General features: G+C 66.2%; 51 protein-coding genes and 1 pseudogene (2 of these 52 cut by a window edge). 28 read left to right on the forward strand and 24 right to left on the reverse strand.

The features are described from left to right. The 7 genes from AC5RVY_RS05990 to AC5RVY_RS06020 all read right to left on the reverse strand — a co-directional run. Positions 1-162, reverse strand: the 5' end (the start) of a protein-coding gene (locus AC5RVY_RS05990) for a sugar phosphate isomerase/epimerase family protein (protein WP_493953805.1). 675 nt of this gene lie to the left of the window's left edge; only the first 162 of its 837 coding nucleotides appear in the window; its start codon is at positions 160-162; its stop codon lies off the left edge, out of view. A gap of 83 nt (positions 163-245) precedes the next feature. Next, on the reverse strand, positions 246-1,121 hold the full coding sequence (locus tag AC5RVY_RS05995) for an ATP-binding cassette domain-containing protein (RefSeq protein WP_493953806.1): 876 nt from the start codon (positions 1,119-1,121) through the stop codon (positions 246-248). Beyond that, the gene (locus tag AC5RVY_RS06000) at positions 1,118-3,037 is read right to left on the reverse strand and encodes a dipeptide/oligopeptide/nickel ABC transporter permease/ATP-binding protein (RefSeq protein ID WP_493953807.1); all 1,920 of its coding nucleotides are present in this window, start codon (positions 3,035-3,037) and stop codon (positions 1,118-1,120) included. Before AC5RVY_RS06000 ends, AC5RVY_RS05995 begins: the two co-directional genes overlap by 4 nt. Beyond that, positions 3,034-3,975 carry an ABC transporter permease gene (locus tag AC5RVY_RS06005; RefSeq protein ID WP_493953808.1) on the reverse strand — a complete coding sequence of 314 codons (942 nt, stop codon included), beginning with the start codon at positions 3,973-3,975 and terminating at the stop codon, positions 3,034-3,036. The genes AC5RVY_RS06000 and AC5RVY_RS06005 overlap by 4 nt, the downstream gene beginning before the upstream one ends. A gap of 6 nt (positions 3,976-3,981) precedes the next feature. Further along, complete coding sequence (locus AC5RVY_RS06010) at positions 3,982-5,523, reverse strand: ABC transporter substrate-binding protein (protein ID WP_493953809.1); 1,542 nt, start codon at positions 5,521-5,523, stop codon at positions 3,982-3,984. A gap of 206 nt (positions 5,524-5,729) precedes the next feature. After that, positions 5,730-6,740 (reverse strand): Gfo/Idh/MocA family protein, encoded by a 1,011-nt coding sequence (locus tag AC5RVY_RS06015; RefSeq protein ID WP_493953810.1) that lies wholly within the window; start codon positions 6,738-6,740, stop codon positions 5,730-5,732. Next, on the reverse strand, positions 6,737-7,585 hold the full coding sequence (locus AC5RVY_RS06020; protein ID WP_493953811.1) for a sugar phosphate isomerase/epimerase family protein: 849 nt from the start codon (positions 7,583-7,585) through the stop codon (positions 6,737-6,739). Before AC5RVY_RS06020 ends, AC5RVY_RS06015 begins: the two co-directional genes overlap by 4 nt. Positions 7,586-7,805: 220 nt before the next feature. Between AC5RVY_RS06020 and AC5RVY_RS06025 the strand changes: the two genes are divergently transcribed. Then, complete coding sequence (locus AC5RVY_RS06025; RefSeq protein ID WP_493953812.1) at positions 7,806-8,837, forward strand: LacI family DNA-binding transcriptional regulator; 1,032 nt, start codon at positions 7,806-7,808, stop codon at positions 8,835-8,837. Between the two features lie 93 nt (positions 8,838-8,930). Here AC5RVY_RS06025 and AC5RVY_RS06030 read toward each other — a convergent pair whose 3' ends face one another. Beyond that, positions 8,931-9,275, reverse strand: coding sequence for a hypothetical protein (locus AC5RVY_RS06030; protein WP_493953813.1), 345 nt, complete (start codon positions 9,273-9,275; stop codon positions 8,931-8,933). A gap of 234 nt (positions 9,276-9,509) precedes the next feature. Here AC5RVY_RS06030 and AC5RVY_RS06035 point away from each other — a divergent pair, with 234 nt between their 5' ends. The 5 genes from AC5RVY_RS06035 (at position 9,510) to AC5RVY_RS06055 (ending at position 13,179) form a co-directional block, all read left to right on the forward strand. Further along, positions 9,510-9,719 carry a hypothetical protein gene (locus AC5RVY_RS06035; RefSeq protein ID WP_493954257.1) on the forward strand — a complete coding sequence of 70 codons (210 nt, stop codon included), beginning with the start codon at positions 9,510-9,512 and terminating at the stop codon, positions 9,717-9,719. Between the two features lie 71 nt (positions 9,720-9,790). Next, complete coding sequence (locus tag AC5RVY_RS06040; protein ID WP_493953814.1) at positions 9,791-10,882, forward strand: NAD(P)H-dependent flavin oxidoreductase; 1,092 nt, start codon at positions 9,791-9,793, stop codon at positions 10,880-10,882. Positions 10,883-10,948: 66 nt separating this feature from the next. After that, positions 10,949-11,572: a hypothetical protein gene (locus AC5RVY_RS06045; protein WP_493953815.1), complete on the forward strand. Its 624-nt coding sequence runs from the start codon at positions 10,949-10,951 to the stop codon at positions 11,570-11,572. An 86-nt stretch (positions 11,573-11,658) separates the two neighbouring features. Continuing rightward, positions 11,659-12,432: a YcnI family copper-binding membrane protein gene (locus AC5RVY_RS06050; RefSeq protein WP_493953816.1), complete on the forward strand. Its 774-nt coding sequence runs from the start codon at positions 11,659-11,661 to the stop codon at positions 12,430-12,432. A 102-nt stretch (positions 12,433-12,534) separates the two neighbouring features. After that, positions 12,535-13,179 (forward strand): DUF4232 domain-containing protein, encoded by a 645-nt coding sequence (locus AC5RVY_RS06055; protein ID WP_493953817.1) that lies wholly within the window; start codon positions 12,535-12,537, stop codon positions 13,177-13,179. Positions 13,180-13,332: 153 nt separating this feature from the next. Here AC5RVY_RS06055 and AC5RVY_RS06060 read toward each other — a convergent pair whose 3' ends face one another. Continuing rightward, complete coding sequence (locus AC5RVY_RS06060) at positions 13,333-13,803, reverse strand: DUF4383 domain-containing protein (protein WP_493953818.1); 471 nt, start codon at positions 13,801-13,803, stop codon at positions 13,333-13,335. A 176-nt stretch (positions 13,804-13,979) separates the two neighbouring features. On the opposite strand from AC5RVY_RS06060, the gene AC5RVY_RS06065 reads away from it, so the two are divergent. The 3 genes from AC5RVY_RS06065 to AC5RVY_RS06075 all read left to right on the forward strand — a co-directional run bounded on the left by AC5RVY_RS06065 (position 13,980) and on the right by AC5RVY_RS06075 (position 21,476). Then, on the forward strand, positions 13,980-15,530 hold the full coding sequence (locus tag AC5RVY_RS06065; RefSeq protein ID WP_493953819.1) for an FAD-dependent oxidoreductase: 1,551 nt from the start codon (positions 13,980-13,982) through the stop codon (positions 15,528-15,530). Positions 15,531-15,610: 80 nt separating this feature from the next. Further along, complete coding sequence (locus tag AC5RVY_RS06070) at positions 15,611-20,653, forward strand: DNA glycosylase AlkZ-like family protein (RefSeq protein ID WP_493953820.1); 5,043 nt, start codon at positions 15,611-15,613, stop codon at positions 20,651-20,653. After that, positions 20,646-21,476 carry an Fpg/Nei family DNA glycosylase gene (locus AC5RVY_RS06075; protein WP_493953821.1) on the forward strand — a complete coding sequence of 277 codons (831 nt, stop codon included), beginning with the start codon at positions 20,646-20,648 and terminating at the stop codon, positions 21,474-21,476. Before AC5RVY_RS06070 ends, AC5RVY_RS06075 begins: the two co-directional genes overlap by 8 nt. 68 nt (positions 21,477-21,544) lie before the next feature. On the opposite strand, the gene yczE is transcribed toward AC5RVY_RS06075, so the two are convergent. Further along, positions 21,545-22,189: a membrane protein YczE gene (gene yczE, locus AC5RVY_RS06080; protein WP_493953822.1), complete on the reverse strand. Its 645-nt coding sequence runs from the start codon at positions 22,187-22,189 to the stop codon at positions 21,545-21,547. 60 nt (positions 22,190-22,249) lie between these two features. Between yczE and yczR the strand changes: the two genes are divergently transcribed. Beyond that, positions 22,250-23,845 (forward strand): MocR-like transcription factor YczR, encoded by a 1,596-nt coding sequence (yczR, locus tag AC5RVY_RS06085; RefSeq protein ID WP_493953823.1) that lies wholly within the window; start codon positions 22,250-22,252, stop codon positions 23,843-23,845. Here the strand turns inward: yczR and AC5RVY_RS06090 are convergent. Next, positions 23,835-24,341, reverse strand: coding sequence for a DUF4188 domain-containing protein (locus AC5RVY_RS06090; RefSeq protein WP_493953824.1), 507 nt, complete (start codon positions 24,339-24,341; stop codon positions 23,835-23,837). The two genes, yczR and AC5RVY_RS06090, sit on opposite strands and share 11 nt — an antisense overlap. A gap of 77 nt (positions 24,342-24,418) precedes the next feature. On the opposite strand from AC5RVY_RS06090, the gene AC5RVY_RS06095 reads away from it, so the two are divergent. Further along, positions 24,419-24,994 carry a TetR/AcrR family transcriptional regulator gene (locus tag AC5RVY_RS06095; RefSeq protein WP_493953825.1) on the forward strand — a complete coding sequence of 192 codons (576 nt, stop codon included), beginning with the start codon at positions 24,419-24,421 and terminating at the stop codon, positions 24,992-24,994. A 150-nt stretch (positions 24,995-25,144) separates the two neighbouring features. On the opposite strand, the gene AC5RVY_RS06100 is transcribed toward AC5RVY_RS06095, so the two are convergent. Next, a complete protein-coding gene (locus AC5RVY_RS06100; protein ID WP_493953826.1) occupies positions 25,145-25,837 on the reverse strand; it encodes an SRPBCC family protein in 693 nt (230 codons plus the stop codon). After that, positions 25,830-26,495: a helix-turn-helix domain-containing protein gene (locus tag AC5RVY_RS06105; RefSeq protein WP_493953827.1), complete on the reverse strand. Its 666-nt coding sequence runs from the start codon at positions 26,493-26,495 to the stop codon at positions 25,830-25,832. The genes AC5RVY_RS06100 and AC5RVY_RS06105 overlap by 8 nt, the downstream gene beginning before the upstream one ends. Before the next feature lie 108 nt (positions 26,496-26,603). On the opposite strand from AC5RVY_RS06105, the gene AC5RVY_RS06110 reads away from it, so the two are divergent. Next, complete coding sequence (locus AC5RVY_RS06110) at positions 26,604-27,581, forward strand: RluA family pseudouridine synthase (RefSeq protein WP_493954258.1); 978 nt, start codon at positions 26,604-26,606, stop codon at positions 27,579-27,581. 61 nt (positions 27,582-27,642) lie between these two features. After that, positions 27,643-28,263 carry a DedA family protein gene (locus AC5RVY_RS06115; protein WP_493953828.1) on the forward strand — a complete coding sequence of 207 codons (621 nt, stop codon included), beginning with the start codon at positions 27,643-27,645 and terminating at the stop codon, positions 28,261-28,263. 22 nt (positions 28,264-28,285) lie between these two features. Here AC5RVY_RS06115 and AC5RVY_RS06120 read toward each other — a convergent pair whose 3' ends face one another. Further along, positions 28,286-28,591 carry a hypothetical protein gene (locus AC5RVY_RS06120; protein ID WP_493953829.1) on the reverse strand — a complete coding sequence of 102 codons (306 nt, stop codon included), beginning with the start codon at positions 28,589-28,591 and terminating at the stop codon, positions 28,286-28,288. Positions 28,592-28,692: 101 nt separating this feature from the next. On the opposite strand from AC5RVY_RS06120, the gene AC5RVY_RS06125 reads away from it, so the two are divergent. Further along, positions 28,693-29,727, forward strand: a complete 1,035-nt coding sequence (locus AC5RVY_RS06125; RefSeq protein ID WP_493953830.1) for an AAA family ATPase — start codon at positions 28,693-28,695, stop codon at positions 29,725-29,727. Between the two features lie 5 nt (positions 29,728-29,732). On the opposite strand, the gene ppc is transcribed toward AC5RVY_RS06125, so the two are convergent. From ppc to AC5RVY_RS06140, 3 genes are all read right to left on the reverse strand, one after another. Beyond that, the gene (gene ppc, locus AC5RVY_RS06130; protein WP_493953831.1) at positions 29,733-32,543 is read right to left on the reverse strand and encodes a phosphoenolpyruvate carboxylase; all 2,811 of its coding nucleotides are present in this window, start codon (positions 32,541-32,543) and stop codon (positions 29,733-29,735) included. A 113-nt stretch (positions 32,544-32,656) separates the two neighbouring features. Beyond that, entirely contained in the window at positions 32,657-33,199 is a 543-nt protein-coding gene (locus AC5RVY_RS06135; protein WP_493953832.1) for a hypothetical protein, read from the reverse strand. 5 nt (positions 33,200-33,204) lie between these two features. Further along, a complete protein-coding gene (locus AC5RVY_RS06140; RefSeq protein ID WP_493953833.1) occupies positions 33,205-33,894 on the reverse strand; it encodes an NADPH-dependent F420 reductase in 690 nt (229 codons plus the stop codon). Positions 33,895-34,021: 127 nt separating this feature from the next. Here AC5RVY_RS06140 and AC5RVY_RS06145 point away from each other — a divergent pair, with 127 nt between their 5' ends. Beyond that, positions 34,022-34,849 (forward strand): DUF1684 domain-containing protein, encoded by an 828-nt coding sequence (locus AC5RVY_RS06145; RefSeq protein ID WP_493953834.1) that lies wholly within the window; start codon positions 34,022-34,024, stop codon positions 34,847-34,849. On the opposite strand, the gene AC5RVY_RS06150 is transcribed toward AC5RVY_RS06145, so the two are convergent. Then, a complete protein-coding gene (locus tag AC5RVY_RS06150; RefSeq protein WP_493953835.1) occupies positions 34,846-36,051 on the reverse strand; it encodes an acyl-CoA dehydrogenase family protein in 1,206 nt (401 codons plus the stop codon). The two genes, AC5RVY_RS06145 and AC5RVY_RS06150, sit on opposite strands and share 4 nt — an antisense overlap. Continuing rightward, on the reverse strand, positions 36,048-36,869 hold the full coding sequence (locus tag AC5RVY_RS06155) for an SDR family NAD(P)-dependent oxidoreductase (RefSeq protein ID WP_493953836.1): 822 nt from the start codon (positions 36,867-36,869) through the stop codon (positions 36,048-36,050). Before AC5RVY_RS06155 ends, AC5RVY_RS06150 begins: the two co-directional genes overlap by 4 nt. Positions 36,870-37,005: 136 nt before the next feature. Between AC5RVY_RS06155 and AC5RVY_RS06160 the strand changes: the two genes are divergently transcribed. The 4 genes from AC5RVY_RS06160 to AC5RVY_RS06175 all read left to right on the forward strand — a co-directional run bounded on the left by AC5RVY_RS06160 (position 37,006) and on the right by AC5RVY_RS06175 (position 42,281). Further along, positions 37,006-38,253, forward strand: a complete 1,248-nt coding sequence (locus AC5RVY_RS06160; protein ID WP_493953837.1) for a glycoside hydrolase family 76 protein — start codon at positions 37,006-37,008, stop codon at positions 38,251-38,253. Between the two features lie 140 nt (positions 38,254-38,393). Beyond that, positions 38,394-39,458: an iron ABC transporter substrate-binding protein gene (locus AC5RVY_RS06165; protein ID WP_493953838.1), complete on the forward strand. Its 1,065-nt coding sequence runs from the start codon at positions 38,394-38,396 to the stop codon at positions 39,456-39,458. A 4-nt stretch (positions 39,459-39,462) separates the two neighbouring features. Continuing rightward, positions 39,463-41,052: an ABC transporter permease gene (locus AC5RVY_RS06170; RefSeq protein ID WP_493953839.1), complete on the forward strand. Its 1,590-nt coding sequence runs from the start codon at positions 39,463-39,465 to the stop codon at positions 41,050-41,052. A gap of 14 nt (positions 41,053-41,066) precedes the next feature. Further along, positions 41,067-42,281 carry an ABC transporter ATP-binding protein gene (locus tag AC5RVY_RS06175; protein WP_493953840.1) on the forward strand — a complete coding sequence of 405 codons (1,215 nt, stop codon included), beginning with the start codon at positions 41,067-41,069 and terminating at the stop codon, positions 42,279-42,281. Positions 42,282-42,582: 301 nt separating this feature from the next. On the opposite strand, the pseudogene AC5RVY_RS06180 reads toward AC5RVY_RS06175, so the two are convergent. The 3 genes and pseudogenes from AC5RVY_RS06180 to AC5RVY_RS06190 all read right to left on the reverse strand — a co-directional run. Then, a pseudogene (locus tag AC5RVY_RS06180) lies at positions 42,583-43,370 on the reverse strand (DUF222 domain-containing protein); the annotation flags it as partial. Positions 43,371-43,513: 143 nt separating this feature from the next. Continuing rightward, positions 43,514-45,496, reverse strand: a complete 1,983-nt coding sequence (locus AC5RVY_RS06185; RefSeq protein WP_493953841.1) for a glycoside hydrolase family 32 protein — start codon at positions 45,494-45,496, stop codon at positions 43,514-43,516. Between the two features lie 109 nt (positions 45,497-45,605). After that, positions 45,606-46,205 (reverse strand): YdeI/OmpD-associated family protein, encoded by a 600-nt coding sequence (locus tag AC5RVY_RS06190; RefSeq protein WP_493953842.1) that lies wholly within the window; start codon positions 46,203-46,205, stop codon positions 45,606-45,608. Between the two features lie 104 nt (positions 46,206-46,309). On the opposite strand from AC5RVY_RS06190, the gene AC5RVY_RS06195 reads away from it, so the two are divergent. The 7 genes from AC5RVY_RS06195 (at position 46,310) to AC5RVY_RS06225 (ending at position 52,707) form a co-directional block, all read left to right on the forward strand. Then, complete coding sequence (locus AC5RVY_RS06195; RefSeq protein ID WP_493953843.1) at positions 46,310-47,044, forward strand: VOC family protein; 735 nt, start codon at positions 46,310-46,312, stop codon at positions 47,042-47,044. A 9-nt stretch (positions 47,045-47,053) separates the two neighbouring features. Further along, a complete protein-coding gene (locus AC5RVY_RS06200) occupies positions 47,054-47,593 on the forward strand; it encodes an NUDIX hydrolase family protein (RefSeq protein WP_493953844.1) in 540 nt (179 codons plus the stop codon). Between the two features lie 87 nt (positions 47,594-47,680). Then, entirely contained in the window at positions 47,681-48,751 is a 1,071-nt protein-coding gene (locus tag AC5RVY_RS06205) for a DUF6707 family protein (RefSeq protein WP_493953845.1), read from the forward strand. Positions 48,752-48,811: 60 nt separating this feature from the next. Beyond that, positions 48,812-49,537 (forward strand): SRPBCC family protein, encoded by a 726-nt coding sequence (locus tag AC5RVY_RS06210; protein WP_493953846.1) that lies wholly within the window; start codon positions 48,812-48,814, stop codon positions 49,535-49,537. Positions 49,538-49,589: 52 nt separating this feature from the next. Further along, entirely contained in the window at positions 49,590-50,930 is a 1,341-nt protein-coding gene (tgt, locus tag AC5RVY_RS06215) for a tRNA guanosine(34) transglycosylase Tgt (RefSeq protein WP_493953847.1), read from the forward strand. A gap of 35 nt (positions 50,931-50,965) precedes the next feature. Continuing rightward, positions 50,966-51,715, forward strand: a complete 750-nt coding sequence (locus tag AC5RVY_RS06220) for a dienelactone hydrolase family protein (protein ID WP_493953848.1) — start codon at positions 50,966-50,968, stop codon at positions 51,713-51,715. 134 nt (positions 51,716-51,849) lie between these two features. Beyond that, positions 51,850-52,707, forward strand: a complete 858-nt coding sequence (locus AC5RVY_RS06225; RefSeq protein ID WP_493953849.1) for a hydroxymethylpyrimidine/phosphomethylpyrimidine kinase — start codon at positions 51,850-51,852, stop codon at positions 52,705-52,707. 18 nt (positions 52,708-52,725) lie between these two features. On the opposite strand, the gene AC5RVY_RS06230 is transcribed toward AC5RVY_RS06225, so the two are convergent. Then, positions 52,726-53,334, reverse strand: a complete 609-nt coding sequence (locus AC5RVY_RS06230; protein ID WP_493953850.1) for a TetR/AcrR family transcriptional regulator — start codon at positions 53,332-53,334, stop codon at positions 52,726-52,728. A 101-nt stretch (positions 53,335-53,435) separates the two neighbouring features. On the opposite strand from AC5RVY_RS06230, the gene AC5RVY_RS06235 reads away from it, so the two are divergent. Continuing rightward, positions 53,436-53,723 (forward strand): putative antibiotic biosynthesis monooxygenase, encoded by a 288-nt coding sequence (locus tag AC5RVY_RS06235; RefSeq protein WP_493953851.1) that lies wholly within the window; start codon positions 53,436-53,438, stop codon positions 53,721-53,723. Between the two features lie 99 nt (positions 53,724-53,822). On the opposite strand, the gene AC5RVY_RS06240 is transcribed toward AC5RVY_RS06235, so the two are convergent. Further along, positions 53,823-55,220 (reverse strand): MFS transporter, encoded by a 1,398-nt coding sequence (locus AC5RVY_RS06240; RefSeq protein WP_493953852.1) that lies wholly within the window; start codon positions 55,218-55,220, stop codon positions 53,823-53,825. Between the two features lie 247 nt (positions 55,221-55,467). On the opposite strand from AC5RVY_RS06240, the gene AC5RVY_RS06245 reads away from it, so the two are divergent. Beyond that, positions 55,468-55,814, forward strand: partial view of a response regulator transcription factor gene (locus AC5RVY_RS06245; RefSeq protein WP_493954259.1) — the 5' portion only. Its footprint extends 322 nt past the window's final position; the window shows 347 of its 669 coding nt (coding positions 1-347); its start codon is at positions 55,468-55,470; the stop codon falls past the right edge of the window.

The following is a 55,814-nucleotide window of genomic DNA, read 5'->3' on the forward strand; positions in this document are numbered from 1 at the left end:
GGCAATGTCCATCCCGAGTTCGCTGCGGGCACGGTCCAGCTCGGCCACGTTTTCCGGGGTCATGGGTATTTGGGATATTTCGACGGCGTTGTAACCGATCGCGCTGACCTTACGGAGCGTTTCGAACGCCCCCACGTCGGCGAAGCTGTCTTTGAGCATCATGGCTTGTACGCCTATTTTGGCCACTGGGTTCCTCCGTGGTGTTCCGGCCGATGAAGGCCATTGGGTGTGTGGTGGGGGCGGCGTCAGGCCGCGGCCCCGGCCTGTTCAGTTTGTTGGCCCTGTGCTTCCAGGAGCCGGTGCCGGTCCGCACGGCGTTGTTCCTGCCGGTCCGGATCCGGCACGGGTGAGGCCAGCAGCAGGCGCTGGGTATAAGGGTGTTCAGGGTCCCTGGTGACAATGTCCGCGGGCCCTTGTTCCACGATCTCCCCGCGGTACATCACGGCCACGCGGTGGCTGATGTGCCGGACCACGTCCAGGTCGTGGGAGACGAACAGGTAGGAGACGCCGGTGTCCTTCTGGATCTGCAGGAACAAGTCCAGGACGCGGGCCTGGGTTGAGAGGTCCAGCGCGCTGACCGGTTCATCGCAGACGATCAGTTTGGGCGACAACGCCAGGGCCCGGGCAATTGCGACGCGCTGCCTCTGGCCGCCGCTGAATTCCCGCGGGAGCCGGTGGATGGCGTCGGAGGGCAGTCCAACCTGGTCCAGCAGTTCCTTGACACGTTTCCTGGCGGCAGCGGATTCCATCCCTTGGACACCCAGCGGCTCCGCGAGGATGTCGCCGATTTCCAGCGCCGGGTTCAGGGAGGTGTAGGGGTCCTGGAACACCACCTGCAGGTCCCGGCTCAGCGTCCGGCGCTCCTTGCGTCCGGCGTTGCTGATGTCGTTGCCCTCGAAGATGATCCTGCCCTGGGTGACGGGTGCCAGGCCCAGGACAGCACGGCCCAGGGTGGTCTTGCCGGAGCCGGACTCCCCCACCAGGCCGAGCGTTTCGCCCTGACCGATGGTGATGTTGATGTCTGTCAGGGCGCGGAAAGGCTTGGCCCGGAACCTCTTGCTGGGGTATTCAACCACGAGGTTTTCCACTGATAGCAGAGGGGAATTCTGTTGCGAGCTCATGCGACGGGTTCCTTTTCTGCGGCTGGATCCTGCCCGGCTGGATGGGCCGTGGTGTGGTGGGGAACGGGGCCTTCCGGCGGGGAAACAAGCATGGTCATGGGAGTTTTTCCTTCGAGCATGGATCCCAGCAGGGTCTGGGTGTACTGCTCTTTCGGGCTGCGGAGGATCTCGCGGACGGACCCTTCCTCCACGAGCCGGCCGTTCTGCATGACCACCACGCGGTCGCAGAGGTCGGCCACCACTCCGAAGTTGTGGGTCACCAGGATGACGCCGATGTTCAGGCGCTGCTGCAGCTCGCGCAGCAGGTCCAGCACATCGGCCTGCACGGTGACGTCCAGCGCCGTGGTGGGCTCATCGGCGATCACCAAATCGGGTTCGCAGCTGATGGCGCCGGCAATCAGCACACGCTGGGCCATGCCGCCGGACACTTCGTGCGGGTAGGCCGCAAAGGTCCGTTCAGGGTTGGCAATTCCGACATCGGTCAGCAGCTTCAACGCCCGTTTCCGGGCCTCGGCCTTGGAAATCCCGCGCACGCGGACCATGGGCGTGACCAGCTGATAGCCGATGGTGAACGCCGGATCAAGGTTGCTCATCGGTTCCTGCGGTATGTAGGAAATCCGTTTGCCGCGCAGCTTCGATAGCCTCTCCTGGCTCACGCGGTCCTCCCCCGGGGCAACAGTGTAGTTTCCGTCGAACTGGATGGAGCCGCCCACGATCCGCGCATTGTCCGGCAGCAGTCCCAGGATGGAGAAGGCAGTCTGGGACTTGCCCGAGCCTGATTCGCCCACGATGCCCAGGATCTCGCCGCGGTCCACGTGGAAGGACACGTCGTCCACCACCTTCTTGATGGAGCCGTCCGCCTGCGGATAGCCCACGCCAAGGTGGGTTACCTTGACCAGGTGGTGCTCGGTTCCGGTTTCGACGGCGGCCAGAGACTTACGAGGCTGGCGTGCATTGGCGGGCTCCGCCGTCGTACGTTCCCGGAACGTACCAGCAACGGCAGCCGGCTTCTTGCGGTGCTTGATCTTTTCACCGTCCTCCAGCGCATCGCGGATGGCGTTACCCAACAGGACCAGGCCGCCAATGGTCAGGGCCATTGCGAGGGCCGGCCAGAGCAGCAGCGTGGGCGTCAGGTAGACGTTCTTAAAGCCTTCCGAGAGCATGACGCCCCAGGTTGCCCGGGTGGGATCGCCCAGGCCCAGGAATTCAAGACCGGACTGGATGGCGATGGCTACCCCGGCGATTGCTGCTGTCTGGATGATGATGGGCGCGCGGACCACCGAGAAGATGTGGCGGGCGATGATGCTTAGGTCCGACAGGCCGGAAACACGTGCGGCATCAACGTACAGCTCGTTGCGGACGGACTGCACCGCTGTGCGGGTCAACCGGAAGTAGGACGGACTGATCAGGACGCCGAACGCGATCATCGAGATCCACACGGACGGGCCAAACGCGGCGCGGATGGTGAGCAGCACGATCAGGCCGGGAAGGCTCATGAGGATGCTGACCACCCAGTTGGAGACGGCCTCGAACTTTCCGCTGTAGTAACCGGCGATCAGGCCTGCGGGAAGGCCGATGGCGATGGCCACGCCGGCACACAGCAACGCGGACAGGAGGGTCAGCTGTGCACCGAAGAGCAGGCGGCTCCACGTGTCGCGGCCCGCGCTGTCCGTGCCCAGGATGTTCACGGAGTCAGGGGCGGCCAGGGTCTTGGTGATGTTCGCGAAGTTCTCCTCGAACGGCGCCAGCACCGGTGCGAGGATGGCCAGCAGCGCAATGGACAGGAGAATCGCCAGCGACGCGATGCCGAGGGGGTTCTTGAGGAGGCGTCGCATGACGGTGGAACGGACCACCGTGCCGCTCTGTCCGGCCGGGATGGGCGCGGCTACGGCCGCTGTTTCTACGGAATCGCTCATGACACACGCACTTTCGGGTTGAGCCAACCATTGAGGATGTCCACCAGGAGGTTCACCACGATGACCACCACCACGGTGTACATCACTACGCCCATCACCACGGGAAGGTCTGTCTGGCCGGTGGCGGTGACCGCGAGCGGGCCCATGCCTGGAAGGGCGAAGATCTGCTCGATGATCACCACGCCACCCAGCATGCCGATCAACTGCAGGCTCAAAACGGTGAGGCCTGCGGGGGCGGCACTGCGCAGCACATGCTTGAACAGGATTTCCCGCTCACCGATGCCGCGGCTGCGCAGTGTCCGCACATAGTCGCGCTCGAGTTGCTTGATGACGGCGCTGCGGATTTGCTGCGCACCGCCGGTGACGCCGTTGATCAGCAGGGCGATGACCGGAAGGGTCATGGAGTATACCCAGGCCTCGGGCCCCACCCCGGGAGAGATGGTGCTGGTGGCCGGGAACAAGCCCAGCTGGATGGCCAGGAGGGTCACCAGGAACACACCAATGACGTATCCCGGGATGGAGTCGCCAAGGATGGCACCCACCTGGACCACCCTGTCCACCCAGCCGCGCTTTACTGCTGCGGCAACACCGATCAGTGTTGCGCAGATGGCGATCAGGATCATTGCGGCGAAAACCATGGTCATGGTCACCGGGATACGCGTGGCCAGGGAATTGGCCACGGGTTCGGAGGTGAACCAGGAGGCTCCGAGGTTTCCGCCCAGGGCGTCTGCCAGCCACGTGAAGTAGCGGCTCACGAGGGGCTGGTCGAGTCCCAGCTCCTGTTCCTTCAGGGCCACCTGTTCAGGGGTGGCCTGGTCCCCGAGGATGTTGCGGGCAATGCTGCCGCTGGCGGTGTACAGCAGGGTGAAGGTGAGCGCCGAGACGACGAACAGCACCACCAGCCCGCTGCCCAGCCTTTTCGCAATGAACCTGATCATGGTGTCCTACTTGGCAGGCGAGTAGTTGTAGATGGACGGAACGGCCTGCTGGGCCTGCGGCGTGACCTTCACTTTGTCGTTGTGGTAGTACATCTGGTTTACGCGGAACAGCGGAGCGAACCATGCCTGTTCAACCACGTACTTGTTGACGTCCTGCGCCAGCTTTCCGGCCTCTTCACCACCGGTACGTACGGCCTGGATCTTGGCTTCGAGCTCCGGCGTGGTGTTCTTGAAGGGGTTGTACAAGGCTTTGGTGGAAACGATCTGGTCAATCGCGACCGTGGGTTCGCCCTGGAAGAGGTTGAAGAACAGCGCGTGATACTTCTGGGCCGCAACGTCTGCCGTGAAGGTATTGGTGATCGCGGCACCGGGGTTCAAGGTGATCCCGACATCTGCGAGCTGCTGCTTGAGGACGGAAATCAGGGTTTCAGCACCCGGGAGCGTGGGGACGTCAATGGTCACGTTGCCTTCAAAGCCGGATTCCTTCAGGAGCTGCTTGGCCTTGGCGGGATCGTAGCTGTAGTAGTTTTCCAGCTCTTCGGTCCAGGCGCCGCTGTCCTTGCCGAACGGCTGCGAGGTGGCCGTTCCCTGGCCGAGCATCACCTGGTCCAGGATGGTCTTGCGGTCGAACGCGTAGTTGATGGCCTGGCGGACCTTGACGTTGGCCAGGGCAGGGTTCTTGGTGCCGTCGCGGTCCAGCAGCAGCAAGCCGGACCAGTCAACCTGGTTGGTTTCCAGCTTCATCTTCGCGCCCTCGGCCTGCTTGCCGTTCTTTGGGTCCAGGAGGGTTGCGTCGATCTGGCCGGAGACCAAGGCGTTAGTGCGGGCCGTAAGATCGGTGAGGATTTTGAGGGTCAGCTTTTGGTACTTCTGGAGGTCCTTGTTCCAGTAGTCCTTGCGTGCGTTGAAGACCGTCTGGCTGTCCTTGACGCTAGCGGCTTTGTCCATCACGTACGGACCGGAACCTACGGGCTCGGTCTTGATGGCGTCAGTTCCCAGGGCCTTGGGGCTCCCCATCAGGCCTGCGGCCTGGCTTAGGAAGTATTCGAGGGCCGGTTCTGCGGCGCTGAGGTTGATATCGATGGTGTCAGCGTCCACCACGGCGATGTCGGACACGGAGGCCAACTGGGCCATCTGCGGTCCGTTGGCCTTCTTGAAGTGGTCCAGGTTGGCCTTTGCTGCCTCGGCATCGAACTTGGCGCCGTCGCTGAAGGTAACGTCCGTCCGGAGGTCGACTGTTAGCTTGGTGTTGGTGTCGTTGTACTTCCAGTCGGTGGCCAGCATGGGGCTCAGCTTGCCGTCCGGTTCCCGCAGGATCAGGCTGTCATACGCGGCCTGGTACGGCTGAAGGGCATGGCCAACATGGGCCTGGGCGGGATCCCAGGACGTGATGTCCCGGAGCGTGCCTAGGGTCAGCGCTGTGACCGTGGTTCCTCCGGCGGTGGAACCTGCACCGGCGCCACCGGCGCCGCCACCACCACAAGCGGTGAGTGCCAGCGAGGCGCTCAGTACGATGGCGGTAGCTGCCGCCTTGGGCCCTAACTTCATTGTTGGCTCCTTGAGATTTCTATCAAACGGGACTGAGGAGGGAGGGGATTGTGGCGTGGGCCACATCCACCCCTGTCGAATCAGACTACGCACCACCGCCGGTCTTGGCAACCGGTTGTCGAAATTGTTGCAAAGTTTTCTATGCGCTCAAGCCCCTCTCCGTGCTAGCAACGAATTGAGCGGTAACAATCGGTTGCCGAATGCGGTTAGGAGACGCGAGCAACGGCGTCCGGGTAGCTTTGGCGGTAGACGTCCTTGATGATCCGCAGCGACTTCTCAGCCTCCGCAGGGCTGATCCAAAACGGCTTTGGTTCATCCAGTCGCCGGTAGAAATCACCGATCAGCAGTTCGTGCGAAACACCCCAGTAGGACCTGCCGCCAGTATCACTCGTGCGCTCGGGTATCACCTCCGCGCGTCCGTCCGCATAAGTGACCGCCAGGTCGCCGCGCAGACTCAGGACCGCCTTTTCGGTGACCACTTCGAGTGTTACCGGGGCGTTGTACGCGTGGCCCAGGGTGGCGTAGAAGACACTCCTGGCACCGCTTGTATGTTCGGCAACAAATTCCGCAGTGTCCTCGACCTCGATGGCCTCCCCCAGGAAGCGGGTGGCTGCGTTGCCGCGCACGGCAACAACGTCTCCCACCAGCCATTGGAGCAGGTCCACGGTGTGGATGGCCTGGTTCATCAGGAGCCCGCCCCCGCCGCCTTCCCAGGAGCCGCGCCATGGCCTGCTGTGGTAATACTCCGCGGAGCGCTGCCACATCACACTTGCTGCCGCTCCCAGCACTGCACCGAGTTCGCCGCTGGACAGAAGCGCATGCATGGCTTGCGAGGTTGCGTTGTAACGGTTCTGGAAGCAGACCGCGATCTTCGCCTGCCCCCTCGATGCCGCTTCGACAAGGCGCCGCCCTTCCGACAAAGTGTGCGCCAGCGGCTTTTCCACTATGACGTTGACGCCCCGTTCGAGGCAGTCAGTGGCGATGGAAGCATGCTGGTTGTGCGGCGTGCAGATATGCACGACGTCGGGACGGGCGGACTCGAGCAGGGTTATATGGTCCGCATATCCGGTGACACCGTATAGTTCCGCAGCGGCGGCCAGGCGCTCAGGCTGCGGGTCGCAGACGCCCACCAGCACGGCGCCGTCGAGCTTTGCAATCGCCTCGAAGTGCACAGTGGCAACATCCCCGCAGCCAATCACGGCAGCCCGGACGCTCACGAGAGCTTCACCCCGTTTTTCGCGGTCAGCGCGGCGAAGGCCCGCGCCGCGACGCCGAAGGCTACCGGTCCGGAAAAGCCGCCGAGCTCGTGGGCGCTGGCGAGGTGGGGTTCCAGGGATGCAAAACCGCTGTAGCCGTCAGCCTTGAGGGCTGCGATGGTGGCCTCCAGTTCGCCGTCGCCCTCGCCGGAAGGAACTACTTCACCGGTGGTGGACAACGCGTCCTTGACCTGGAAGTACTCAAGGTAGGGCCGCAGCATGGCATACCCGTCGGTGTATGGCTTCACGCCTACCTGCACGAAGTTGGCGTTGTCCCAGGCGACCCGGAGGGCCGGCGAGTTGACGGATTCCATGATGTCCAGCACGCGCCGCGGGGTGTCGCCGTAGATGTCCTTTTCGTTTTCATGCAGGAGCACGACGCCGGATTCCTCGGCGAGCGCCGCCAGCGCACGCATGCGGACCAGAACGTCGTCGCGGATGTCCTCGGGACCCTGGCCGTCCGCCCGGTAGAACGAGAAGATCCGGATGTACGTGGTGTCCAGGCCCCTGGCCACCGAGATGATCTGGCGCAACCGGTCCAGCTCGTGCTCCACCGGCAGGCTGACATCCACCTTGCCGATGGGACTGGCAACGGCCGAAACCTTCAGGCCCTTGGCATCCAGGATGGACTTAAGGTCGGCTACCTGCGCGGGTGCCAGTTCGGAGACATTTGTTCCCCAGGCACTTCGTACTTCGACGTAGGTGGCACCCAGTGCCAACAGCACCGCAGCCTGGATGGCTGGGTCAGGATCGATTTCATCGCCGAATCCTGAGAGCTGCCAGGCAGTTTGTGTTGCTTGGGTCAATGGAATCTCCTTGCTAGGACCCTCGCGGCAGGGCAGCCTTCGATTCCAGCTACGGCGCGTGGGTGACTTGGTTCACAGAACAGGTGCTCCGGCAAGTCTAGGCATCGCGCCAACTTTTGACAACCGGTTGCCACAACTAGGCAAGCTGTGTCATCCTTGGGTGAATGCAGCTGTGGCAAGGGTCACAGCCTCCCCGTCATTCCGTTCAGAGAGGAGCGCCATGGCGACGCAAGCGGCAGGAACCGACCGCCCTGCCACCATCCACGATATCGCCGCCATGTGCGGTGTGGCCGCCTCCACTGTTTCGCGCGCCCTGTCAACGCCGGACCGCGTGAACATCCGCACGCGGGAGCGCATTCAGGCAGCCGCCGCACAGCTGAACTACCTGCCGAACAGCCAGGCAAAGGCATTGAGCTCCGGTCGCACCGGTGCAGTAGGGGTGCTTGTCCCTGACATCACTAACCCCTTCTATTTCGACCTGATCCGCGGAACGCAGCTCCAGCTCAAGGCCGCAGGTTACACCCAGCTGCTGGTGGACACAGAGGAGTCAGATGAGGTGGAGGCCAGCACGCTGGAACAGTTGCGCAAAACTGCCGACGGCGTCATCGTCGCCGCGTCCCGGCTCACCGATGACGCGCTGTTGGCCGCTGCGGTTAAGGCTCCCCTGGTCACCATCAACCGTGACGTGGCAGGTGTTCCGGCCGTCATCATTGATACCCCGTCCGCCACCAGCCAGGCGCTTGACCATCTGATTTCGTTGGGCCACACCCGGGTGGCCTACATCGCCGGGCCGTTGACCTCCCAATCCAGCGAGCGGCGCTGGACTGCCCTGTCCGAGGCGGCCCAAGACCGCGGCGTGGAGGTGCGCAGCCTGGGACCGTTCGCACCAAAGACCCAATCGGGGGCGGCTGCCGCCGATGCCGCCGTGCACAGCGGCGTCACTGCCTGCATCGCCTTCAACGATCTTATTGCCATCGGTATGCTCCAGCGCCTGCGGGAACGCGGGATCCGGGTACCGGAGGAGATGAGCATCGTAGGGTGCGACGACATTTTCGGCGCAGACTTCTGCAATCCCCCGCTGACCACCATGGCTTCACCGATTGAACAGGCCGGCAGGGTGGCAGTGTCCATGCTGCTGGCCAAACTCAACCCGCTGGCCGGAGGTGGCATCCGCACCCGGTCGGTGATGCCAACGCACCTCACCGTACGCGGTTCCACGGCCGCAGCGCCCACCCCATCGATTGCTCCCTAGGAGCTTCCTCTAACGGTCAAGAGGGCAGGGGCCCGGACCGCCGACCAAAGAAACCCCGGCGGCGCCTGCCGCCGGGGTCTCCCAGAGTTGGTGTTAGAGCCGGTCCGTTTTGTCGTCGCCCTTGTGGCCTGCTCCGCGCAGGTTCTCCTGGACCTTGCCGAACAGGTCCTTGATGGTGGTCTCCGCGTTGCTGATTACGTCCACCGGCACGTACACATCATGCGTGATGGGCAGGTCGTATTCGTCCTTCAGGTGCGTGCCGTTCCCCACCCCGGTGAGGGACAGGTAGACCATGGCCTCGGTCCGGGCGATCCCGGCAAGCTTGCCTAAGACGATGGTGAACTCATTGGGCTGGAAGCTGATGGTCTGGCCGATGTGGCTGCGGCCAAGTTCACCAGCGGGTACAGCCTTTTCCGACTGGCTTCCGGTGTATTCCATAACTACTCCTCAGGGTCGCCGACAACTACGCCTGCAGTCTAGCCCGGCGCCAATCGCCCGGTACACCTCCCCGGCGCGGCCAAAGAACAGTTGGTGCTGTGCACAAAGTACCGGCACCGGGCGTGGCCACTCCTCCATTGAGCGGTACTGCACCCGGACGGTTTGATGGAGGGACCGGCACACCGGCCGGACGGCTCCAGACTCCAACAAACCACAGAAAGAAGCGTGACTTCGATGATGAACCGCGTCAAAGGACCCGGCCGCTGGGAAGACGTGCAGGTGGGCGACCCCGTGGAATTGAGCAGGAATGGTTGGCCTGAGTACTCCGGCATGGTGGATGACCGAACGGCAGACGGGGAGGTGGTCTGGGTCAGGACGCCGGTAGGAGGCCGGCGACTCTTCCACATCTCCGACGGCTACGACCTCGCGGCAGCAGGGTCTTAACAGGCTTGGGTGCAGCGCTGCGGGCTGCAAGACTTGGTCCACACCAGCAGTAACACCTCCAGGAGCCTGCCATGACAGCAAACCAGTTCCCTTCCACGAGCTCCAACAGGCTGACTGGCCTCCTGGGCATTGAGGCTCCGGTGGTCCTGGGCCCCTTCGGCGGCGTCTCCTCCGTGGCTCTCGCGGCGGCGGTGAGCGACGGTGGCGGCCTGGGTTCCTTCGGCCTGTACGGGTACGACGGCGATGCCATCCGAAAGACGGCGGCCGAACTTCGCGCGGCGACGGGCAAGCCGTTCGCCCTGAATCTCTGGGTTCCCAACGGCACCGAAACCAGCGCCATCCCCCAAGAAGACTTCCACAGATATACCGCCGCCCTGAAGCCGTACTTTGAGGAACTGGGCATTCCCCTCCCGGATATGCCGGCACGGTACATGCCCGATTACGGCGAACAGGTGGAAGCGACGCTGGAGGCGCGTCCCGCCGTCGTCAGCTTTGTTTTTGGCGTCCCCGGCGAGGACGTCGTGGAGGAAGCACACCGCAGCGGCATGAAGGTGCTGGGCACTGCCACCACCGTTGCCGAAGCAGTGGCGCTGGAGGCAGGCGGCGTTGACGCCGTGGTGGCAAGCGGCATGGAGTCCGGCGGCCACCGGGTGTCCTTCCTGGAACCCGCCGAGGAGTCGCTGGTGGGTACGTTCGCCCTGGTCCCCCAAGTGGCCGACGCCGTGTCCGTTCCGGTCATTGCTGCCGGTGGCGTCGCTGACCGCCGCGGTGTTGCTGCCGCCATGGCGCTGGGCGCGGACGGGGTGCAGGTGGGAACGGCCTTCCTGGCCACCCGGGAATCCGCTGCCGTGCCCGCTTACCGGGAGATGCTACATAGCCCTTCCGCCGCCCGCACCGTACTGACCCGAGCCCTCAGCGGCAGGCTGGCCCGCGGCATTCCCAACCGAATCATCGCCGAGATCGAAAAATCCGGCACAAGAGCCCCGTTCCCGGTACAGAACTGGCTGACAGGCCGGTTCCGGCCGCAGGCTGCCGGCCGGGGAAATACGGACCTGATGTCCCTGTGGGCCGGCCAGTCGGCGCCGCTGCTCCGGTACAACACCGCAGCAGACGTGCTTGCAGAGCTGCTGGCAGGAGCCGGACGGGCGCGGAACCACCGGTAGAATCTGAACCATATCTGACCGGCGGCGCCCGCCCGCGCATGTTCCGGAACCGGGGAGGGAGCATCCGTGCAAACGCAGCGCCCCCGCGCCCCTTTCCATTTCCTGCGCGCGTCCGCCGTGGCCACTGCCATCCTGACGCTCGCCTCCGGCGCCCACCTGGCCGGCGGCGGGGAACTGCCAGCCTCCCCCATCCTGCTGGCCGTCCTGGCACTGACCACGCTCGGCAGCGCCGGCGCCACCCGCCTGAAGCTGGGATTTCCCGCCATGGCAGCCCTGCTCGGCGGCGGGCAGCTGGTGCTGCATGAGCTCTTCACGGCCGTTGGTTCTCCCGTCTCAACGGTTGCGCCGGCAGCCACACCACACAGTGGCCACCTCGCCGGAGCTGACGTACTGTCCCCGGTAGCGGCGCACATGCATGCCGCGGAAACCGCATCAGGAAACTTGATGCTGGCCGCCCACGCCCTCGCAACCCTGGCTTGTGCGCTCCTGCTCGCCAAGGGCGAGGAAGCCCTGTGGGCACTCGCCGCCTGGCTGCGGCCGCTGGCATTCCTGCCCCGTGCGGTGGCGCCCGACGCCGTCCCGCCGGCCCTGGTTTCCTTTCCCGCCGCTGCTGCACCCTTGCCTCCCTGGCGGAACCTCCGGCAGGACAGCCGCCGCGGCCCGCCACCCGCCGTCGTGCTTTCCCGCTAGAACTGTCCCCGGCGTTACCGCCGGCGGCATCCCGTACTTTGCGCGCCTGTTCCGGTTTCCCGGCGGCGCGCCTGAAAGGCAAGCTCATGAACACACCAGTACTTCGCCGCGCCCTGCAAGCAACCGCCACCGCCGGAGGAGCTGCGGCCCTGCTGCTCTCCGTTGCGGGCGGGGCGTCCGCCCACGTCGGCGTAACGCCTGACAAGACCGATGCCAACTCGTACGCCCTGCTCACCTTCGCGATTCCGCACGGCTGCGACACTTCAGGGACCACCAAGGTAGCCATCACTCTGCCGCAGGAACTCAACGATGCCCAGCCCACGGTCAACCCCAACTGGACCGTGGAGAAAGTTACCGAACAGCTCGCCGAGCCCAGGAAGCTGGCTGACGGCACCTCCATCACCAAGCGGACCAGCCAGGTCGTGTACACCGCCAAGGTGCCCCTGGCCCACGAACTGCGCGATGCCCTGGTGCTCTCGGTGAAGCTCCCCGACGCGGCGGGAAGCACGCTGCACTTCCCCACCCTCCAAAGCTGCGAAACCGGGCAGACGGACTGGTCGGAGATCGCCAATGACGGCCAGGACCCGCATACGTTGAAGGCTCCGGCGCCCTCGATCACCATCACTGCGGCGGCCGGCAGCGAACACGGAGATACTGCTGCGGCCCCGCACCCGCCTTCCGGCGCCTCCCCGTCCGCCACTTCCCCATCCACTGAACAGGCCTCCGTGACCGACGGCGGGGCGGACACCCGCAGCTGGGCCGGCCTGGCAGCGGGCATCGGCGGGCTGATGCTCGGCGGCGCTGCGTTCTTCCGCGGCGGTGCGCGCCCCACGGCGCCGGCGGATCCGGAAGGCAGCTAGGCGCATGCTTTGGTGCCCGGATCATCACGATCCGGGCATCAAATGGCCGCGCCACCTCGCCGGATCGTTGACGCGGCCCACCGCTGCGGCGAAGGTGGTGCCATGAGGTCTCAGCGAATTTCACACGGGTTTGTTATTACGACGGCGGCAGCGGCCGCCGCACTGCTGCTCAGCGGGTGCGGCCCCAGCCAGCCGCAGTCACAGTCCACCACGACGCCCGGCAGCGGTTCTGCCAGCCCGGGCACAACCTCCGCATCGCCCACCCAGTCCGTGACGCCGTCGGATTCGCCGTCGGCAGTGACCCCTTCCACCGCTCCTCCGGCAGCACCGGCCCTCTGCAAGGCTGCCGGCCTCTCCGCGGCCACGGATGCCTCCGGCGGCGGTGCCGCCGGCAGTGTCTACATGAAGCTCAACCTCACCAATTCCGGTACCGAACCCTGTGTCCTTCGGGGTTTCGCCGGCGTTTCCCTGACCGCTGATGCAACCAGCGCCCCCATCGGGGCACCGGCCGTCCGCGACGAGGCCACCGCGCCCACCGACGTCCTGCTGGCGCCCGGCCAGACCGGCTCGGCCGTCCTGCGCTACACGCAGGCAGGAAATTATCCCGACTGCACCATGGTGGACGCGGCAGGCTACCGGGTCTACCCGCCGGAGGACACGGCGTCGCTGTTCCTGCCCCAGCCCACCAAGGCCTGCAGCAACGCGGAAATCACTCTGCTGACCATCGGTGCATTCCAGCCGGCGTAGGAGCCTGGACGAGAGGGCAATTCTTCCGCGACCACAGAAAATTCTTCGTCACCAGGGAAGACTGCAGGCGGTCCGGCAAGATGCCGGGCCGCCTGCAGTGTTGTCCGCCCTTGGGCGCTGTGTCGGTGCGCTGGGTTCCTGGTGGCTGTGTTCCTAGTGGGCCGTGGTGGTGCGGCCTGCACGTGCAGTGCCGCGGGAAAGTGCCAGGCCCAGGCCGATCATTGCCACGCCCAGGACAAAGTGCAGCCAGTTGTCTGCGGTGTTCACCGGGACAAAGTTGGCCGGGGTGTCATGGCCGATCAGCAGGCCGTAGAGCCAGAGGACCAGGTAGATGGCGCCGCCCACGATCAGGTAGTTCCTCGACTGTGCTGCGTTGCGGGCCAAGGCGATGCCGGCCGCCCCAAACAGCAGGTGGACGATGTTGTGAAGTACTGATACCTGGAAGATGCCCAGGAGCAGGGCTTCGGACCCGTGCCCGGCGAATCCCAGGGATTCATAGTTGCTGGTGATGCCCGGGATGAAGCCCAGGACGCCCACCAGGAGGAACACTGCGCCCACTGCGAGCGCTGCTTTCTGGATGTTTGTACGGCCTACGGTGCGACCGTCCGAACTCATGCTTGTCATGATTACTCCTGTTGTGGTTCACGTTCACATCATGGCTGCCGGGTTGGGCCTGACGCTAGACTTAAACACCGACATCATAAGTATACTTAGCAACTAGGGCACGCATAGATCAGGGTCCATAACGGACCCATCACAAAAGGCCCACTGGGCCCGGACCAAAGGCAGGCTGAACTGGGATGACGTCGATTTGGTTGGACCGCCGGGAAGCATTCGCTTCCGATCCTTTCGAGCCCGGAAGCAGTTACGACACCGTGGTGGCCGGGGCCGGGCTCACCGGCCTGGTGACCGCGCTCCTGCTGGCCCGTTCCGGGCAGAACGTCCTGGTGCTGGAAGCACGGTTCCCCGGTGCGGTGACCACCGGGAACACCACGGCCAAAGTGACGTTGCTGCAGGGTACTTTCCTGTCCCAACTTTCCCGCCAGTATTCGCAGAAACAGGTGCAGGCGTACGTGGACGGCAACCGGGAAGGCCAGGCCTGGCTCCTGCGGTACCTTGATGAGCACAACGTCCCCTACCAGACCCGTGATGCCTACACGTACGCGGCCTCCGCGCAGGGAACGGAGAAACTCCGGGAGGAAGTCAGCGCCGCCAGCACTGCGGGCTTGGACGTGGAATACGTGCGCGATGCCGGGCTGCCGTTCCCCGTGCACGGCGCCGTACGCCTCGCCGACCAGGCGCAGATCCATCCCATAGACGTGCTGGACACTCTGGTGTCCGACCTCCGCAGCCGCGGCGGGTCTGTGGTGGGCGGGGTCCGCCTGCAGGATGTCACCGGGAGCGGCCCCACCACCATCCACACGGACCGCGGCACCGTTACTGCGAACCAAGTAGTGCTGGCCACCGGGATTCCCGTGCTGGACCGCGGCCTGTATTTCGCCAAACTTAAGCCGAGCCGGTCCTACGCCGCAGCCCTCCAACTGCAGGAGGACCAGGCCCCGCCCCCGGGAATGTACATCTCCGTGGAGCAGCCCACGCACTCGCTCCGGGATTTCGAGGCGGACGGCCGCAGGCTGCTGCTGGTGGGCGGGCACGGCCACCATGTGGGCCGGGCAAAGTCCGAGAAACACCACCTGGGGAGCCTCCTGGACTGGGCCGCCCAGCAGTACCCCGGCTCAACGGTCACCCACACGTGGTCGGCGCAGGACTACATGGCCGTCAACCTCATGCCCTTCTTCGGCAAGCTGCCCCGCGGCAAAGGCCACGTCTACTTCGGCACGGGCTACAACAAGTGGGGCATGACCAACGCGGTTGCCGCTTCTTTGGGCATTGCGGCGGACATCCTCGGCGGGAACGTGCCATGGGCGGACACCATCCATCACCGCATGACGTCCCCGTCAGGCGCCTTCTCGGCCGTGTCCCTCAACGCCGGCGTGGCCGCCAAGCTGGCTTCCGGCTGGGGGCAGCTTGCCGCTGAAGGAGTCAGGACCGAAAGTGCCAAGGTCCTGAAAAGGGACAAGGACCAGTTGCCCGCACCGGCCGCCCCTGTTGTTCCCGAGGAGGGCCAAGGGCACGTGTACCGTGAGGGCACCCGCCCCGTTGCGGTATCCACCGTGAACGGGACCACCTGCAAGTTGTCCGCCGTTTGCACCCACCTGGGCGGCATCGTGCACTGGAACGACAACGAACAGACCTGGGACTGCCCACTCCATGGCTCCCGCTTCAGCAACGAGGGACAGCTGCTTGAGGGCCCGGCCACCAAGAACCTGCCCGCTGCAGGAAAGGGTTGAACGGCCGGTCACAGGGCCAGCGCCATGAGGGTCAGCCGGAGCCCGGGTCCGCTGTCAGTGGGTTAGGGCATGATGGAGGCATGCAGCAGGAACAGGGCTCCATGCCGGCCGGGACCCCAGTGCCGGGGACACCCATGGGGCAGTTCAGCAGGCCTACCCGGGAGTGGTTCCTTGGCGCCTTCTCAGAGCCAACACCTGCCCAGGGCGGCGCCTGGCAGGCCGTCTCCTCCGGCTCGCACGCGCTGGTAGTCGCCCCCACCGGCTCGGGTAAAACCCTGGCCGCCTTCCTCTGGGCGCTTGACCGGCTGCTGCTGTCAGGTTCCACCGCCCCGGACACCCCTGGGCTGCCTGCCGGGGCACCCACAAAAGGCAGGCGTCCCCGCGCCCCCAAACGCAAGACCCGGGTCCTGTACATCTCACCCCTGAAAGCGCTGGGCGTAGACGTGGAGCGGAACCTCCGCGCGCCGTTGATTGGCATCACCCAGACCGCAAAGCGACTGGGGCTGCCGGCCCCGCTGATCACCGTTGGCGTCAGGTCCGGAGACACCACCACCGCCGATCGCCGCGCGCTGCTGAGCAACCCGCCGGACATCCTGATCACCACGCCGGAATCGCTGTTCCTGATGCTCACCTCCAGGGCCCGGGAAACCCTGACCGAGGTGGACACCATCATCATCGATGAGGTCCACGCGGTGGCCGGGACGAAGCGCGGCGCCCATCTGGCCGTCTCACTGGAGCGGCTGGATGCGCTGCTGCCCAAACCGGCACAGCGCATTGGCCTCTCCGCCACCGTTGAGCCCAGGGAACTCGTGGCCCAATTCCTTGCCGGGACCGCACCGGTGGAGATCGTTGCCCCGCCGGCCAGGAAGAACTGGGACCTGACGGTTTCCGTCCCTGTCGAGGACATGTCAGACCTGCAGGGTGCGGCCGGCGCCTTCGATTCGGGCCCCGCGTCAGGGCTGCAGCCCCAGGCGTCCATTTGGCCGCACGTCGAGGAAAAGATCGTTGACCTGGTGCTGGCCAACCAGTCCACCATCGTTTTTGCCAACTCCCGCCGCCTGTCCGAACGCCTCACAGCCCGGCTCAACGAGATCTACGCCGAACGGCAGCTGGTGGCCGCCGGCGGCGGCTGGGACGATCCCGGGCCCCAGCAGGCGCCGGCCGGCCTTCCCGCTTCCACTGCCACCCCGGCGCACATGATGGCACAGGCCGGCAGCTCGGCCGGGGCAGATCCGGTACTGGCGCGGGCCCACCACGGGTCCGTCTCCAAGGACCAGCGGGCGTTGATCGAGGATGACCTCAAGTCCGGCCGGCTCCGCTGCGTTGTGGCCACCTCCTCCCTGGAACTTGGCATCGACATGGGTGCCGTGGACCTGGTGGTGCAGGTGGAATCGCCGCCATCGGTCGCCAGCGGGTTGCAGCGGGTGGGCCGCGCCGGCCACCAGGTGGGTGAAGTTTCCCAAGGCGTCCTTTTCCCCAAGCACCGCGCAGACCTGGTGCACACCGCCATCACGGTGGAACGCATGCTGACAGGAAAAATCGAGCGCCTCAGCATTCCGGCAAATCCCCTGGACATCCTCGCCCAACAGACCGTCGCCGCCACGGCTTTGGGCAGCATTGATGTTGAGGAATGGTTCGCCACTGTCCGCCGCTCAGCCCCGTTTGCCTCCCTTCCCCGCTCTGCGTTTGAGGCCACGCTGGACCTGCTGGCCGGCCGCTATCCGTCGGATGAGTTCGCCGAGTTGCGCCCGCGGATTATCTGGGACCGCAACGCCGGCACCATCGAAGGCAGGCCCGGGGCACAGCGCCTGGCTGTCACCTCCGGCGGCACCATCCCGGACCGCGGCCTCTTCGGCGTCTACATCATCGGCACGGAGGTGGAGGGAACGGCGCCCCCTTCAACCGATGGCAAGCCTGCGCCGGCGCCCAAGGGCGGCCGGCGGGTGGGCGAGCTGGACGAGGAGATGGTGTACGAATCCCGGGTCGGCGACATCTTCGCCCTAGGTGCCACCAGCTGGAAAATCGAGGACATCACGCATGACCGGGTGCTGGTCTCCCCCGCGTTCGGCCAGCCCGGAAAGCTTCCCTTCTGGAAGGGCGACTCCCTCGGCCGCCCCGTGGACCTGGGCCGTGCCCTGGGTGCGTTCGTCCGCGAATTGTCCGCGTCCGACGTCGGGCCTGCCACCGAGCGGTGCAAGGCCAGCGGCCTGGACGACTTCGCGGCCAACAACCTCATCCAGTACCTGAGCGAACAGAAGCATGCCACCGAGGTGGTCCCCAATGACACCACCCTGGTGGTGGAACGATTCCACGACGAACTGGGCGACTGGCGGGTGATCCTGCACAGCCCCTTCGGCATGCCTGTCCACGCGCCGTGGGCTCTGGCCGTAGGCCAACGACTGCACCAGCGGTACGGCATGGATGGCTCCGCCATGGCGGCCGACGACGGGATCGTGCTGCGGGTGCCCATGATGGAGGACGAGCCGCCCGGAGCGGAGCTGTTCCTGTTCGACCCCGAGGAGCTGGAGCAAATCGTCACTGCAGAAGTGGGCGGAAGTGCGCTCTTCGCCTCGCGCTTCCGTGAATGTGCGGCACGCGCACTGCTGCTGCCGCGGCAGACCCCCGGCAAGCGGCAACCCCTGTGGCAGCAACGGCAGCGGTCCGCGCAGTTGCTGGATGTGGCCAGGAAGTATCCCACATTCCCCATCGTGCTGGAAACTGTGCGCGAATGCCTGCAGGACGTCTACGACCTTCCGGCCTTGAAGGACATCGCGGCCTCCGTGGAGCGGCGCGAGCTGAGGATCGTGCAGACCACCACCACCCAGCCGTCACCGTTCGCGAAGTCACTCCTGTTCGGCTACGTTGCCCAGTTCCTGTACGAGGGCGATTCACCACTGGCTGAGCGGCGGGCCGCGGCCCTGGCCCTGGATTCCACGCTCCTCAACGAGCTGCTGGGCCGTGTTGAGCTGCGGGAACTGTTGGACGCCAAGGTCATCGAGGCCACCGAACGGGAGTTGCAACGCGTGGCCCCGGACCGTCGTGCACGCGGACTTGAAGGCGTGGCGGACCTGCTGCGGCTCCTGGGCCCCCTGACTCCCGATGAAGCAGCCGCCCGGCTGGAACCGGCGGATGGGCTCCAAACTCTGGTGGTTGAGCATGCCGAAACCGAGCCTGCCGAAACCCCAGCAGGTAAGTCTGCCGAAACCCCGAGCCCTGTTGAAACCGACCCTGGCCATGCCAGCACGGAAACAGCCGCCGAACACCTCGTGGCCCTGCATCGCGCCAACCGCGCAATTAGGGTGAACATCGGCGGGGTGGAACGGTTCGCCGCGGTTGAAGACGCCGCCCGGCTCCGGGATGCGCTCGGCGTGCCCCTGCCCATGGGGGTTCCGCTCGCGTTCATCGAGCCAGTGGCGGATCCCCTTGGCGACCTCGTGTCCCGTTACGCCCGGACCCACGGACCCTTCACAGCCGGCGAAGCCGCGGCGCGGCTCGGCCTGGGTGTTGCCGTGGTAAGCACTGCCCTGAAACGCCTTGCCGCGGATGGCCGGGTGGTGGAAGGCGAATTCAGGCCCCACGGCGAAGCACCTTCATCCGAGGTGCCGGCCCTTGATGCACCAGCACCTGAGGCAGAGCAGCGTGCTGTCCCAACTCCCGAAGCCCAGAATCATATCCCTGTCAGCGAGTGGTGCGATGCCGAGGTACTCCGCAAGCTCCGACGGCGGTCCCTGGCAGCCCTGCGCGCCGAGGTGGAACCGGTAGACGCCTCCGCCTACGGCCGGTTCCTGCCGGCGTGGCAACACGTCCGGACTCCCGTCGGCGGTCGGGGGACCCCGGCGCTGCGTGGACTGGACGGCATCATCACTGCCATCGACCAGCTCTCAGGAGTTCCTGTTCCCGCCTCAGCCTGGGAGCCCCTGGTCCTGGCCAGCCGGGTGTCCAACTACCAGCCTGCAATGCTTGACGAGCTGATGGCCGCCGGTGAGGTCCTCTGGTCCGGTGCCGGAGCCTTGCCCGGCAATGATGGCTGGATCAGCCTGCACCTGGCCGACTCCGCGGAGCTGACCCTGAACCCGGCCATCGACTACGAACCTGGGGATGCCCAGCTTCGGCTGCTGGAACACCTGCGTAACAACGGCGGTGGCTACTTCTTCCGCCAGCTGACGGACGTGGCTGGCGGAATGGATGCCGTCCTCAGCGACCAGGAAGTTGTGACTGCCCTCTGGGACCTTGCCTGGGCAGGCCGCATCACCGGAGACACCTTCGCGCCGGTGCGGGCGCTGATCGCCGGGGGCCACACCGCCCACCGGCAGGTTGCCCGCGCACCGCGCGCACGGGCGCCGCGCCTCAGCCGGCTGGGCCGCTCCCATGGAACGGGGCTCATGGGTTCGTCCGGCCTGGGCGGTGGCCGTTACGCCGGATCCTCTGCAGCTGTGGCCACGCCACCTATGGCGGCTGGCCGCTGGTCCGCCCTTCCAGAGCCCGAACTGGATCCCACCATCCATGCCCGGGCCACCGCGGAGCTCTTGCTGGACCGCTACGGCGTGGTCACCCGTGGTTCGGTGATGGCGGAACAGATCCTTGGCGGATTCGGGCTGATGTATAAAGTACTGGCCCGGCTGGAGGAGGCAGGCCGCTGCCGCCGCGGCTACTTCATCGAGCATCTGGGCGCGGCGCAGTTCGCCGTCCCCGCCACGGTGGACCGGCTGCGTTCGTATTCCGAGGACACCCAGCTCGCCAAGCCGGAACCCGTCGCCCTGGCCTTGGCTGCCACGGATCCTGCCAACCCTTATGGTGCTGCCCTCCCCTGGCCCGCCCTGCACGACGAAGCCGGGACGGGACACCGCCCCGGGCGCAAAGCCGGTGCACTGGTGGTGCTGGTGGACGGGGCGCTGGCCCTCTACGTGGAAAGAGGCGGCAAGACCCTGCTGGCCTTCGAGGACGACGCCGCCGTCCTCGCCGCGGCAGGCACCGCACTGGTGGGCGTGGTGACCCGCGGCGCCGTGGACAAGCTGATCATGGAGAAAGTGAACGGACACGACATCCTGGACACCCCGGTTGCCGCCGCGCTCAGCGCAGCCGGCGCCTACTCCACCCCCAAAGGACTGAGGATCCGTGCCTGAGGGGGATTCCGTCTGGCGCGCCGCCAACCAGTTGCACCAGGCCCTGGCCGGACAAAGGCTGATTGCCTCGGACTTCCGCGTTCCCCGCTTTGCCACCCTGAACCTGGCCGGCTGGACCATGAGCGAAGTGGTGGCGCGCGGCAAGCACCTGCTGATGCGCGTGGCGGGACCCGAGGGCAAGTTGCTCACCATTCACTCCCACCTGAAAATGGAGGGCACCTGGCAGGTCTATCCGCCCGGCGGCAGGTGGCGGAAGCCCGGATTTACCGCCCGCTGCATACTGCGCACCCCGGCGGCGGACGCCGTCGGTTTCTCCTTGGGTCTCGTGGACGTAGTGGCCACGGCCGACGAAGAGTCCATCGTAGGCTTTCTCGGCCCGGACCTGCTGGGTCCGGACTGGGACCTGGACGAAGCAGAGCGGCGGGTCCGGGCAGCCCCGGACGTCCCGATCGGGGTGGCACTCCTGGACCAGCGCAACCTTGCCGGGATCGGCAACATTTACCGCTGCGAGACGTGTTTCCTGTCCGGCGTGCATCCGGCGTCCCCCGTTTCGGCCGTGGAGGACGTCCGCACCATGATGACTGACGCGAAGCAGCTGCTCGAAGTCAACCTCGGGCCCGGCCGCCGCGTCACCATCCTCAACCCCAAAGGGATGCCGGTGGGCAGGATGGCCGGCCGGCCGGGCTACTGGGTTTACCGCAGGGAGCACCAGCCCTGCCTCAAGTGCGGAACCCCAATACAGCGCGGCACGCTTGGAAAGCCCAACGGCGAGGAGGAACGCGACATCTACTTCTGCCCCCGCTGCCAGCCGCTGCAAGCCTGACGGTTGGGCGGCTGGATGGCTGGGCTGCGGGGTGGTTCAGGCGGTCTGCGGCTCAGGCGGTCGGTGGCTCAGATGGTCTGCGGCTCCGAAGCAGGGGCATCCGCGGCCTGCCCTTGGCAGTCTGGGGCGGGCAGTGCAGCGGGAACCATAAACACCGGGAGCAGCAACTGGACCAGCGGGCCGATGGCGAGGGCGTAGACAACCGTCCCTGCTCCCACTGAGCCGCCCAGGAACCATCCGACGCCGAGCACAACAACTTCAATCAGGGTGCGGGATAACCTGACGGACCAGCCACTGCGCCGGGCCAGTCCGGTCATCAATCCATCACGGGCGCCGGGACCGAACCGGGCACCGATGTAGCAGGCGGACGCGATGCCGTTAAGCAGGACGGCGCCCGCGAGCATGCCGATCTGGCCGCCCAGGTGGGAGAAGGCCGGGATCAGGGCGAGGCCAATGTCCGCGAAGAGGCCCACCAGCACGGCGTTGCACAGCGTCCCGAACCCCGGCCGCTGGCGCAGCGGAATCCACAGCAGCAGCACCAGGAAGCTGACGATGATGACCACCACCCCGATGCTGAGGCCGGTCCTGGTTGCCACGCCTTGGTGGAACACGTCCCACGGGTCCAGTCCGAGTCCGGCACGGATGAACATCGCAAGGGAAATCCCATACATGGCGAGGCCGAGAAGGAGCTGGAGGAGTCTGCGGGTCAACATGCCCTCAACCCTGCCAAGAACTGGCCTTGAAATATATAGCCAGTTTGAAATACTGGCCTGATGTCTTCCCTTACCGCACTTACCCTTGCCCGTCTCCTGGGCAAGTGGAACCTCGGCGCCGCGCCCGCCTACCGCGAGCTGGCCGACGTCGTACGCCTTCTGGTGCTGGACGGCAGGGTGGCGCTGGACACGGCACTGCCCAGCGAACGAGCGCTCGCCGAAGTCCTGGCCGTCAGCCGGACCACCGTGACGGCAGCCTACGGCGTGCTCCGCGACCAGGGATTCCTCAGCAGCGGACAGGGCAGCAGGAGCCGGACCCGGATTCCGCGCACGACGACGGCCGGGGCCACGGCAGTCAGGGGACCGCTGCCCTCGGGCTCGGAAGCGGCCCAAACCGGACTTGCGGGGGCAGGACTGGCATCAGGACTGGCTGCACCCGGCCTGGCAGCGCCCGCGGGATTGATAGACCTGGCATATTCGTCACTGCCGGCCAGCGGCGAACTGGTCCACCGGGCTTTCGCCGCAGCCCTGACCGAGCTGCCGGCCCTGCTCCCGGGCTTCGGGTACGATGCCATGGGCCTGCTCCCCCTGCGTGAAGCCGTGGCAGCCCGATACACCGTAGCCGGTGTTCCCACCACCGCCGACCAGGTGCTGGTGACTTCGGGAGCACAGCATGCCCTGAACATCGTCCTTCGCGCCCTCACAGGCCGGAACGCCTGGGTGCTGGTGGAACATCCGAGCTACCCCAACGCTCTGGACGCGGTCCGCGCAGCAGGTTGCCGGGCCATCCCGGTAGCCTTCACCGCCCCGAGCGCCGGACCCGGAGCAGCCACACCGGCAGATGCCGTATCAAGCGGCGCCGCCCACGGTGGCGGGCCCGGTGTGGTCTGGGACATGCACGGACTCCAAGCGGCCTTGACGCAGCAGCGGCCCAAACTCGCCTACGTGGTGCCGGACTTCCACAACCCCACCGGCCAACTCATGCCCGATCTTCAGCGCCGCCAACTTGTCAGGGCGGCTGCGGCGGCCGGAACCGTCCTGGTGGTGGACGAGACCCTGCGGGAACTGAATCTCGACGGCGCCGACTCCAGTCCGGTGGCAGCCTTCAGTACCGCGGTAGTGACGATAGGCTCGCTCAGCAAGTCCCACTGGGGCGGTCTTCGCACGGGGTGGATCCGCGCCTCCCAAGACTTGATCCAACGGTTTGCGGCCGCCCGGACTTCCCTTGACCTGGGCGGCCCGGTCATGGAGCAACTGGCCGCCGCACATCTGGTCCGCGCCATGGACGAACCGCTGCCGGCACGGCTCGCCGCGCTCCGGGACAACCGGGGAGCCTTGCTGGAACTGATCGCCGGACACCTGCCGGAATGGGAAACGTTGTACCCTTCCGGCGGGTTGTCCGCGTGGTGCAAGCTCCCGGCCCCCATCAGCACCGCCCTGACGGTCGTCGCGCCGGACTTTGGCATCAGGCTGGCGGCAGGGCCACGGTTTGGAATCGGCGGCGCCTTCGAGCGCTACCTCCGTGTGCCGTTCACGCTCCCGCCGGAACAACTGGAAACTGCAGTCCTCGCCCTGCGGTCAGCCCAGGACCGGCTCGACGCGGCCCCGCAGCTTCGCCGGACCCTGAAGAATGCACCCGCTGTAGCTATTGCCTGACCGGCGCCTGCTGCCCGCCGGACCTGCCCATCCGTTGCTTGGCGGTGTTGGTCCCGGCTCCTACCGGAACATGGGCAGTGGCTTTGGCGAGTCCAAAGAGCGGCATCCCGTTGTAGATGGCTTCGAGGCCGGCAGCCGGCACCTGGTATGTTTCGTGCCAGACGCCCACGTCTCCGCTTCCCGCAGTTTCCTTCATAAACCGCCGCCACGGCTCCAGGTGCGGCGACTCCCGGTCGGCAGCAAATTTCCGCAGATGTTCCGGGCTTTCCCAGTAGGTGAGCAGCATGGTGGTACGGCCAAACCACTGCTCGTACCCCAGCATCCCGGACGCCGGGTCGCCGGCCAGGTGCTGCAGCATCCGCGGCATGGCACGCGCCACTTTGCCCACTGTTCGCAGCTTCCACCACCGGTTGGCCCTCATTCCGATGAGGAAAACGGTCACTGATTCCCGGCCGGGATCGGCTGTATACCGGCCCGGAAAAACATTGCTCGCCACGGGACGCTCCTTTGATTGGCGTTGAACCGGCATTTCATAACGCTGTTACGAAACAAGGTTATGAAACAATGGAACCCATGGCAAGACCTGTGATCCATAATGATTCCCTGCGGCAGGAACTGCTGGCCGTCACAGCCGAGCTGGTGGACCGGGACGGGCCGGCCAAAGTGACGCTGCGTGATGTGGCGTCGGCTGCGCGGACGTCCACCACCGCCGTCTACTCGCTGTTTGGGGGGAAGTCCCAGCTCCTCACCGCCGTGGTGGAGGACGGATTCCGCTCTTTCCGCGACTCGCAGGTGGCCGCCGCCTCGGATGGGCTGCAGGGACTGGGGATCGCCTACCGGGCCTGGGCGCTGGAGCACCGCGCGCTCTACCGGCTGATGTTCGGCGGCGTCCTGGCCGCCTACGTGGATTGCCAGCCGAGCCCGGCAGTCACTGCCGGGGCCATGGATCCACTGATGGACGCCGTGGCTGCAGCCCAGGCGGCGGGGGTCCTGCTGCCCGCGCCGGTGGATATGGTGGCAGTGGCAATCTGGGGCCAGGTGCACGGGCTTGTCAGCCTGGAGCTGGCGCAGGTGGGCCCTCCGGACGCCGATTGGCCAGCTGCCTACAGCTCCGCCCTGGATGCAGTAGCCCGCGGCTGGGCCGCCTGACGCCAACGCTTTTCGAGGCGCCTGTTCGTCCGCGACTCGCAAAATACCTGGCGGGGCAGATATATCCACCGCGCCAGGTATTTTGCGAGTCGATCCGTATTTTGCGTGTCGCTGCCCGCACAAGGGCCGCCGCTGCCTAACCACAGCCGGTTAGGCGTATACCTTCTCCAGGAAGTCGCCCCAGGCCTTGGCGGTGGTTTCGGCGTCCCCGGATCCGCTGAAATCGTGCACTGTCATTCCCACCGGCGCCCCGAAGGCGTTGCGGCCGAAGAACCGGTACAGCGCATCGGAACTGCGGATTCCCAGGAAATGCTCATTCGAGAAGTCCACTTCACCTCTCAGCCGGCCCACGACGTCGAGCTCCAGCTCCACTTGCGACCCCCGACCGGCAGACTCCACGCCCAGGGCCCGGCGCAGCTTCGCAAAGCCGTCAGGGTTCTGCGAAGCCGCGGGAGCCTGGATGTCGGTAAAGACCACGGGGCGGCCGTCAAAGTACTGCAGGTACTGGCCCAGGGTGTGGAGGTAGAACTCAGTGTGGCGGGAGGCGCCGTCGTATTGCCCGTCCCAGTTGTCGGCAAAAATGCCGCTGTGGACGTAGTGCAGCCGGGCGCGGCCGCCCTCGAGCGGTTCCAGGACGTGCTCGAGCTGGTTGAACCAGCCGTCCGGGCCGTCCATCCTGGACACGAGATGGCTGGGGTATTCCTGGACCGTTTTGACGTCGGGCCACTGGTCCGTGGGGAACATCCAGGCCGGCGTCCCTGATGTTACCGCCTCCCACACGCGTTCCGGCGTGCCGGGCAGTTCCGTGTCGTAGACGATTTCGAATTCGCGTTTGTCAGTCATTGTCCTGCTCCTTTGCGTTGTGGATCGCCGGGCTTTCCGGGCTCCCCTTGGTTGTTGTGGTTGTCTTGAGGACGGGGTGCAGCGCCACCACCAGCCGGTGCCGCCTGCCTGCCGAGGCCCCGGTTCCTGGGCCGGTGCCGCCGTCGTGATACTTGTCCACGAGCCGCGTGACGGCAACGCCAAGTTCTTCGGCGAAGGCGGCGCGGTCCGCCGCGGACCGGAAGGTGATCTCGCCGTCGATGGCGAAGGTGGCCAGCTTCTGGCGGGCAGCGGCCGCGCCGGCAATCAGCTTGCCCATCTCCTGCACCATCCGTCCGGCGAGCGCCAGCAGCCAGAAGGCGGAGAAGCGGTCTGAAAACCGGTGCGGATCGGGTGACACTGAGGACAGGGCCTGCGGTGAGATCAGGTAGGCGGCTGCGGTGGCCTGGAGGACCCGTTCCGTGACATTGCCCTTGCGCCGCTCCTCCACCAACTCCACCAGGCCGTGCCGCTCGAGCGCTTTGAGGTGGTAATTGACCTTCTGCCGGGGCAGCCCCACCTTCACCGCGATCTGCGTTGCCGAGCCCGGATGGGACAGCTCATGCAGGATTCGCGTACGGACAGGATCCAGGGAAGCTTCGGCCGCCGCGGGGTCCTCGATGACTGCTATGTCCAACATGGTTCAAGTCTGTAACCGACAACTTTTCTTGTCAAGAACTTTTTTATCATCGGCGGGGCCCGGGATGCAGAAGTGCGCTCCCGGCGGGCCACGTAGAATTGTCCGGTGATGCAATCCCCCCTGCCCGTGCGCGACGGCGTCAATGCCACCCGCCTGCGCCTGCCCGGCGAAGGGCCGTGGGATACGGCGATGGACTACATGATGCACCGCTGGGGGCACATCGATCCGCAGGGCATTGAGGACAGGTTCGACGCCGGCGAGATCGTCGGCGAGGGCGGCGTTCGGTTGGACCGGGCTACTCCGCTGACGGACCACACCTTCATTTGGTACTACCGGACGCTGCCACCGGAGACCCGCATCCCGGTGGAGCTGGGCATCCTGCACCAGGACGACCATCTGCTGGTGGTGGACAAGCCGCATTTCCTGCCCACTACCCCCGGCGGGACCTACATCCAGGAATCCGCCCTGGTGCGCCTGCGGAACCGGCTTGACCTCCCGGACCTGATTCCCATGCACCGGCTGGACCGCATGACCGCCGGAGTGCTGCTCTTCTCCACCAACCCGGCCACCAGGGGCAAGTACCAGGTGCTTTTTGAGAAGCGCCAGGTCCAGAAGGAATACGAGTGCGTGTCCGCCGCCGAGCCCGCGGAGGGGTATCCCGCCGTCGACTTTCCCGTGGTGGTGCGCAACCGGATGACCAAGTCGCGCAGCTACCTGCTCGCCGAAGTCATCGGGGGCGAACCGAATGCGGAGACCCGGATTGAGCGGCTGGCAACGCTCGACGCCGGCACCGCGCCGGGTGCCTCAGCCGGCGCCGCTGCGGGGCCGGGTAATGAGGCGCGCCGGGCGCTGTATCGGCTGGAACCCCACACCGGCAAGACCCACCAGTTGCGGGTGCACATGGCCTCGCTGGGGCTGGGCATCGTCAACGACGCCTTCTACCCCGACCTGCTGGACAAGGCGCCGGACGATTACAGCAAACCCCTGCAGCTCCTCGCCCGGGGCATCCGGTTTGTGGATCCGATCTCCGGGAAACCGGTGGAGTACCGCAGCCGTCTCCAGCTCAGTGAGGCCGCCGGCTCCTGACGGTTGCAGCGGTGTGGCAATCCCCGGTTCCAGCACCACGAATCTGGGGTACCTTGTGGCAATGGACTTCGGCAGCGCAGACAGCTGGGGGACGGCCATCTATTTCTGGATCATCCCCGTCGTGCTGGGCGACGCCATCTTCCCGCCCATCCCGTCCGAGATGGTGGTGATTACGGGCGGGGCCTTGTCCGCCGACGGGCGCGCCAACGTGTTCCTGGTGGCCGCCCTGTCCGCCCTGGCCTCCTGGCTCGGTGACATGGTGGTGTTCCAGCTGTTCCGGCGGCGGCTCAGCCACGTCCTTGACCGCTGGAAGTGGGGCCGCCGTGTCCACGCAGGCATCCATGATGCCCTCGCCAAGGCGGGACGCTCCTCCACGTACGGCGCCATCATCGGGGCCAGGTTCATCCCGGGCGGACGGCTGGCCACGTCCGCCGCCGCCGGGATCGCCAACGTTTCCGTCCGCGGTTTCAGCCTGTGCGCCGGACTCGGCGCGCTGCTGTGGGCGTGCTGGCTGGTGGGCCTGGGCTACTTCACCGGCTCCACCACCCGCCTGCCGTTCTGGGCCAGCTCACTGATCGGGGTGGCGCTGGGCCTGGTGATCGGCGTCGTCGTCGGAATTATCGTCACCCGGCGGCGCGGCAACCGCTCCCCCGTGGAGGAACCCGATCCTCCGCTGGTATAGCGGACCCGTACCGCAGAGGGAACTACACGGGCGTCCAGCGGCCGCGGCTGCGCCGCAGCACCATAAGGGAGCCGGTCAGGGCAACGCGTTCGACGGCGTCGCGCATCATGGCTGCCGCGTCCAGGGCCTGCCGGTTCTCGCTGCTGTATTCGGTGGGCTCCACCAGGAAGCGCAGGTTCAGCTGCGGCACTCCGCCGGCGATCTGCAGCTGGTTCGACTCCACATGGTGCCGCGTTCCCAGGGCCTCCACCGCTGCGTCCATGACGGCTTCGGGCGGGCTGCCGGGGCGCAGCCCGGTGATCTTGAGACGGGTCTGGAACGATGGCATGGTTTCAACCCTACCCAGACCCTGCCCACTAAGGCGGAAACCCGAACGCTCCCGCACGAGTGCACTGGGGGTCTTGGGGAATCGGGTACTACAGTGGATGCATGGCTTCCAGCCGCCACCCGCTCGACGACCTGCGCGAAACCATCGGCCATCTGGCCGATCAACTCAAGCTGCCCGGTTCGGAGCGCGTCGACGACCTGGTGGGCGATCTCATCGGTCCGAGGCCCGGGCCGGCCCGGCCGCTGTCCGAGGTGCAGGCCGAGCTCGACGCGCTGGTCGGACTGGAGACCGTGAAGGAACAGGTGAGGGCCCTCGTTGCGCTGCTCCAGGTCCAGGCCCGCCGAAAGGCGCACGGCCTGCCGGAGGTGGCCACCTCACAGCATCTGGTGTTCCTCGGAAACCCGGGCACGGGCAAGACCACCGTAGCGCGGCTTCTGGCCGAGATGTACCGCGCGGTCGGTCTGCTGCAGAAAGGCCACCTGGTCGAGGTGGACCGTTCGGGCCTGGTAGGGCAGTACGTCGGCGCGACCGCCATCAAGACGGACCGGGTGATCCGGCGTGCGCTGGACGGCGTCCTGTTCATCGACGAGGCCTACGCGCTGGCCCCGGAGGACGGCCGGATGGACTTCGGCCCCGAGGCAATCGAGGTCCTGCTCAAGCGGATGGAGGACCACCGCCACCGCCTGGTGGTGATCGTGGCCGGGTACCCGCGGCTGATGGAGTCCTTCCTGCTCTCGAACCCCGGACTGCGCTCCCGGTTCGCGCGCGAGATCACGTTCCCGGATTACTCCGTCGACGCACTCCAGACGATCTTCCACCAGATGCTGGCCCAGCACGAGTACATGCTGGAGCCGGGTGCGGACGAGGTGCTGCGCCGCATCCTCACCGGGCTCCACGCGGGCGAGGACTCCGGCAACGCACGGTTCGCCCGCACGCTGTTCGAGCAGGCGCTCAATCGCCAGGCGCTGCGGCTGTCACTCGATGAGGAACAAAGCCTCGACGCGCTCGATCGTGAGGCGGTCATGACGCTTACCGCAAGCGACATCGTGGAGGCCGCGCTGGCCTTGGGCGAGGAGCCGGAACCCGAACCGGCGCCGGAACCGGAGCAGCCACGCTGGTGGCGCTGGCTGGTCTGACCGGGTCAGCCGGTGTTGCGCAGGCCCGCCGCCACGCCGTTCACGGTGATGAGCATGGCCCGCTGGAGGCGTTCGTCGATCTCTGCCCCGCTGATGGTTCCGCTTTCGGTGCGGACGCGGCGGAGCAGTTCCACCTGCAGGTAGCTGATCGGATCCAGGTACTGGTCGCGGATCTCGAGCGAGCGCTTCAAGGTGGGCTGGGCGTCCAGGAGCAGACGCTCCCCGGTGAGGTTCTGGACCTCGGCCACGGTCAGCTCGTACTCCTCGCGGATGGCACGGAAGATGTGGTGCAGTTCTTCCGGGACCAGGGTGGAGACGTAGTACCCGGCAATGTCCATGTCAGTCTTGGCGAGCGTCATCTCCACGTTGGAGAGCACGGACCGGAAGAAGTGCCAGTTCTCCCACATCTCCACCAGCTGCGCGGAGTTGCCGGCCTCGCGGGCAGCCTTGAGCCCCGACCCGACGCCGAACCAGCCGGGCACGATCTGCCGGGACTGGGTCCAGCCGAACACCCAGGGAATGGCACGCAGGCCGCCCAGCCCGGCACCGGAATCCGGGCGCTTTGAGGGCCGGGAGCCGATGTTCAGCGAGCCCAGCTGCTCCACGGGAGTGGAGGACATGAAGTAGGCCGGCAGGTCGGGGTCGTCGATCAGCTTCCGGTACCGGTCAAAGGCGGCATCGGAAATGGTTTCCATGACGTGCCCGTACCGTTCGCGCTGGTCCGCGGAGGTCCGGGGATCCCGGTGCAGGGCCGAACCCTGGAGCACTGCGGCGAGGGACAGTTCGAGATTTTCGCGGGCCAGTTCGGGCAGCGAGTACTTGTCAGAGATGACTTCGCCCTGCTCGGTGAACTTGATTTCGCCTTCCAGGACGCCGTTGGGCTGGGCCAGGATGGCGTCGTAGGTGGGACCGCCGCCACGGCCCACGGATCCGCCCCTGCCATGGAAGAGGCGCACGCGGACGCCGTGCTTGGCGGCAACGTCCCGCAGCTTGCGCTGGGTCTTGTGGATTTCCCACTGGCTGGTCATCACGCCGGACTCCTTGTTGGAGTCCGAGTAGCCCAGCATGATTTCCTGGACGTCGCCGCGCAGCCGCACCAGTTCGCGGTAGGACGGATCGGACAGGAGCCGGTCCACGATCTCGGCCGAGGCGCGGAGCTCCTCCACCGTTTCCAGCAGGGGCGCGAACCCGATCTTTGCGTAGGGCTTCTCACCGAAGAGGTTCACCAGGCCGGCTTCGCGGGCCAGGACGGCGGCCGCGAGGACGTCGTCTGCGCCGCGGGTCATGGAGATGATGTAGGTCTCGATGACATCCGGGCCGTACGTGCGCAAAGCCCGGCGGATCTCGCGGAAGACGTCGTACGTGCCGTCAGCAGCGCCGTCGAGCTTGATCGGGTGGCCGGACAGCGGACGGCGGGAGGCAAGTTCGGCGCCGAGCACTTCGAAGCGTTCCTCGCGGCTCAGTTCTGCGTAGCGGAGCCCGGGGCCGCCGATCCTGTCCATCAACTGCCCTACGGCGTCGTGGTGGTGGTCTGCGTGTTCGCGGATGTCCAGCGTGGCCAGGTGCAGGCCGAAGGAGGCGATGGCGCGGCGGACGCGGGCCAGGGCACCGTCCGCAACCAGCGACGCCGAGTGGTTGCGGAGCGAAAGCTCCAGCAGTTCCAGGTCAGCCAGGAGTTCGTCGGTGCCGTTGTAATCCCGGCCGTGCTCGTGGTTGGAATCGGCGGCCACGCGCTTGCCGGTGTTGATGAGCTTGGCCTTGATGCAGGTGAGCTTCAGCCGGTAAGGCTCCTGCGCATTCAGTTCGAGGACCCGGCGGTCCAGGCCCGGCAGCTTCTTCAGGTCCGCCTCGATGGACTCCAGCAGTTGCTTGTCCGCCCCGGCGAGCGCGGTGGAGTTGGAGAGGATGGAGATCAGTTCATCGATCATGGCGATGCTGATCCGGACGGCGTGCTGGTTCTGGATCTGCAGGATTTCCCGGGTGACGGCCGCGGTGACGTTCGGGTTTCCGTCGCGGTCGCCGCCGATCCAGGAGCCGAATCGGATGGGAGCTTCCTTGGAGGCGAGGCTGACACCGTGCTCGCCCAGCAGTTCGGAGAATTCGGCCAGCATTTCGGGCATGGCGTCGGTGAGGATCCCGCCCAGGTAGTAGATGGCGTTGCGGGCCTCGTCCACCGGGGTGGGCCGGACCTGCCGGAGCTCATCGGTCTGCCACATCTGGTCGATGATTTCGGCCAGCTGGCGGTCCTGGCGGCGGCGCGCCGTGGTGCCCTCGGCAGTGGGCTGGGCCAGCACATCGGACAGCTTCCGGATCTTGTCCAGCACCGAACGGCGGGAAGCCTCGGTGGGGTGCGCCGTGAAGATGGGCCGGACATCAAGCCCGTTGACTACTTCCTGCAGGACGCCGGGCCCTGCCTGGTCGGCAATCTCGTTGACGGTCTTGGCCAGCCAGCCGTCCTTTTCCGCGCGGGTCCGCAAACCGCGCACCCGGTGGACCTGCTCGGCGGCGTTGGCGAGGTGGAAGTAGAAAGCGAAGGCACGCACCAGGTCGGTGGCCTGCTCGATGGGCAGGGAGCCGAGGAGTTCGCGGACCTGCGCAACGACGTCGTGCGCACTCCACGGGCCGGTGGCATCAGCGCCGCCGCGCGCGGCTTCTTTGGATTCCTTGGTGAGGAGGCGGACCTGCTCCACGAGGTCCAGGAGTTCCGGGCCGTGCTGGCGGACCAGGGATTCGCCCAGGAGCGTGGAGACACGGCGGACGTCTGCCCTCAGTTCGGAGGCGAGGTCTGATTCGGGATGTGCTGCAGTGTGAGCCATGGAAGCAATCTTTCGAGGGTTTCGGACTTGGCTCGTACACTGCGCTGGATACTGTGAGCCACGTTACTAGCTAAAGATGCTACCCGCAGGGCGGCGTCCCCGGGGAATCCATCTCAAAAAATGTCGTCCGCCGGAAACCCTACATACCGCTTGACACGCTCCAGTTCCGCCCGCAGGCCGGCCAATTCGTTGCCGTAGGCGGCGAATTCCACATTACGCCGCCTGGCCGCACGCATGTTGAGCGTCAGGACCAGGAGGCCCGCCGGTATGGAGGCGGCAAAAGCCCAGCCGGCCGCGGCGAAAAACCCCAGCGCCACCGGAAGCGCGGCCTGGAAGTCCATAAAGCCGTTGACGCCGTCCGCCATGTCTCCAAGCATCCCTTCAAGGGGCGCCAGGAAGTCACCCACCACCGGTGCACCGGACAGATGTGGCGGGCGGAGTTCCTGCCCGCCGCTGCCCCAGCGACCGTCACCCACGTGGTTCAGGACGTAAATGCCGGAGCCCACGCTGGCGGCCGTCAACGCCACCAGGGACACCAGCACCGCCTGGTCCGGCCGGCCCCGCCGCCACACAAGCATCGCCGCCCCGCAGATGAAGGCGGCAATCCAGGTCAGTGCCTTGAGCCACTCGGTGCTTACTGCTGCCACGATGTCCACGCCACCTATTCAACAGTGCGGACAACCTTAAAGTTGAAATCCACTGTGCCAAGCGCAGCATAGAGGCGGAGCCAGAGCGGCATCACCATCTCGGCACCGCGGGCAGTGGTGATGTCACCAAGATCGATGATGTCCAGGTGCCCCAGTTCCTTCAGCAACCCCGTGACCACAGCCTTGGCCGTGGCATCATCGCCGGAGACAAAGACTGAGTGTCCTCCGCCTGCCAGCCCGGCGGGGTCCACCATCAGCCGGGCGTTCATCGTGTTGAGTGTCTTCACTACCCGGGCGCCGGGGAAGGCCCGCTGGATCCTCTCCCCCAGGCTGTCCGTATTCACCGGGTTGAGGACCGGCGGCATGCCCTGCGAGAAATCCAGCGCATTGGACACATCCATCAAGACCTTCCCGGCAAGCCTGGCCGCGCCCGCCGAACCAAGGGCTTCGAGGGCTTTGGCGCCGTTGGTCGCATTCACCACCAGTTCTGCGGCTCCGGCGGCTTCACCGAACGTTTTCAGTTCGATATCCGGGTTTCCGGCCTGCCATTCGCTGAACGGTGATGTCCCCCGCGCGTCCTTCTCCGTCCTGGCGGCGGTGGCGTCCGGATCCCGGGTTCCCACCACCACCTCGTGGCCACGTTGGTTCAGGGCCGTTGCCAGCGTGCGGCCCACGCTGCCGGTACCAAGGACGGCAATTTTCATAACGACTCCCTTGCTGGACGGAATGACCGGGCAGTGGGTCAGACGATACTCCGCAGGGGCGCCGGCCGGAATGAATGCCGGCGCTGCACCGTTGTAGCCGACGCACCACGAACCTCCGAAGGGAACCATGAGCACTTCTCCAGCAGCCAAGGTGGAGCGCTGGCAGCGCTTCCGCGACAACCGGAACAAAGCCCTGGCAGCCCCGCACGGCTGGCTGACCCTCACCTCCTTCCAGTGGCTCGAAAACTCGCCGGCCGCCGTCGACCTGGTGCCCGGGCTCTGGTCCACGGACGGCACGACTGCGGCACTCACCGCAGTGCCCGCGGACGGGTTGTGGCTGGTGGAGACGGGACAGCCGGTGGACGGGACCATTTCGGCGGTGCTGGCGGACGAAGAGTCCTTGATGTGGGTCCGGTTCGGTGGCCAGGACGGCGACCGGGTGGTGGTTGAGCTGGCAATGCGGGGAGGCCGGTATGCCATCCGCACCCGGGACGCTGCATCCCCTGTTTTCACGGAGTTCCGCGGCGTCCCCACCTACGGCTACAACCCGGACTGGGAAGTTGTTGGCAGGTTCGAGCCCTATCCGGAGCCTGTGGAGGTGCCGATTGCCACGGCCAACCCCTTGGTGGACGGCATCCACCGGACGGTGGGCGAGGTTGTCTTCCGTGTTCCGGGCAGTCCCCACGCCATGCGGCTGCAGGCAGAGGAGGAAAAACTCGGGGCGTTGACCGTCACGTTCCATGATGAAACCAACGGCGAAACCACTGATGACTGGCGCAAGCTCGCTGTGCCCCGTCCCCGGCCGGATGGCTCGGTGGTCCTGGATTTCAACCGTGCCATCAACTACCCCAGCGCCTTCACTCCGTACGGAACATGCCCCATGCCGGTGAAGAACAACTTCCTGGACGTGCGTGTGGAGGCGGGCGAGATGCAGCCGTATCCGGGCGGGGACTAGACAATCGCCGAAAGCCCGGTGACAGCCCGCCCCACGATCAGGGTATTGATTTCGAACGATCCCTCGTAGGTGTAGATGGCCTCGGCGTCCGAAAAGATCTTCGCCATCCGGTAGTCGGTGACGATCCCGTTTCCGCCCAGGATGGACCTGCCCAGCGCCACGGTCTCGCGCATGCGGGCGCTCAGGTAGGACTTGGCCAGGGCCACCCGCGGCATGTCCGCCATGCCGTCGTCCTGCAGCCTGGCCAGGCCGGCCATCATGCCCATACTCGCCACGGCATTGCCCAGCATGGTCACCAGCTGCTGTTGGACCAGCTGGAACTGTGCCAGCGGGCGGCCGAACTGGTGGCGTTCTACAGCGTACTGCCGGGCGACGTCGAACGCCGCCAGTTGCTGGCCCACCGTCTGCCAGGCCACCATGATGCGCGAGCCGCGCAGCAGCTCGTTGGTGTCTTCAAAGCTGCTGATGGCGGCGAAGCGGTCCGCTTCCGCCACCATGACGTTGTCGAAGACGATGTCCGCGTTCTGCACCGTGCGCAGCGCGATCTTGTTTTCGATCCGCGTCCGGGTAACCCCGGGCAAGGTGGCATCGACGATGAAGCCCCGCACCGCCCCGTCTGCCTCGTCCCGCGCCCACACCAGCATGTAGTCGCAGAACGTCCCGTTGCCGATCCACCGCTTGGCGCCGTTGAGCACCCATGTGTCGCCGCCGTCGTCGGAGCTGCCCGTTACTGCAGATATCCGCCGGGCGCGCGTTTCCATGCCGCCGGCCACGTCGGAGCCGTGGTTCGGTTCGGTGAGGGCGAACGCACCGGTGATGCGCAGGTTTGAGGCGTCATCGAGCAGCCGCTGCTTCTGGTCCTCGCTGCCGAAGGCGTAGAGCGACTCGACGAAGAGATCGTGGTGGACCAGGAAGAAGGTGGCAATGGACGTGTCCACGCGGGTCATCTCGGCGATCACCAGGCCGGCAAACAGGTGGCTGTAGCCGCGCTGGGCAGGCGTGCTGAGCTGCAGGGCCGCGAGCTTGGGCAGGATGTGCGCGGGGAACTCGGCCTTGTTCCACCAGTCGCCGGCATAGGGGGCAATCTCCGCGGCAAGGAAGGCCCGCAGTTCGGCCAGCTTGTCCCGTTCCGCCTGGTTCAGCAGGGATTCGACGGCGAAGAAGTCCGCCGGGGGCAGGGTAAGGGTTCCCGTGGTGGTCATTTCGGCCCCATCCGGATGGCGCCGTCCAGCCGGATGGTCTCGCCGTTGAGCATGGCGTTATCCACGATGTGCGCCACGAGGTTGGCGTACTCGGCGGGTTTGCCCAGGCGGGAGGGGTGCGGCACCTGCGCGCCGAGGGAGTCCTGCGCTTCCTGCGGCAGCCCGGCCATCATGGGCGTTTCGAAGATCCCGGGCGCGATGGTGACCACCCGCACCAGCGAGCGGGCCAGCTCCCGCGCGATGGGCAGTGTCATCGCAGCCACGGCGCCTTTGGAAGCAGCGTAGGCGGGCTGCCCGATCTGCCCTTCGAAGGCAGCTACCGAGGCGGTGTTGATGATGACGCCGCGTTCCGGTCCCCCCAGTTCCGTGCTGGCCGGCGGGTTGGCTGCCATGGCGGCGGCTGCCAGCCGCAGCACGTTGAACGTCCCTACAAGGTTGACCTGGATGACCCGGTTGAACGCCTCCAGCGGGAGCACACCGTCCCGGCCCAGCACTTTGCCGGGGGTTGCGACGCCGGCACAGTTCACCACGATGCGCAGCGGGCCAAGCCGTGCTGCGGCGTCGACGGCGGCCTGCACCTGCGCTTCACTGGTCACGTCCGCGGGCACAAACAGGGCGGAATTCCCTGAGTTTCCGCCGTTTGGGTTTCCGCCGTTTGGGTTTCCGCCGTTCAGCTCCGCGGCGAACGCCTCGCCTGCTGAGGAGGGGAGGTCGATGAGCACCACTGAAGCGCCGCCGTCGAACAGCCTGCGGGCGGTAGCCGCACCCAGCCCCGAGGCACCCCCTGTGATCAACGCAACGTTGCCTGTGACGTCCATACATCCTCCTTGATGCGGGCCCGCTCCGGCAGCAGTGCGCGAAGCGTTAGTTAGTGAATGTTAACTGAAATTTCCGCGTCCCCGCACTAACCCGCCTTTCCCCGGGCCCGCACCGGCCCCGGCTAGGGTGGAAACCATGACTCCCGCGGATGCTTCCACGCCCGTTGACTGGCACGAAAGGGCCAACGAGGCCGCACGGTCCGTCACCACACTCTTCGGCAGGAAGCTGTTCTTCCTGCCGGGCACACACCTTGGCGCTGTTCAATGGCCCGTTCCGGATTGGCGCTCCGACTTCAAAAGCAGGTTGCGACGGCCGTGGCACTACTGGTGGCAGGCCCACTACGTTGACTGCCTCGTGGATGCGGGCCGACGGGAACTGGGCAACGGCGCCACCCCCGCCGCACGCTTCAACGGCGCGGACCATCCCAGCGCCGGAAGGCTGGCCTCCCGGCTGGTCACCGGAATCCGGCTGCGCAACGCCCTGACGTTCGTCAACAACTACTACGACGACATGGCCTGGCTTGCCCTCGCCACCCTCCGGCTGGACGCACTGGCCGAGGAAACGCGCCGGCCCGGGCGGCGGCGCAACGCTGCGGTCCGCAGATCGCTAACCCTCCAGTTCAAGGCCGCCTGCACCGACGATTTGGGCGGTGGTTCCTTCTGGAGCAAAAAACGCGACTTCAAGAACACCCCCGCCACCGCACCCGTAGCCCTCTTCTACGCCCGCACGGGGCAGAGGGCCAGGGCGCAGCAGTTGCTGGACTGGCTGGACGCCACCCTCTTCGACCCGGAGCTGGGCATGTACCTCGACGGGGCCCGGCCCGGCCCGGACGGGAGCGTGCTGATCGAGCGGGCCGTCTACACCTACAACCAGGGCCCGGTCCTGGGGGCGCTGCTGGAGCTGGGCAGAGAGTCAAACCTCGCCAGGGCCGCCACGCTGGTGGACGCCGTGGAGCGCCGGCTGACCGTTCCGGCGCCAGGGGGTGATGGCAGCGGGGCGCCAGAGAGCCAGCCGCGGGTCCTGCGTTGCGAGGGAACAGGCGACGGCGGCCTGTTCACCGGAATCCTGTGCCGTTACCTTGCAATCGCCGCTGCCGATCCACGGCTTTCCCAAGGGACCCGGGCCACTGCCGCGAGGCTGGTTACCAACACGGCGGACGCTTTCTGGGCAGGAAGGCGGCCTGCCTCCCCGGGCAATGGGACCCGCCCCAAGGACAGGCCCGAAAGCCTCATTTTTCCAAGCCACGCTGCACACGCCGGTGACGCGACCTCCCAGGGCGGTGCCGCCGTCGAACTCTCCACACAGCTGCAGGCGTGGATGGCCATCGAAGCGGCCGCATTCATAGCTGCCCTCAATTACGACATGCAACAGTTCCGTAATTGATGTGACACTTGTCACTTTAAGCGCTTTCCGGCTTTCGTCTTAGGTTTGCCTACCCTACAGTTCCAGAGGTGAGCTTCCCTTCCCAAGGGCTCGCAGGGACCGTGGTCCGCCTCAAACTTTCCCAGAAAGCAGCGCCCTCAATGAAGATTCGCAACAGCGCACTGGCCGGCATTGCCCTCGCCGCCAGCGCCGCACTCGGCCTGACCGCCTGCGCCGGCAGCGGCACACCCGCCTCCACCCGTTCATCTGCCGCCTCCGCTTCCGGCGGCGCGTCCTCCGGCGAAATCACGGTCTACAACGCCCAGCACGAAAGCCTCACCAAGGAATGGATCGACGCTTTCACGGCCGAGACGGGCGTCAAGGTCACCATGCGCCAGGGTTCGGACACTGAGCTGTCCAACCAGATCATCCAGGAAGGCGCGGCGTCCCCGGCGGATGTGTTCCTCACGGAGAACTCCCCGGCCATGACCCAGGTTGAAAACGCAGACCTCTTTGCGGATGTGGACAAGGCCACCGCGGAGCAGGTCCCCGAAGAGTTCCGCCCCTCCACCGGAAAGTGGACCGGCATCGCTGCCCGCTCCACCGTGCTGGTGTACGACAAGGCCAAGCTGACCGAGGACCAGCTCCCCAAGTCGATGCTCGACCTGGCGAAGCCGGAATGGAAGGGCAAGTGGGCCGCTTCGCCCACCGGCGCGGACTTCCAGGCCATTGTTTCGGCACTGCTCGAACTCAAGGGCGAGGCCGCCACAGAGGAATGGCTGACAGGCATGAAGGAAAACTTCAAGGCCTACAAGGGCAACAGCACCGCCATGAAGGCTGTCAATGCCGGTGAAGTGGACGCTGCACTGATCTACCACTACTACTACTACGGCGACCAGGCCAAGACCGGCGAGAACTCCAAGAACGTCGCGCCGTACTACTTCAAGAACCAGGATCCGGGCGCTTTCGTCTCCATCTCCGGCGGCGGCGTTCTGAAGACCTCCAAGAATCAGGAAGCAGCACAGGCTTTCCTGAAGTTCATCACCGGCAAGAAGGGCCAGGAAGTCCTGAAGAACGGCACCTCCTTCGAGTACGCCATTGCGTCTGATGTCCCCGCTAACGAGAAGCTGGTCCCCATCACGGACCTGCAGGCTCCCACCGTGGACCCCGCCAAGCTGAACTCCGAGAAGGTCACCGACCTGATGACCAAGGCAGGACTCCTGTAATTTCGTGACTTCCGATCTATCGGCTCCCCCTTCAAGGAGCACGACGACGGCGGGCCGGGGCACCAGCCCCCGCCCGCCTTTCGGCGTTTCTGCCGTAGCCGTACTGGCGGTGCTGATCGCCCTCTTTTCCGTCGTCCCGCTGGGGTACGTGGTGTACATGACGGTGGCAACCGGCTGGGACACCGCCGTCGAACTCATCTTCCGGCCGCGTGTGCTGGAACTGCTGCTGAACACCGTCCTGCTGATGGCTGCCACTGTTCCGCTTTGCCTGTTGCTGGGCGTGGCGGGCGCGTGGCTGGTTGAGCGGACCACGCTGCGCGGCCGCAGGATCTGGGCGGTACTCCTGGCTGCCCCCTTGGCGATCCCCGCCTTCGTCAACAGCTACGGCTGGGTCTCCGCCGTTCCCTCCCTTGGTGGGCTGGGATCGGGCATCCTGATCGCCACGCTGTCCTACTTCCCGCTGGTGTATATCCCCGCTGCCGCGTCCCTCAGCCGGCTTGATCCGGCCATCGAACAGTCGGCAGCTGCGTTGGGACTCGGTGCCTGGCGGACGTTCTTCCGGGTGGTGCTTCCCCAGCTCCGCATCGCCATGACGGGCGGTGCGCTCCTGGTGGCGCTGCACCTGCTGGCCGAGTACGGGGCGTTCGCCATGATCCGCTTCGACACATTCACCACGGCCATCATGGTGCAGTACCAGTCCACCTTCAACGGCGCCGCCGGAAACATGCTGGCCAGCGTCCTGGTGTTGTTCTGCCTCCTCCTGCTCCTGGCCGAAGTCCGCAGCCGCGGCACGGCCCGGTATGCCCGGATCGGATCCGGCGCCCAGGCCAGGGCCCTGCGTTTGCCGCTGCGCGGATACCAGGTTCCGGCGCAGGCCTTCCTGCTGGCTCTGACCGCGCTGGCGGTGGGGCTGCCCCTGTACTTCGTGGTGCGGTGGGTCGTGGCGGGCGGATCCGGGGTGTGGACCGCCGACGAGTTCCTCCCGGCCCTGCTGGCCACGCTGGGTTACGGCCTGGCGGGGGCAGTTGCCACCACGGTAGTGGCCTTCCCCATGGCCTATCTGGCCGTCCGGCACCCCGGCTGGTTCAGCAAATCCCTCGAACTCTCCAACTACATCACCAGCTCGTTGCCGGGCATCGTGGTGGGGCTGGCGTTCGTGACCGTGAGCATCCGGGCCGTGCCGGGGATGTACCAAACCGCTGGGTTGCTGGTGGCGGCCTACGTCCTGCTGTTCCTCCCCAGGGCACTGGTCAACCTTCGTGCCGGGCTGGCCCAGGCGCCCAAGGAACTCGATGAGGCCGCACAGGCACTGGGCAAGCCACCGTTGTCTGCGTTCATCAGGGTCACACTGCGGCTCACCGCCCCCGCGGCCGCCGGCGGGGCTGCCCTGGTTTTCCTGGCCATCGCCAATGAGCTCACAGCTACCCTGCTCCTGTCCCCCAACGGGACGCGCACGCTGGCAACCGAGTTTTGGAGCAAGAGCAGCGAGATCGACTACGCGGGAGCGGCTCCCTACGCCCTGCTGATGATCCTGCTGTCCGCCCCCATGTCCTACCTCCTCTTCCAGCAGTCCAAGAAAGTAGCCGGACAGTGATCGAACAAGCGCCGATGGAACAAGCCCCGATCCGCAAGGCACCTCTCGAGAAGGCGCCGGTCGACAACGCGCCCTCGCGGCTGCCGGAGCCGCGGGTCGCGCCCTCGGTAGCGACCTCCACGGACAGCCACCTGGTGATCACGGACGTCACGCGGAACTTCGGCAGCCAGTCGGTGCTGAAAGGCGTCAATCTTTCCGTGGCCCGGGGTGGAACCACGGCAATCGTTGGTCCCTCCGGCTCGGGGAAAACCACGCTGCTCCGCCTGATCGCCGGGTTTGACCATCCGGTCACCGGCAGCATTTCGCTGAACGGTGCGAAGGTTGCCGGAGACGGCGCGTGGGTACCGGCGCACAAACGGCACATTGGCTACGTGGCCCAGGACGGCGCCCTGTTCCCCCATCTCACCGTGGGCCAGAACGTTGCCTTCGGGCTTGACCCGGCCAAGCTCGATTCAGCCAAGCTGGGACGCGGGCGCCGTGCCGTCGCCGGGCGTATCCGCGAACTGCTGGAGATGGTGTCCCTGGATCCGGACATGGCGAAAAGGCGGCCCCACCAGTTGTCGGGCGGCCAGCAGCAGCGCGTTGCCCTGGCCCGCGCCCTTGCCCGTGAGCCCGAACTGATGCTGTTGGACGAGCCGTTCTCAGCCCTTGACGCCGGACTGCGCGTAGCTACGAGGCGGGCTGTGGCGAACGTCCTGAACAAGGCCGGCGTCACCACCATCCTGGTGACCCACGACCAGGCCGAGGCTTTGTCCTTCGCCGACCAGGTTGCGGTGATGCGCGGCGGAAAGCTGGCGCAGATCGGTAACCCGTTTGTGGTTTACACCCGCCCCGCTGACCGCGCCACCGCCGAGTTCCTGGGAGACGCCGTCATCCTCGACGCCTGGATGGAGGGCTCGCTCGCCACCTGTTCGCTGGGCGGCATCCCCGTCCGTCGGCCGCCCTCACAGGGCCGGGTTCAGCTGATGCTGCGGCCCGAGCAGATCCGCATCGCAGAGGACGGCCCCATCCGCGGCGTGGTGGTGGACACCGACTACTTCGGCCCGGAAACCACCGTGCGGCTAAAGCTCGCCGTTCCTCCCGAACTGGCCAGCGGGGCAGACCACCGCTACCCGGGCGGCGGCGAGATCATCACCATTCGGCACTGGAACGCCTCCATCGCGCGGCCCGGCATGGAGCTGTGCCTCCGGGTTGTGGGCGAAGGCGTCGCCTTCCCCATCGAACCCTAAACGGGCGGCGGCAGGCTGCGGAGGCTCGGGCCTTCGCCGCAAATCGGCCGCCACGCGGGAGTGACCGGAATGAGGCTCGACCGCCAAGCCAGGGGGTTGCCGGGCGTCCACCGACCGCCCCGACTAGCCGAAGGGCATGCCTGGGCTTCGAACGCGTCCAGCCCTAAGCTTTACCGGCTCAGACGGGTGTGAGTCCTTCCGTGTAACACGGGTTCCCGGTAGCGGCGGTGCTGTGGATTCATAGGTGTGGCCCGTCGGGGTCCGGTAGGTGATTTTGTGCCGTGGGCCGGGACGCGCGACAACCGCCCAGCCCGGTGATCCGTTCGACAGCGGCATCGGCCATGATATTGCCCCGCGAGCGCTGATCCCCTCCGACCGCAGGGTATCGGCAAGCCGCGTCAGCGCTGCGTAGGCCGACACTCCCTGTGCAACCGGAAGCAGCATGGTGAAGTACGACATGGTGTCCGGCGCCGGGCGCAGACTCACGCCCCGCTCGGCTGCCGCATGGCTTGCCCGCTGGGTCACCGAATGGGGATCCCGGCGGTAGGACGCGGCCTTGGCAGCGGCAGTAACGGCACGGTCTCCGGCACCAGTGAATGTCCCGGTGTCAGCGGCGAGCTCCTCATCCACGGCGCATCTGTCCGTAGCATTGAGGCAAGCCGTTTCCTTCACCACGAGGGTGGCACGCCACTCATTAAGCTGGCCTGTATCCAGTGCCCTGAAGGTATGCGGCATCTCCGTGACCAAGGCCTTCGCCACACCCAGGAAACGGCCGCCGCGTGCGGGCGACTCCCTCCGCGCGAGCGCGATCTGCGCTGCGACCCCCTGCCCCTGCTCCGATTCCGGAACTCCGGCTTCGGCCTGCTCCCGGTGTTGGGCTATATCAAATGCAACCGCAATTCTGGCCTGGGCGGCAGCAGCAGCTGACTTCAATTCCTCAAGGCCGCGCATTTGGTCAATCAGGCCGGCACTGTCAGTTGCCGGCTTCAACGTCCGGATCCCAGTGATCAGGTCCTGAACCCGAAGGCTCGAACTGGCCGGAAGCGCTGCAGCCGGGACGGCGTCGCGTTTTGGCTCCACCAGCAGCATGCTTGACCTCTTCGCCCATTCCATACAGCCAGTTTGCCAGCGACCACTGACAAGAATGAGATGCCAAAGCGGCTATGTGGATAACGGGAATGGGTACTCGTCACGCGTTCTCCAAGGCGATTGGTGGTCCTCGCCCAAGCCCGTCAGCGGATACTTGCGAAGGGCGTGACCGATCCACTCTTCACGGTCACGGGCCCGCCCGCCGCAGTGAGCCGCACGTCCTTGGCGCCGGACGGCGGGAAGACCAGCGATGTTAGCGTCTGCCTGCCGCCATCCACAAAAACTTCCACCGAGGACCGGTCCACGTATGCAGTCAGGCGGACGGAGTCACGTCCCGGATCGCCCTCTGTTGTGGAGACTTGTCGGTAGGTATCCTGCGCTGCCGCTTTGCCACCCGAAGCATCCGGGCGGGCGCCGCCTGCAACCTCGTCACCGTCCCGGGCAACAAAGGCCTTGCCGGCGGCGAAGTCGTAGCCCACGGTGGCGTATGCCTTCCCGCCGCTTTGCAGAAGGACCCGGGCTTCGCCGGACCCGGATACAGGCCTCTCCAGTTCGAGGTCAACCTTGAACGCCCCACTGGCCGGAACTGGCTGGACCGCACCATCTTCCGTCAGCACTCCCGCCGGAACCGGTGCCGCAGGGCCTTCCAACGATTCCAGCGCACGGGTGGGCTTCGAGACCAAAGCCGGCCGCCCGCCGTCGGACTTCAACTGGATATCGCGCACCACTGACGCCGCGCCGAACCAGTCCTTGGTGGGCAGCTCGCGGGCATAGGCCCAGTTGTTCATCCAGCCGATCGCGTGCCGGGAAGCCTTCCGCTGCCCGTCGGTAAGTCGTGGATCGTCCCACGTGACGGCAGCGTAGAAGTCCGGTCCGGCGTCGAGCCACTGGTGGTCTCCGTCCGCTGTGAAACCCTTGCCGTCCCAGTTGCCGGTCCAGTAGGCCAGGCCGGTGGTGCGGCCTTGCGCGGCCCCGTTGGCGCTGGCAGCCAGCACCCACGTCCGCCGGGTGGGGTCGCCGTCGACGTCCATTTGGAAGAAGTCCGGGCACTCGAGGATGCCCAGGCCCTCCCGGTCGAAGCCCGAAACGTAGTTCCACTGCTTCAGGTCCTGCGATGTGTAGAAACCGATCTTGTGGCCCTCGGCGAGCAGCATCAACCACTGCTTGTTGGCCTCGTCGCGCACGATCCGCGGATCGCGCCAGTGCTCCGCTCCGGGGTTGTCCATGACCGGATTCCCTTCGTAGCTGGAGAAGCTGTACCCGTTGTCAGTGGAGTAGAACAGGGATTGGCGCTGCACGCCGTCGTGCTGCTGCGTGAGGATCGCAACCACCGCCCCTTTGCCGAAGCCAGCTGTGCCTTCGGTATCCACCACCACCGAACCGGTTTCGATGTCCCCCAACCCGTTGCGGAACTTCTGGATGGCCACACCCTCGTTCTTCCAGTGCACCAGGTCCGTGCTGGTGGCGTGGAACCACTCGGTGCCGTTCCCTTCGGGGTAGTCGGCGTTGTAGAGGTAGTAGTAGTGCCAGAGTCCGTCCAGGAAGAATGGGCGCTGGGGATCGTTCATCCACCGCTGATCCGGGGTGAGGTGGTACGCCGGGCGGTAACCGGGGTCCTCTGCAGGGGCCTCCAGTTGGGCGGCGCCTGCCACGGGCCACGTCCGCTCCACGCCCAGGTCCGCGAGCAAGGCACCCCTTGCCTCGGAACTGATGCACTCGGGAAGCTGCACGTCCCCGGGATTCTGACCCACGCCGTCGCCCATGCTGCTGCGCAGGAAAACCTGGCCCTCCACGCGTACCCCTGCCAGCCAGCCGCCGCCGCACTCAATGCTGCGGACGTCCTCGGCGCCGCCGGCCGCAACCTCGCCCCCGCGCTCCGTCAGCGTTTTGTCGCCACCCCTAAGCCATAACGATGCGTAAGTACCGGTCCGTTCCTGGGCCGTGCCCTGGGCAGCTGCGACACTGCCAAGGACACGGCCTGCAGTGGCGTTCGGCTCGTTTCCGGCATTGCCGCACAGCACCAGGGAGAGAACCACCACCAGGGCGGCAACGGCCGCCACGGCGGCCCACAACAGGGGTCGGCCCGGGAGCACGCGGGTGGGAATGTGGAAAGGTTTGCGGATCATGGTTATCGTTCCGTCGCTGAACACACAAATGCCGCCCCCGGATGAGGAGGCGGCACCAGCGCAATTGAACCATTCATCCTACGCGGGCAAACCCAAGGACCCAATACTGTTACATCCCGGCCGGACGCTTCTTCTGCGGATACGGCGCCTCGCCCCGGGCCAGCATCTCCACAAACCCGGCAATCTTCCGCTCACGGGTGGCCGCCTGTTTCACCGAGTTGGTCCGGTAGATCAGGGCGAAGCGGTTGGTTTTGGTGAGGACATCGAACATCGCCTGGGCAGCCGGGACGGCCGCGATGGCCGCCGCCAGGTCCGCCGGAACCTCGGCCGTCGCCTGCCCCTCATAAGCCTTGTCCCAGCGGCCGTCTTCCTTGGCCGCGTTCACGGCTGCCCAGCCGGCTTCGGTCATCCTGCCCTCGGCCTCCAGCCGGGCCACATGGCTGACGTTCCGGGCCGACCACGGACTCTTTGGGCCACGCGGAGTCATCCGCTGAAGCGAACTTTCGCCGTCCCGGCTCTTGCCCTGGCCGTCGATCCAGCCGAAGCACAGCGCCTCGTCCAGGGCCGCCGCATAGTCCAGCGCCGTCACCTGCCCGCCCTTCTTGTGCAGGACCAGCCATACCCCGGGACTGGTCCCGTGGTTTTCCTCCAGCCAGCCGCGCCAGGCGGCAGCATCGGGCACCAGCAGCTCCTCGAGTTCAACAGCCATGGCCCTATTCTGCCTGTGCACTGCCGCGGCACAACCCCTGCCGGGCGGACACCTCCCGTGGCACCATGGCTTTACACCCGCTTCACGAAACAAGGGGAAAGACCATGCTGCGCGTCCGCCCGCTCCATTTCACGTCCCGGATCGAAGGCTGGGAACGGCTGCTCACGGCGTTGGGCCTGGTCCTGACGGAGGGTGACGGCGGGCTGCAGGTGTTCGACGCCGGGTCCGGCCGCCTTGCCCTCCAATTGGTCCCGGCAGGAGCAGCGGAGGACGGAACCACGGCGTTGGCCGTGGAGGTGGGCGATGTGCCCGAGTTCGCCCGCCGCACCAACCTCTCGGCCCAGGATGAGGGAACCACGCCTGCGGAAATCACAACGGACCACGGCGGAGCCTGCAGGATCACGGCGCCGGACGGGTTCACTTTCCTGGCGGGCAAAGCCGCCCACACCGCCCAGTGCGCCGACGCTGATCCGGCCCTCGCCGTCGTCGGGGTCTGGTTTACCGAAGACGCCGCCTCGGCAATCCGGACGCTGCGCCACATTGGCGCCCGCCCCCGCCCCGTGCCTGACGCGGACGAAACCGCCGACTTCACGGCCAAGAACGGCGGTGTGCTTCTGGTGCGCCCGGCCGCAGGCCCGCCGCGCTCAGGCATTGGTTTTGAGTACGACGGCGGCCTGTCACCATTGCAGGCACGCCTCGCCTCCGCGGGAATTGAGGCAAGGATGACCGAGGAGGCCTTCGGCAGCACCCTCCACGTGGCCAACCCGGACGCCGCAGGGCCCGGCGCCGCGCACGCCCCGGCGACCGTGTGGATCTCCGAGCATCGCCGCATGGGGTAGAACTTAAGCATGAACGTGCGCACCCCTGACCCGAATCCCGGCTGGCTTTCCGAAGAAGACCTCTTTGAGGCGCGCGGGCGGCTGCCCATGGTTTATGTCGAGGCTGTGCCCGTCCGGCTCGATCCCCTGGGTTTCGTCAACGAAGTGGGAACCCTGCTCCAGGCCGATGAGGACGGCACCATGATCCGCTCGCTGGTGTCCGGGCGCGTCATCTACCGCGAGACCATCCGCGCAGCCCTTCTCCGGCACATGGAGAAGGACCTGGGCCCGCTGGCGTTCCCGCAGCTGCCCATCAGCCCGGTCCCCTTCACCGTGGCGGAGTACTTCCCCGCCCCGTCCCAGACCGGCTTCACCGACGACCGGCAACACGCAGTGTCCCTGGCCTACGTGATCCCCGTGACCGGCGAATGCGAACCCCGCCAGGACGCCCTCGAGCTGACCTGGATGACCCCTGAGGAAGTGTTGAGCCCCGGCGTGCAGATGGAGTTCAGCGGCGGGCGCGGCGGCCTGATCCGCCAGGCGCTCGCCTTCGCCGGCGTGGGCTTCTGACACCCTCGGCAACACCCGGCGTCCCCGACTTCCGGTGCCCTCCTTTGTAGACTGTAGGGCGGACCGCAAGAGAACTTAAGGACTCCCATGACCGAAACACCAGCCGCCCGGAACTACAGCGAACAGCAGGCTGGATCTCTGACCCCCGGCAGTTACATCCTCCTGCCGGACGGTGAGCGGACAGCGGAAATCCGCCAGGTGGAGCTTGAGCAGGACGATTTCGGCGCCCCCGCCCTGGTCCTCGCCAGCCTCTCCGGCGGCGGGACCTTGCGTATCGCCGTGGGCACGTCGGTGACGGTGGTGGGCGAAGCGGCCGACGCCGTAACGCAGCTCCCACTGCCTGCGAGGACTGCCGAGGTGTCCGGCCCTGCCGGAGATGCCGCGCCTGCCGTGCATGCCGCGCCTGCGGACCGGGCTGGCAGCGTGGAGGAAGCCCGGCAGCAGCAGCCCGGCGAAAAGGCCCCGGCGGCACCCGTGGTTCCCGCCGTCGTCGTACCTCCCCTGCCCCCTGTTCCCCCGGCGGCGACCGGTCCCAGCGAAGAGGACCTTGCCCTGATTCCTGCGCCGAAGGGGACTCCGGAATCGGTGGTGGAGGCCGTGGCCGAGGCCCACCCGGATGCGGAGGGTGTGCTGCTGCTGGCCGACCGGCTGGCGAAGGGGGTCAACTTCAAGTCGGGCAGCTGCCTGAAGGACCTGAGCGACCTCGCCCATGAACTGTTCGTCACCCTCAAGGACGCGGACGGCTCGCTGGCCGTCGCGGACCTGCTCAACGTCCTCCCCTATGACGGCAACCCCGGCCGCTGGGCCTCTGTGGAAGCTTCCTTGGCGCTGTCCAGCTACATCTGCCGGCAGAACCTCCAGGAGGAGCGGGCCGAGGTCTACGAGAAGCTGATCCGCACGCCGGAAAACCAGGAAACGGACCCCTTCAAGGCCAGGATGGCAGCCAAGGTCCGGCAGCGTTCACTGAACGAGCCCAACCTGTACGACAAGGAAATCTTCCGGTCCATTGACAACTCCAACCACGACGCCGAGCGGGAATGGCGGCTCCTGCGCCTCGAATCCCTGCTGTTCCTCCGGGCGCACGGCGGCTCGGAAACCATCGGGACGGGCGAGCTGGAGCGGCGCATCAGCAACGAACTTGAGGCCGTCCGCGCCTGACCTCCGTTATGGACAAATGACCCCTACCCGGCACCGGGCGGGAGTTGTACATTCGGGGCTATGACTAACAATCTGAGCGTTGTGATCAATGCTGACGCGCCGCAGGTCTGGACGATGCTGCGCGAACCGTCCAAGGTGGCCCAATGGCACGGCTGGCAAGCCGAAGACCTGGACGCCGAGATCAAGCAGATCTACTTTTCCGGGGACGAAGAGGAATCGCCGGACCACACCAGCTTCACTGTCCATGGCGGCGACGTCTTCGAACTCCACCCCGAACCCAACGGAACCCGCGTCAGCATTACCCGGGCAGCGCTGGACCACAATTCGGAATGGGCGGCCTGGGATGAGGACATCACCCAGGGCTGGCTGACGTTCCTGCAGCAGCTGCGCTTTGCCCTGGAACGCCATCCGCACGGCAAGCGCCACACACTGTTCCTGCAGGTGCCCGGCGGCCCGGGGTCCGCCATTGAAAAGCTTGGCCTTTCGGATGTTCCGGCGCCGGGCGAGGACTACAGGCTCACGCTGGCCACCGGCGAGGAGATCGCCGGAAAGGTCTGGTACCGCAGCAACCACCAGGTAGGGCTCACGGTCCACAGCTACGCCGAGCACGGCGAGGGCCTGTTGATCGTTGCGGACCAGCCAAAGATCGAGGATGTCCGGCCCGACGGCGGATCGCTGGTGATCCTTTCCACCTATGACCTGGGCGCGGGGAGGCTCGACGTGATTCGCAACTCCTGGGACTCCTGGCGGGCCGAGAACTACCCCACATCCGAACATGTGAGCTAAGGGACCTCGGCGAAGCTAAGGGACCCCGGCGAATTGCTGGCACACTGGTACGGTGCCAGCCAACCCTGCTTCCGCTCCAACCTCATCTGCCCCGGCGCCTGCGTCTGCCGGGGAAACCGACCTGCACGGCTCGATGCCCCGGCAGTCCGAGTTCAGTTTCCGTGTGGGCTCCCGCTTGGCCGAGTCGTGCCCGCCGTCCGCTTCGCAGTTGGAGGCCAACGGCGGGGAATTCCTGGGCCGTACCGGCACCATCACCACACCCCATGGCCAGATCCGGACGCCGGCGTTCATCGCCGTCGGGACGAAGGCCACGGTGAAGGCGGTGCTGCCCGAATCGATGGCTGGCCTCGGTGCGCAGGCGCTCCTGGCGAACGCCTACCATCTGTACCTGCAGCCGGGGGCGGACATCCTGGATGAAGCGGGCGGCCTTGGTGCCTTTATGAATTGGTCCGGGCCCACCTTCACCGACTCCGGCGGCTTCCAGGTGATGAGCCTGGGATCGGGGTTTAAGAAGGTCATCGACATGAAGTCCGTTGATGCTTCGGGCCCTGACGACGCCGTGGCCCCCGGCAAGGAGCGCCTGGCCCACATCGACGACGACGGCGTCTGGTTCAAATCGCATTTGAACGGCGACAGGCACCGCTTCTCCCCCAAGATCTCGATGCAGGTCCAGCACCAGATCGGGGCGGACATCATGTTCGCGTTCGACGAGCTGACCACCCTCCAGAACTCCCGCGGGTACCAGGAGGAATCGCTGGAGCGCACCCGGCTGTGGGCCCTGCGCTGCATCGAGGAGCACTTCCGGCTCACGGCAGCCCGCGAAGGCAAGCCGTACCAGGCCCTGTTCGGTGTGATCCAGGGCGCCCAGTACGAGGACCTGCGCCGGAAAGCGTGCCGGGACCTGGGCGCGATGCCATTTGACGGTTTCGGCATTGGCGGGGCCTTGGAGAAGGAGAACCTGGGCACCATTGTCCGGTGGTGCAACGAGGAACTGCCCGAGGACAAGCCGCGGCACCTGCTGGGCATCTCGGAGCCGGACGATATCTTCACGGCCATCGAAAACGGTGCGGACACCTTCGACTGCGTCTCCCCCACCCGGGTGGCCCGCAACTCCGCGTTCTATACTCGGCAGGGCCGGTTCAACCTCTCGGGCGCCAAGTACAAACGCGATTTCGGCCCGCTCCAGGACGGCTGCGACTGCTACACGTGCACCCATTACTCGCGGGCCTACATCCACCATCTGTTCAAGGCCAAGGAGATGGTCTCCGCCACGCTGATCTCCATCCACAATGAGCGGTTCGTAGTGAAGATGGTGGACGATGCCCGGCTGGCGATCGAATCCGGCAACTTCTTCGAGTTCAAAGCCGCGACCCTGGGCCAGTACTACTCCTGAGCCGGCTCCCCTGCCCGTTCCGATATCCTGACCGCATGCCCATTGAAATCCCCGCCGCAGCAGGTACCGCCGAGGCCCTGGTGGCCCGGCCGTCCACCGGCGCCGGCCCGTTTCCAGGCACCATCCTCTACATGGACGCGTTCGGCTTACGCCCCCGCATCCAGGACATGGCCCAGCGGGTTGCCGACTGGGGCTATGTGGTCCTGGCCCCGAACGTCTTCTACCGGGAAGGAAACGTCGCAGAGCTCGCTCCGTCCACGGACATGACCACTGACGAGGGCAGGCAGGCAGCGGGCAAGGCTGCCTTCCCACGGGTAGGGCGGCTCACGGCAGAGAAGGCGGTGGCCGACGCAGACGCGTGGGTCAAGGCACTGGGCGGACTGGACGGCGTAGCACCGGGACCCATCGGCGTCTTCGGCTACTGCATGGGAGCCCGCCTCGCGGTGCGCACCGCAACGGCCCGCCCGGATGTGGTGGCGGCATGCGGCGGTTTCCATGGCGGCGGACTCGCCACGGACGCTCGGGACAGCCCCCACCTCGCGCTTGGCAACGCCCGCGCCCGGTTTGTGTTCGGCCACGCCGACCATGATCAAAGCATGGCCCCCCACGCCGTGGCCCGCCTGGGTGAGGCGCTTGCTGCGGCGGGGCTCGAAGCTTCGAACGAGATCTACCCCGGCGCGTCCCACGGCTACACCATGGCAGACACCTCATCTTTCCATGCAGAGGCTACAGAACGTCACTTCCGTGAGCTGCGGGCACTGCTTGATGCGACCCTCAAGGGCTGAACCTCTTGCCTCCCAAGACCTACGCGCCGTAGCTCGGCTCGCGTTTCTTGACCCAGCCGATCACCAGCGACGTCAAAGCCGCGCTGGCCAGGCGTACAAAGCGGACGGCCGACGGCGGATGGCAGGATGGTTCCATGACTTCCATTTCCGCTGATGTCCAGTCCCCCGCTGCAGCTCCCGCCGTCGTCCTGACGATCGCGGGGTCCGAAGCCACCGGCGGCGCCGGTGCGCAGGCCGACCTGAAAACCTTCCAGGAACTGGGGGTCTTTGGCATTGCCAACCTGACCTGCATCGTGTCCTTCAACCCGAACGACAGCTGGAACCACCGCTTCGTGCCGGTGGAGCAGCAGGTGATCGCCGACCAGCTGGAGGCGACGACCGCGGCCTACGGTCCGTCGTCGGGCGCACCGTCCGTGCTGGACACGGTGAAGATCGGCATGCTCGGCAGCCCCGCCACCATCAGCACCGTGGCGGGAGCCCTTGAGGGCGCCCGGTTCCGCAATGTGGTGCTCGACCCGGTGCTCATTTGCAAGGGCCAGGAGCCGGGGCACGCGCTGGACACGGACCAGGCGCTGAAGGCGCAGATCCTTCCGCTGGCCACCTTCGTCACGCCCAACCACTTCGAAGCGGAGTCCCTCTCCGGCCTGGAGATCACGGACGTGGAATCGCTGAAGGCCGCAGCCGTCCGCATCCATGAGCTCAGCGGCGCCGCTGTGCTGGCAAAGGGCGGGGTACGGCTGGAAGGCCGGGACGCCATCGACGTTTTCTACGACGGTGAAACCCTCGAGGTGTTGCGCGCGGAGAAGGTTGGCGAGGTGGCGGTGTCCGGAGCAGGGTGCTCCCTGGCCGCCGCCGTCACCGCCGAGCTGGCCAAGGGCGCCACTGCACTGGAGGCGGCAAGGACGGCCAAGGCCTTCGTGACCGCCGGCATCCGCAACCGCGTGGCCTCGGGCGCCCCGTTCGATGCCCTGTGGCAGGGCGGCCCGCGCTAGGTTTCCTGCGCCCGGCCCCTACTGCCGGGCCGCAGCCAACGGAGCATCTGTCAGGAGGGCTTCGGCCATCAGCGTGGCCGTCCGGGCTATGAAGGCCCTCCGCCGTTCCAACCGGTCCGGGGCGGCGCCGGCCAGGAGTGCATCGATCTGCGGCAGCACCATCCAGCCGTCACACAGCGTGACGACGGTAATGACGAGGTCCGCGGCGTCCGTCCGGTCGATGCCCGGCAGGACCTTGAGCATCTGGTCCACCTTCGCGGCGCAGTGGTCTGCCCGGGTGGCGCGGTCCACGGTGTTGCGGCCGCGCTCCAGCCCTTCCCAGAACAGAAGCCGGGCCAGGGCGCTGTCCTTGGTGTGCCGGTCAAAAAGCTTTGCGGCGTACTCTCCCACGGCCGCAGCGCCGTGCCCCTCGATGGGGACCTCGGTCATCACCCGGACCAGTTCCGCGGCCAGGACGGCGTCAAAGAGATCGTCCTTCTTGCCGAAGTACTGATAGATGCGCTCCTTGTTCACGCCGGCAGCGGCGGCAATGCGGTCCACCCGCGCCCCGGCCAGGCCCTTTTCACTGAATTCCTCGGTAGCAGCGGCCAGCAGCAGCGCTTTGGTGCGTTCAGTGTTCCAGGCCATGACATCATTCTACGCTTTTCCAACCAGACAGTTGCAATTTAGCCCGGGCAGGGTCTAGTGTCGGTCACAGCCAAACAGCAACCGTCTAGTTGGAGATTTCCGTGAAGAACACCGCCGCGCCCGCCCCTGCAGCCACCTCGTCCGTCATGGTTGCTCCGGTGGCACCTTCCATCCACGTACGCGCCGTCATCACCTGGCTGGCCATTTTCCCGCTCGTGGCCGTGGGCATGCTGGCCAGCGCATCCCTGACCGAGGGCTGGCATCCTGTGCTGCGTGCCCTGGTGCTCACCCTCGTGGTGGTTCCCACCGCCGTGTACGTTGTGCTGCCGCGCCTGTTCGCCGCCTACGGCGCGCTCCTGCGCAGGCGTGCTGCGAAGTGGCGCCCGTAAGGAACACCCGCGGACGACGGCGGGAGGCGGGCTGGGTCCACCTGGAACCTCAGCCGGCCTCCCGCCGTCGTCGTTATCTGTTTTGTCCCTGTGTGGTGGCTAAACGCCCAGGGGATCCTTGTCCTTGCTGCCGTCCCGGGACGGCTGGTCCCAGGCATGGCCCTGTTCGTGGTCCAGGTGGCTGGCCTTCTTGTTCTTCAACGCGAAGATGTACACCAGCAACGACACGGCGATGGCCACCGTGACGTAGGTGAAGAACAGGTCCTCCCGCTCCGCCTTCTGCAAGGCCGCGCCGATCAGCGGGACAGTGCCGCCAAACAGGGAGTTGGCAATCGCGTAGCCCAGGCCGACGCCGAGGGCACGGATGGAAGCCGGGAACAGTTCGGCCTTCACCAGGGCGTTGATGGAGGTGTAGCCACCCACGATCACCAGGCCGCCCATCATCAGCAGGAAGGCCGTGAACGGGTCCTTGGTGCCCGCCAGGGTGGACAGCAGCGGCCAGGTGAAGAGCACCCCGGTAATGCCGAACCAGAGCAGAAGCGGCTTGCGGCCCACCTTGTCCGAGATGATGCCGTAGACGGGCTGCAGGAGCATAAAGATGAACAGCGCCCAGAAGTTGATCACCGAGGTGTCCGTCTTGGCGATACCGGACGTATCGTTCATGAACTTCAGGATGAAGTTGGTGTAGGTGTAGAACGCCAGGGTGCCGCCCAGGGTGACGCCGATGCAGATGAGCAGCGGCTTCCAGTACTGGGTGAACAGCAGTTTCATGGTTCCGGGCTGTGCCTCCCCCGCCGCCGGCGCCTTGGCGGCCTGGATTTGGTCGGCAGACACGGTTTCTTCCATGGAGCGCCGCAGCCACAGGACCACCAGCGCGGCGACGCCGCCGATGGCGAACGGGATACGCCAGCCCCATTCGGTGAGCTCGCCCTTGGGCATGGCGTTCTGCAGGATCACCAGGACCAGCAGTGCCAGCATCTGGCCGCCCACCAGGGTGACGTACTGGAAGCTGGAGAAAAATCCACGGCGCTTGCTTGTGGCCGCCTCGGACATGTACGTAGCGCTGGTGCCGTACTCGCCGCCGACGGAGAACCCCTGGATCACCCGGATGAGGACCAGCAGGATCATCGCCCAGAGGCCGATGACATCCTGGGTAGGGAGCACCGCGATGGCGAAGGAACCGGCAGACATCAGGGTCACGCTCAGCGTCAGTGCTGCTTTCCGGCCCTTCCGGTCCGCGTACCGGCCGAAGAACCATGCACCGATGGGACGCATCAGGAAGGACGTCGAGAACACGGCCATGGCCTCAAGGCCTGCCTGGAGCTCGTCCTTGGAGTTGAAGAAGTGTGCCTGGAAGTAGGCGGCAAAGACTGTGTAGACGTAGAGGTCGTACCACTCCACGAGATTTCCTGCGGAGCCCTTCAGGATGTTGCCCACGGCCCGGCGGGTCTGTGCTGATTCGCTTACTGCTGTTCCGTCCATGGCAGCGTTGCTCATGGTTCCTCCTCGACGTTGAAAGCCCCTCCTCAAGCCTGGGGACTCCACCCAAGCTATTCGTGAGCCAAGGCACAGCCCAAGCGAAAACGGAATTCCTAACACTTCCTTAGGTTTTCTCTCCTTGTGGTGTTGAGCTGGCCCCTGGCCGCCACACGGGGATCCCGCGGAGCGGGTAATCTGCCAAGGAAAGGCACAGCGGTCCCGGGACCGGGAAATCACGATGCTTGGAACGGAACAGGAACTGGCTATGGATGTGCTCATCGTCGAGGACGACGACGCCATGGCATCCGCCCTCCACGCTGCCGTGGTGTCCGCCGGACACACCTCGGCCCGGGTCTCCCGGGGAGCGGATGCCCTCCTCGAACACCGGCGGTTCGAAGTCGTGTTGCTGGACCTGGGCCTTCCGGACATGGACGGCCTCGAGGTACTGCGGAAGCTCCGCCGTGTGACCTCTGTCCCCATCCTGATCCTCACCGCGCGGGACGATGAGCGCAGCGTGGTGCTTGGCCTGCGTTCCGGGGCCGACGACTACCTGGTCAAACCGGTGAAGCTGGTGGAGTTGCTGGCGCGCATTGAGGCTGTCACCCGCCGCGC

The sequence above is a fragment of the Arthrobacter sp. Ha26 genome (assembly GCF_059091705.1).

What these genes read in the sequence shown, in the direction of transcription:
- AC5RVY_RS05995 (WP_493953806.1), bottom strand. Translation starts at nt 1,121, where the DNA reads ATGAGCTCGCAACAGAATTCCCCTCTGCTATCAGTGGAAAACCTCGTG.
- AC5RVY_RS06000 (WP_493953807.1), bottom strand. Translation starts at nt 3,037, where the DNA reads ATGAGCGATTCCGTAGAAACAGCGGCCGTAGCCGCGCCCATCCCGGCC.
- AC5RVY_RS06005 (WP_493953808.1), bottom strand. Translation starts at nt 3,975, where the DNA reads ATGATCAGGTTCATTGCGAAAAGGCTGGGCAGCGGGCTGGTGGTGCTG.
- AC5RVY_RS06010 (WP_493953809.1), bottom strand. Translation starts at nt 5,523, where the DNA reads ATGAAGTTAGGGCCCAAGGCGGCAGCTACCGCCATCGTACTGAGCGCC.
- AC5RVY_RS06025 (WP_493953812.1), top strand. Translation starts at nt 7,806, where the DNA reads ATGGCGACGCAAGCGGCAGGAACCGACCGCCCTGCCACCATCCACGAT.
- AC5RVY_RS06030 (WP_493953813.1), bottom strand. Translation starts at nt 9,275, where the DNA reads ATGGAATACACCGGAAGCCAGTCGGAAAAGGCTGTACCCGCTGGTGAA.
- AC5RVY_RS06035 (WP_493954257.1), top strand. Translation starts at nt 9,510, where the DNA reads ATGATGAACCGCGTCAAAGGACCCGGCCGCTGGGAAGACGTGCAGGTG.
- AC5RVY_RS06040 (WP_493953814.1), top strand. Translation starts at nt 9,791, where the DNA reads ATGACAGCAAACCAGTTCCCTTCCACGAGCTCCAACAGGCTGACTGGC.
- AC5RVY_RS06050 (WP_493953816.1), top strand. Translation starts at nt 11,659, where the DNA reads ATGAACACACCAGTACTTCGCCGCGCCCTGCAAGCAACCGCCACCGCC.
- AC5RVY_RS06055 (WP_493953817.1), top strand. Translation starts at nt 12,535, where the DNA reads ATGAGGTCTCAGCGAATTTCACACGGGTTTGTTATTACGACGGCGGCA.
- AC5RVY_RS06060 (WP_493953818.1), bottom strand. Translation starts at nt 13,803, where the DNA reads ATGACAAGCATGAGTTCGGACGGTCGCACCGTAGGCCGTACAAACATC.
- AC5RVY_RS06065 (WP_493953819.1), top strand. Translation starts at nt 13,980, where the DNA reads ATGACGTCGATTTGGTTGGACCGCCGGGAAGCATTCGCTTCCGATCCT.
- AC5RVY_RS06070 (WP_493953820.1), top strand. Translation starts at nt 15,611, where the DNA reads ATGCAGCAGGAACAGGGCTCCATGCCGGCCGGGACCCCAGTGCCGGGG.
- yczE (WP_493953822.1), bottom strand. Translation starts at nt 22,189, where the DNA reads ATGTTGACCCGCAGACTCCTCCAGCTCCTTCTCGGCCTCGCCATGTAT.
- yczR (WP_493953823.1), top strand. Translation starts at nt 22,250, where the DNA reads ATGTCTTCCCTTACCGCACTTACCCTTGCCCGTCTCCTGGGCAAGTGG.
- AC5RVY_RS06095 (WP_493953825.1), top strand. Translation starts at nt 24,419, where the DNA reads ATGGCAAGACCTGTGATCCATAATGATTCCCTGCGGCAGGAACTGCTG.
- AC5RVY_RS06100 (WP_493953826.1), bottom strand. Translation starts at nt 25,837, where the DNA reads ATGACTGACAAACGCGAATTCGAAATCGTCTACGACACGGAACTGCCC.
- AC5RVY_RS06105 (WP_493953827.1), bottom strand. Translation starts at nt 26,495, where the DNA reads ATGTTGGACATAGCAGTCATCGAGGACCCCGCGGCGGCCGAAGCTTCC.
- AC5RVY_RS06110 (WP_493954258.1), top strand. Translation starts at nt 26,604, where the DNA reads ATGCAATCCCCCCTGCCCGTGCGCGACGGCGTCAATGCCACCCGCCTG.
- AC5RVY_RS06115 (WP_493953828.1), top strand. Translation starts at nt 27,643, where the DNA reads ATGGACTTCGGCAGCGCAGACAGCTGGGGGACGGCCATCTATTTCTGG.
- AC5RVY_RS06120 (WP_493953829.1), bottom strand. Translation starts at nt 28,591, where the DNA reads ATGCCATCGTTCCAGACCCGTCTCAAGATCACCGGGCTGCGCCCCGGC.
- AC5RVY_RS06125 (WP_493953830.1), top strand. Translation starts at nt 28,693, where the DNA reads ATGGCTTCCAGCCGCCACCCGCTCGACGACCTGCGCGAAACCATCGGC.
- ppc (WP_493953831.1), bottom strand. Translation starts at nt 32,543, where the DNA reads ATGGCTCACACTGCAGCACATCCCGAATCAGACCTCGCCTCCGAACTG.
- AC5RVY_RS06140 (WP_493953833.1), bottom strand. Translation starts at nt 33,894, where the DNA reads ATGAAAATTGCCGTCCTTGGTACCGGCAGCGTGGGCCGCACGCTGGCA.
- AC5RVY_RS06145 (WP_493953834.1), top strand. Translation starts at nt 34,022, where the DNA reads ATGAGCACTTCTCCAGCAGCCAAGGTGGAGCGCTGGCAGCGCTTCCGC.
- AC5RVY_RS06150 (WP_493953835.1), bottom strand. Translation starts at nt 36,051, where the DNA reads ATGACCACCACGGGAACCCTTACCCTGCCCCCGGCGGACTTCTTCGCC.
- AC5RVY_RS06155 (WP_493953836.1), bottom strand. Translation starts at nt 36,869, where the DNA reads ATGGACGTCACAGGCAACGTTGCGTTGATCACAGGGGGTGCCTCGGGG.
- AC5RVY_RS06160 (WP_493953837.1), top strand. Translation starts at nt 37,006, where the DNA reads ATGACTCCCGCGGATGCTTCCACGCCCGTTGACTGGCACGAAAGGGCC.
- AC5RVY_RS06165 (WP_493953838.1), top strand. Translation starts at nt 38,394, where the DNA reads ATGAAGATTCGCAACAGCGCACTGGCCGGCATTGCCCTCGCCGCCAGC.
- AC5RVY_RS06175 (WP_493953840.1), top strand. Translation starts at nt 41,067, where the DNA reads ATGGAACAAGCCCCGATCCGCAAGGCACCTCTCGAGAAGGCGCCGGTC.
- AC5RVY_RS06185 (WP_493953841.1), bottom strand. Translation starts at nt 45,496, where the DNA reads ATGATCCGCAAACCTTTCCACATTCCCACCCGCGTGCTCCCGGGCCGA.
- AC5RVY_RS06190 (WP_493953842.1), bottom strand. Translation starts at nt 46,205, where the DNA reads ATGGCTGTTGAACTCGAGGAGCTGCTGGTGCCCGATGCTGCCGCCTGG.
- AC5RVY_RS06195 (WP_493953843.1), top strand. Translation starts at nt 46,310, where the DNA reads ATGCTGCGCGTCCGCCCGCTCCATTTCACGTCCCGGATCGAAGGCTGG.
- AC5RVY_RS06200 (WP_493953844.1), top strand. Translation starts at nt 47,054, where the DNA reads ATGAACGTGCGCACCCCTGACCCGAATCCCGGCTGGCTTTCCGAAGAA.
- AC5RVY_RS06205 (WP_493953845.1), top strand. Translation starts at nt 47,681, where the DNA reads ATGACCGAAACACCAGCCGCCCGGAACTACAGCGAACAGCAGGCTGGA.
- AC5RVY_RS06210 (WP_493953846.1), top strand. Translation starts at nt 48,812, where the DNA reads ATGACTAACAATCTGAGCGTTGTGATCAATGCTGACGCGCCGCAGGTC.
- AC5RVY_RS06220 (WP_493953848.1), top strand. Translation starts at nt 50,966, where the DNA reads ATGCCCATTGAAATCCCCGCCGCAGCAGGTACCGCCGAGGCCCTGGTG.
- AC5RVY_RS06225 (WP_493953849.1), top strand. Translation starts at nt 51,850, where the DNA reads ATGACTTCCATTTCCGCTGATGTCCAGTCCCCCGCTGCAGCTCCCGCC.
- AC5RVY_RS06230 (WP_493953850.1), bottom strand. Translation starts at nt 53,334, where the DNA reads ATGGCCTGGAACACTGAACGCACCAAAGCGCTGCTGCTGGCCGCTGCT.
- AC5RVY_RS06240 (WP_493953852.1), bottom strand. Translation starts at nt 55,220, where the DNA reads ATGAGCAACGCTGCCATGGACGGAACAGCAGTAAGCGAATCAGCACAG.